Raw genomic sequence first — 56,371 nt, 5'->3', positions numbered from 1 at the left:
GGCCGCCCGGCTCTATGGCGCCCTGCGCAGTCTCGATGCGGCGGGCGTTGACGCCATCGCCGTGGTTCCCCTGCCGCGGGAAGGTCTCGGCGAAGCCATCGCCGATCGCCTCGCCCGCGCCGCCGCACCCCGTCCCCCCTCCGATCGCGAGATGCCGCAATGACCACCCAGACCCTCGACGTCGACGGCCTCACCATCGCCATCGGCCACGCCACCGACGCCGATACCGAGGCGCTGGCGGCGCTGTGGGAGCGGGCGGGCCTTACCCGTCCGTGGAACGATCCCCATGCCGACATCGCCCTGGCCCGGCGCGGGCCGCATTCCACCATTCTGGTGGCGCGGGAAGGCGGGCGCAGGGAGGGCGAGGGCATCTTGGGCTCCGCCATGGTGGGCCACGACGGGCATCGCGGCTGGGTCTATTACCTCGCGGTGGAGCCGGACCTGCAGGGCCGCGGCCTCGGCCGGGCGCTGCTGCGCGCGGTGGAAGACTGGCTGCGCGCCCGTGCCATCCCGAAGCTCATGCTGCTCGTGCGCCCGGACAACGAGAAGGTCCGCGGATTCTATGCCGCCGAGGGCTATCTGGAAGAGCCGCGCATCGTCTTCTCCCGCCGCCTCGACGGGAATTGAAATAGTGAAGTTGGGCCCGCGCCGCACCCAAAGGGATGAGGCCATTGGGCCGTGCGGCGGCAATAGTCTTGATCCGGCGCAACATCCTCCCGGTGTCGCTGGAATATGGTATGGCACAAGAAAGAACGTAAAGATTGCGCCAAGGGAGGGCGTTCCGATCCATGTCCACGCTGCTCGTCACCCATCCCGCTGGTCTCAGCCACGCAACGCCTGCCGGTCACCCCGAGCGCGCTGACCGGCTCCGCGTGCTGGATCGCATCTTCGAGCAGGAGAAGTTCTCGCACCTTGTGCGTGATCTGGCGCCGCGCGGCGAGCGGGAGGACATCATCCGGGTGCATCCGGCGGACTTCGTGGATGCCATGGGCGAGGCCGTGCCGCAGGACGGGCTGGTGCGCATCGATTCCGACACCATCCTCTCGCCCGGCAGCTGGGAAGCCGCCCTGCGCGCGGTGGGTGGCGCCTGCTTCGCGGTGGATGAGGTGATGGAAGGCAAGGTCACCAACGCCTTCGTCGCCATGCGCCCGCCGGGCCACCATTGCGAGACGCGCAAGCCCATGGGCTTCTGCCTGATGAACCAGGTGGCCATCGCCGCGCGCCATGCGCAGGCGAAATACGGGCTCCAGCGCGTCGCCATCGTGGATTTCGACGTCCATCACGGCAACGGCACGCAGGAGATCTTCTGGGCCGACGACAGCGTGCTCTACTGCTCCACCCACGAGATGCCGCTCTATCCCGGCACCGGGGCGCAGGGCGAGACGGGCGCGGTGAACACCATCGTCAACGCGCCGCTGCGCTCGGGCGACGACGGCGCGGTGTTCAAGGAGGCGATGGAGACGCGCATCCTGCCGCGCATCACCTCGTTCGCGCCGGACCTGATCCTGATCTCGGCCGGCTTCGACGCGCACGTGCGCGATCCGCTCGCATCGCTGCGTCTCGTGGACACCGATTTCGGCTGGATCACGCGCCGGCTGATGGAGATCGCCGACAAGAAGTGCGAGGGCCGCGTGGTCTCGCTGCTTGAGGGCGGCTACGACCTGGAAGGCCTCGCCACCTCCGCCGCCGCCCACGTCACTGCCCTGATGCACGGCTGAGGCGGGGCTAAGGCCCGGGAGCCCGGTTCGCGCGTTCCCCAAAAAGCCCGCGCGGCGCCTGAGCGAAAACCACGCAAAAACCCGCGCGGCGCCGGTCATGGACCGGCGCCGTCGCTTTTACTGCCGATAGTGCTGGATGCGCGTGGTGCGCAGGCCGGGCAGGCCGTGGCGGTCGATGGAGGCCTGCCACGAGAGGAATTCGTCCACGGTGAGGGTGTAGCGCTTGCAGGCTTCCTCAAGGGAGAGGAGCCCGCCGCGTACGGCTGCCACCACCTCCGCCTTGCGGCGGATGACCCAGCGCCGCGTATCCGGCGGCGGCAGGTCGGCGATGGTGAGGGGTCCCCCGTCCGGCCCGATCACATATTTGACCCTCGGCCGATAGGCATCGGTCATGTCTACGCACCTGTTACTCAAACCAACTCCGATGAAGATGGCAGGTGCCGATGAAGACTTTGCTAAAGCATGGAAATAAAAGGATTTTTACTTGTCTTAATGGGGCCTGAACAGGACCTTCCCGAAGCGTAAACACAAGGCTCAGCTTTCGCATTTTGCGAAGCGGGCAAGTTTTCGGGTCATGGTGTTGAAAAGAAAGGCGGCTCGGGCTTGGCCGCAGTGCGACGCCGGGGCGGGGAGACGCCGGGGATTCAGCACTTGTTCAGCTGTCTTAATGGATCACGAAGTAATGATTGGGTGCCGGCGGGGGCCGTGCGTGCGCTGCAATAAGCGTTTTGTTGGCCCGGCGTCGCGGGGGGTGGCCTTTAACTCACCGCCCTCACGTCCCGGCTTGTAAGGGGCATCACCTTCCCTTCACCGCCGTCATGCCCGGGCTTGTCCCGGGCAACCACGTCGGGCCGACGGGACGATGGACGCAGATGTGTTCCCGACCGATCCACGTGGATGGCCGGGACAAGCCCGGCCATGACGGTGGTTTGGGGCGGGGAGGGTGGCGCAGGGCGGGAAAGGCCGCCCTGTCGGTCCTAGGCCTGCGACGTGGCCTGCCGGCCGCTCACATAGGCGCGCCAGCCGCCCAGGGCGGTGATTTCCTCGGCCTGGGCCACCGCATGGGCTTCGCAGAGGAAGCCGGGCACTTCCGAGCCGTCCTCCAGCCGGAGCTTGCCCACCCCCAGCGGGGCAGGGATGGCGGCGACGAAGCGGCCGAAGGCGGCCGGCTCCAGCGCCCACACCTCCACCTCCAGCCCAGGCCCGGAAAAGCCGGGGGCGCGCACCACGCCGGGCTTGCGCGGCGTGGTGTCGGGCAGGACGAAGAGGCGATAGTCCGGCGCGGTGCGGCAGCTCTTCACCAGCACGCCGCCGGCGCCGGTGAGCTCGCCGTTGAGGGGCATTCCCGTGAGGTGCGCGCCCACCACGGCGATGGGCACGGCATCCGGCGGGAGAGAGGCGCGAGCGCCGCTGAGCGGGGTCTCGTTGGTCATCTTGGTCCTCACACGGTTTCGAGCACGCAGACCACATCGCCCGAGCGGACGGTGCGGCCCGGCGCGGCGCGGACCTCGCGGACGCGGCCGGCGGCGTGGGCGGTGATGGAAATCTCCATCTTCATGCTCTCGATGATGGCGATGGTGTCGCCTGCGGCGACCACCGCTTCCTCCTCCACCAGCACCTTCCAGACATTGCCCGGCACGTTGGCGGCGACGCCGAAGCAGCCCTCGGGCATCTCGCCCTCGCTGAAGGGGCCGGCGCCGTCCTCCACGACGAAGCTGTCCAGCCCCTCCGCCTTCCAGCGCGCTCGCTCCGCCTCGAAGGCAGCCTGCTGGCGCGCTTTGCCGGCGGTGATGGCGCCGGAATTGGCGGCAAGGTTCGCCGCATAGTCCGCATAGGAGAAGCGGCTGTCCTCGATGCGCACGGGATAGGCCCCGTGCGGGAAGGCGGCGCGCGCTTCCATCAGCTCCTGGTGGGACACCGGGAAGAAGCGGATCTCGTCGAAGAAGCGCAGCAGCCAGGGATTGTCGCGGAAGGCGGGGGTCCGCCGCCAGGTGTTCCACATCTGGATGGTGCGGCCGAACAGCTGGTAGCCGCCGGGCCCCTCCATGCCATAGATGCACATATAGGCGCCGCCGATGCCCACCGCGTTTTCCGGCGTCCAGGTGCGGGCCGGGTTGTACTTGGTGGTCACCAGCCGGTGGCGCGGATCGATGGGGGTCGCCACCGGCGCGCCGAGATAGACATCGCCAAGGCCGAGCACCTGATAGCTGGCGCCGAAGATGATGTCCTTCACCGCCTGCTCGTCTTCGAGCCCGTTGATGCGGCGGATGAACTCGATGTTGTCGGGGCACCACGGCGCGTTGGGCCGCACCAGCTCCTGATACTTGCGCATGGCGAGTTGCGCCTGCGGGTCGTTCCAGGAAAGGGGCAGGTGGACGACGCGGCTCGGCACCACCACGTCCTCCGCCGCCGGCAGGCCCTTCTCGATCTCCGCGAGGGCGTCGAGCAGCTTGGTGCGGGGCAGGTTCGCCCCGTCATAGTGGATCTGCAGGGAGCGGATGCCGGGGGTGAGGTCGATGAGGCCGGGCAGCTTCGCGGCCTGAACCGCCTCGGCCATCAGATGCGCGCGCAGGCGCAGGGCGACGTCGAGATGCATGTCGCCGAACTCGACGAGCAGATTGTCGTCGCCCTGCCGGCGATAGACCACGCGCACCGGCCCGTCCTCATGGATGGCGAGGATGGGGGAGGAGGTCTCCTCCGGCGCGCCGGTGATGGCGGGGCCGGCGATGGGGTCTTCCGGCCGGGGCAGGGGGATGAAGCGCACGCGGTCGCCGGGCTTCAGCTGGCCCATCTTCCACTGCTCGTCGCGGGCGATCACCGCCGGGCAGACGAAGCCGCCGAGCGAAGGGCCGTCCGGGCCAAGGATGATGGGCATGTCGCCGGTGAAATCGATGGCGCCGATGGCATAGGCGTTGTCGTGGAGGTTGGAGGGGTGCAGCCCCGCCTCTCCGCCGTCCGTGCGCGCCCAGCGGGGCGTCGGCCCCATCAGGCGCACGCCGGTGCGGGCGCTGTTGAAATGCACCTCGTAGGTGGCCGAGAACAGGTCGGCGATGTCGTCCGGCTGGAAGAAGTCGGGCGCGCCGTGGGGGCCGTAGAGCACGCCGATCTGCCAGTCGCGGGTGAGCGGGGCAGGGGCGGGCACTTGCGTCGCCGGGCCGGTCGGACGCGTGGATGCGGGGGCAAGGTGCAGCGCATCGCCCGCCTTCAGCGTGCCGGTGGCATGGCCGCCGAACTGGCCGAGCGCGAAGGTCGCCCGCGAGCCCAGCACCACCGGTGCCTGGAAGGCGCCGGCCACCGCCAGATAGGCCCGCTGGCCGGCACCCTCGATGGTGCCGATGGCGAGCATCTGCCCCGCCTTCACCGGGAAGGCGGCATCATGCGGCACCGCCGCGCCGTCGAGCTTGGCCGGCATCAGGGCGCCGGAGAGGGCGACCGTCGCATCGTCGTGGAAACGCAGGGTTGGGCCGTTGACGGTCATTTCCAGCGCGCAGGCGGTCTCTTGATTGCCCACGAGGGCATTGGCGCGGCGGAAGGAGTGCTCGTCCATGGGGCCGGATGGCGGCACACCCACGTGCCACAGGTTCAGCCGCCCCGGCAGCTCCTGAAGGCTGGACTGGGCGCCGGGGACGACCACTTCCATGCTGGAGGGCCGGAAGGCGAAGTCCTTCAGCGCGGTGGTCGCCACCTTGCCGGAGGCGAGGAGGTCGGACGCGGCGATGGCGGAGAGATACTGAAGGTTCGTCTCGATGCCGCAGATGGAGGTTTCCGACAGCGCCTTCTGCAAGGCGGCGATGGCGCCGGGGCGGTCGTCCGCCGTCACGATCACCTTGGCGAGCATGGGATCGTAGAAGGGCGTCACCTCCGTGCCGGTCTCGATCCAGCCGTCGATGCGCGCCCAGTCGGGGAACTTCACTTCGGTGAGGAGACCGGCGGAGGGCTGGAAATTGGCGTGGGGGATTTCCGCATAGACGCGCACCTCCATGGCCGCGCCCTTGGGGGAGAGCGGGCCGGCGGAGGCGATGGGGTCTTCGCCCGCCGCCTGGCGGATCATCCATTCCACGAGGTCGATGCCGAAGACCGCCTCGGTGACGGGATGTTCCACCTGCAGGCGGGTGTTCACTTCGAGGAAATAGAACTCCTGCCGCGCCGGGTCGTAGATGAACTCCACCGTGCCGGCGCTCTCATATTTCACGCTCTCGCCGAGCTGTACGGCGGCGGCGTGGAGGCGGGCGCGTACCGCGTCTGAGAGAAGGGGGGCGGGGGTCTCCTCCACCACCTTCTGGTTCCGCCGCTGGAGCGAGCAGTCGCGCTCGCCCAGCGCCACGACCTTGCCCTTGCCGTCGCCGAAGATCTGCACTTCCACATGGCGCGCCTCGGAGACGAAGCGCTCCAGATAGACGCGGGCATCGCCGAAGGAGGCGCGGGCCGTGCGCTGGACGCGCTCGAACACGTCCTTCAACTCGTCGGGCGTGTGGCACAGCTGCATGCCTATGCCGCCGCCGCCGGCGGTGGATTTCAGCATCACCGGATAGGTGATGGCCTCGGCCGCCGCCAACGCCTCCTCGGCGCTGTCGAGCAGGTCGGTGCCCGGCAGCAGGGGCACGCCTGACGCCTTGGCCAGCTCGCGCGCCGTATGCTTGAGGCCGAAGGCTTCCAGATGTTCCGGCTTCGGCCCGATGAAGGCGATGCCTTCCTCCGCGAGGCGGCGCGCGAAGCGCACATTCTCGGACAGGAAGCCGTAGCCGGGATGCACCGCCTGCGCCCCCGTCGCCTTGCAGGCGGCGATCACGGCATCGACGTTCAGATAGCTCTCGGCGGCCGGCGCCGGGCCGAGGCGCACGGCCTCGTCCGCCTCCAGCACGCCGCGGGTGAAGCGGTCGGCGTCGGAGTGGACGGCCACGGACCTGATGCCCATGGCCCGCGCGGTGCGGATGACGCGCCGCGCGATCTCGCCACGATTGGCGATGAGGATTTTCGAGAACATCTCAATCCTCCGCGCCGAACACGAGCACCTGGATGGGCGTCGGGTTGAAGCCGTTGCAGGGATTGTTGATCTGCGGGCAGTTGGAGATGACGAGGAGCACATCCATCTCCGCGCGCAGCTCCACATAGTCGCCGGGGCCGGAAATGCCGTCCACGATGGCGAGTTCGCCCGTGGGCTCCACCGGCACGTTCATGAAGAAGTTGATGTTGGGCACGATGTCCCGCTTCGTCATGCCGTGCTTCGACACCTCGATGACGAAATTCTCGCGGCAGGCGTGCAGATACTTCACCTGATGGCCGAAGCGCACCGTATTCGCCTCGCACGAGCACGCGCCCGCCGAGGTGTCGTGCCGGCCGCAAGTGTCGGCCGTCACGGTCAGCATCACATTGCCTTCGCTGGAGATCAGTTTCGTGCCGGTGGACACATAGGCCGAGCCCTGCACGCGCAGCGTATCCTGCGAGGAATAGCGCTCGGAAAAGTCATCGGCCTTATAGAACAGCGTATCCACCGCCTGCTGGCCTTCCAGATCGACGATGCGCACGCTCTCGCCGGCCTTCACGAGGCAGGAGAAGGGGGCGTTGGCGGGGACGAAGTAGTCGCGCAGGGCAGAAGACGCATCGCGGACGGGAGAAGCAAAGAACTTGGTCATGTCGTCCTCCCTCAGTGCGCGTTGTTCTCGAAGCCGCGGACGGCCTCGATGGTGGCGGTGCGGCACAGGTCATCCGCGGCGGGAGCGGGCGCCTGGAAGCGGATGGCCTCCACTGGGGGCGGGGCATAGTCCGGCGCCGGGTCCATGGGGTGCGGGCAGTTGGAGAGGGCGACGATGAGGTCCATCTCCGCCCGCAGGTCCACGAAATCACCCCGCTGGCGGGCGCCGTCGATCCAGCGGAAATTGCCGTCCGCATCCGTGCGCACGGGGGCGAAGAAGGTCAAAGCGGGTGGAATGTCCCGCTTGTCGAGGCCGAGCTTCAGCGCCTCCAGGATGAAGTTGTCGCGCGTGTTGCGCAGCACGGTCTCGCCATAGCGGGCGCGGTTGGAGGCGGGGGTGGAGCCGCCGACCAGCGCGTCGTGCATGCCGGTGGTGTCCTCGATGAGGGAGAACATCACCCGGCCCATGTCGGAGAACAGCACGCGGCCCTTTCCGAGGGCGGAGGTCCACTGCACCTTCACCGTGTCGGCATAGTTCAGCCGCTCGGAGGCGTCGGCGGCCGACCAGGCGATCATGGAGACCGCCGCCGGGCCGTGCGCCAGATGGATGCGCAGGGCCTCGCCCGCCTTGAGCGGCGTGGACCAGTACCAGCCGCCGGGAATGGTTTCGGCATGGATCGCCGCGCCCTCGGGCAGCAACGTGCCGCGCGGCGTCGGCCCGGGCAGGGCCTTGGGCGCATGCTGCTGGCCGGCCGCCTTCAGCTCCTCGTAGCGGCGCTTGTTCTCTTCGATGAACTTCTGGGTTTCGACGCTGACGGTCATGGCTGTCTCCTCAAGCCGTCTTCAGCGCCGGGTCGTCCCGGCCGGTGCCCGAGGGAATGGCCGGGTCGTCCCGGCCGGGGGCGGTGGATTTCAGCTTCAACTGGCCCGCAATGCGCTTGGGCCAGACCTCGATGTCCTTGGCGATGGTGGCGCCGTAGCGGGCCTTTTCCTCCGGCCGGTTGCGGCGGCGCTCGAAGGCGATGATGCGGGTGGCGAGGGTGAACGCCTCCTTGAGGTCGTGGGTCACCATCACCACGGTCATCTCGCAAGTGTTCCACAGCTTCAGCATGAGCTGGTGGATGTCGGCGCGGATGCCTGGATCGAGCGCGCCGAACGGCTCGTCCAGCAGCAGGATCTTGGGCTTGCGCATGATGGCCTGCGCCAGCGCGAGGCGCTGCTGCATGCCGCCGGAGAGGGCGGCGGGATATTTGTCCTCCGCGCCCTTGAGGCCGACCTCCTCGATGAGGGCGCGGGCCTCGTCCTGCGCCTGCCGGCGGCGGGCGCCGAACAGGCGGCCGGTCAGGGGCGCCTCCGCCATCTCGGCGGAGAGCAGCACGTTGCCCAGCACGGTGAGATGCGGGAACACCGAGTAGCGCTGGAAGACGACGCCCCGGTCTGCGCCCGGCTCGCGGGCGATGGGCTGGCCCTCGATCAGCACCTCGCCCCGCGTCGCGGTCTCCTCGGAGAGCAGGATGCGCAGGAAGGTGGTCTTGCCGCAGCCGGAGGGGCCGACAAGGGCGATGAAGGAGCGCGGCGCGAATTCGAGGCTGATGTCCTCGAGCACGATCTGCTCGCCATATTCCTTCCAGAGATGGCGTACGGAAATGGCGGTCATTTCGCGCCTCCGAACCAGGGGAAGAGGGCGCGGCGGGCGCGGGCGAGGCCGAAGTCCATGGCCACCGCGATGAGCGTGATCCAGGCCACGTAGGGCAGGATCACATCCATGGCGAGATAGCGCCGCACCAGGAAGATGCGATAGCCGAGGCCTGAGTCCGAGGCGATCGCTTCCGCCGCGATGAGGAAGAGGAAGGCCGGGCCGAGGGAGAGGCGCAGGCCGTCCATCAGGCGCGGCAATATCTGCGGCAGCACTACCCGCACCATCATCTGCCAGGTGGAGGCGCCGAGCGTCTGCGCCTTGATCATCTGCTCGCGCGGCAGCTCCTCCACCCGCATGGCGAGGTCGCGCACCAGATAGGGCGTGATGCCGATGGTGATGAGGGCGATCTTGGATTCCTCGCCCAGCCCCATGACGATGAACAGGATGGGCAAGAGCGCCAGCGGCGGCACCATGGACACCATGGCAACGAACGGCGCCAGCAGCGCCCGCACGAGGGGCAGCATGCCCACCAGCACGCCGATGACGAGGGCGACGATCGTGGCGATGGCCAGCGCCGAGAGCAGCCGCTCCATGCTGGCGAGGGTGTCGGTCCACAGCAGGTAGTCGCCGGTGCGCGCATCGGCGGTGAAGGCCATCTTCACGATGGCATTGCCGAGGGAGGGCAGGCTCGGCAGCAGCTTGTCGTCCGGGTTCTCCGCAAGGCGCTCCGCCGAGCCGAGGATGTAGGCGAGAACGACCAAGGCGAACGGGAGGACGGCAAGGAACAGCGCCGTTCCCCGATCCGGCCTGACATTGATGAGGCGCATCAGCGCTGCTCCTGAAGGGTGCGTTTTCGAATTGCGGATCAGCCCGTCCGCCGTCATGCCCCGGCTCGTCCGGGGCATCCACTTGTCCGCTTGGAGGGTTCGTGTGTGTCGGAGAGCCGACTCGCTGGGCCGTGGATCCCCCGGACAAGCCGGGGGATGACAGCTCGTCGAGTTGCTCCCCGGCGGGCTCCCTCTCCCCTTGCGGGAGAGGGCTGGGGTGAGGGGTGTGGTGTCCCTCGTCCGGGCGCCGGGGTGGGGCGGTGAAAGCCCCCTCACCCCCGGCCCCTCTCCCGCAAGGGGAGAGGGGAGGAGGGAAGGCGCTACCCGCTCAGAGCTTCCCGTCGGCGACCAGCGCCATCCAGGTGTCGGTGAAGCGCAGCTTCACGTTCTTGGCGTCGCCGAGCACCTTGCCGCCGGGCAGCTCGATGCCGATGGCGTCGGCGGACTTGGCGCCGGAGCCGAGCAGCTCCTTTTCGAACAGGAACTTGCGCACCCGGTCCATGGTGGTGCCCACATCCGGCGAGCGGACGAAGGCCACCGCCTCGGGCGCCTTGGCGAAGAGGCGGGTGGCGGCGAGCTGGCTGTCGAAGCCGGCGAGGTCGGTGCCGGAGGCCTTGCCCATGGCCTCGCGCGCCGCCTTGCCTTCCGGCGTGTCGGCGGTGAAGAGGGTGGTCGTGTCGTACCAGATGCCCACCAGCGCCTTGGCGAAGTCCGGGTTGTCCTTCAGCACGGCGGTGTTGGCGACGAGCAGGTCCATGATCTCGCCGGGGATCTTGGACGAATCGAACACCGCGTGGGCGTTCTTGTCGGTCAGGATTTCCGACACCAGCGGGTTCCAGGTGACGACGGCAGTCACAGCCTTGGTCTTGTAGGCGGCGACCATGTCGGCGTCCGAGGTGTTCACCACCTTCACGTCACGCTCCTTGAGCTTGATGCTCTCAAGCGCGCGGGCGAGCAGATAATGGGAGACCGAGAATTCGACGAGGTTGACCTTCTGGCCCTTGATGGCGGCGAGGTCCTTCTTGCCCTTCAGGATCACGGCGTCATTGCCGTTGGAGAAGTCGCCGACGATGACGGCGGTGGTGTCCACGCCGCCGGCGGCGGGCACGGAGAGGGCATCCATGTTGGTCACGGTGAGCGCGTCGAAGGCGCCGGCCGTGTACTGGTTGATGCTCTCCACATAGTCGTTGAACTGGACCACATCGATCTTGATGCCGTACTTGTCGGCCCACTTCTTCACGATGCCGGTGTCGTTGGCGTAGCCCCAGGGCATCCAGCCCACATAGATCGACCAGGCGACCTTGAATTCCTTCTTCGGCGCGGCTTCGGCCGGGCCGGCGCCGAGCGCGAGGCCGGCCACAGCGGCGAGGCCAAAGGCGCCAGCGAGCGCGGATTTCAGACGATGAAGTTTGGACGAAACCGGAGTGCGCATTCAAATTCCCCTTCGCTTCGACGATTGGGAATTGGCGAGACCAGTGCCGCCAATTCCTTGGCCACTGAGGTCTCCCGGGCTTTTATCCCGCCGTGCACCCGCGCCGGATGTCTCCCGTCGCGGTGGCAGCTCTCGGACCAGCGCATCTCTTGGATGCCGGAACCCTAGCCACCAACTCGACATCTCTAAAAGCAACCGGCGTGCCAGTCGGTGGCGCGTTTGTTTTCAACGCCTTGCCGGAATCGCCCGGCAGAGGCCTGCGCCTCGGCTGGGCATGTGGAGCCGCAATTTTGTGCAAATGCGCCGGTTCTGATGCGCATTGCATACACGCGCAGGCTCGCCATCCGCCGCGCGCCGCGCCATGCTCCGGGTGAGGGAGGCGGGGCGATGATCGACCGGCGCACGATCCTGAAGGGGGCCCTTGCGGCAGGCGTTCTTTCCCGCGCGGCCTTCGCCGCGGGCTATCCGCGCGTGCCGTTCGAGGCGCTCCAGCAGATGGCGGATCAGGAGGTGGCGCGGGCCCGCGCGCAGCATGGGGCGCGGCTCGCGGTGGTGCTCGGCGTGGTCAATCCGCGCGGCAACGGCCAGCTCTTCCTCGCCGCCGCGCCGGACCTGACCCATCCCGGTGGGCGGCCCATGACGCTGGATGGCGGAACGCCGTTCGCCATCGGCTCCATCTCCAAGGTGTTCACCGCCTGCCTCCATTATCAGGCGCATGGTCCCTTCAAGGGCAATCTGGGCGACTGGCTCGCCCCCCGCGCGCTCTCGCCGGGTCTTGCGCGCATTCCGCTCGCCGATATCGCGCGCTACCAGTCCGGCATGGCGCAGGACAATCAGGGCGGGGTGCATCCGCCTGGGGTGATGGCGAGCTTCGGGACCCTGTTCCCCTATCTCGCGACACTCCGGCCGCCCTCGCCGCCGGGCATTTGTTATTCCTATTCCAACCTCAGCTGGTCGCTGCTGGCGCTGGCCGGATCGGGGGGCGGGCAGGGCAGCATGGTGGAGGCTGCCGAGCGCTATGACCGCGCGCTGAAGGCCTTCGGCTCCGGCATGGGCATGTCCGCCACCGGCATCTTCCGCTCCGCGATGAAGCCCCGGCTGCCCGCCGCCTACCGGCGCAACTGGCAGCCTTTGCCGCCGGCCGCGGTCTACGCGCCGACCCGCCTCACCGGCGTCGGCGCGGGCGGCATCGTCTCCACCGGCTCCGACATGCTGGCCTTCCTCACCGCCAGCATGGGCCATGGCGTCGGCGGCATGGAGAGCCCGGCCCTCGCCTACCAGCAGGGCAACATCTTCGCCTTCCCCCGCTGCGGCGGCGGGAAGGCGCCGCGCACGGCCTATGGCTGGATCATGCATGACGTGGCCGATGCCTCCGGCCCTCTCGCCCTCGTCACCAAGGACGGGGCGGTGGCGGGCTTCACGGCGTGGATGGGCTTCCTCGCCTGGCAGGGCACGGGCGCGCCTTCGCCCTTCGGCGTGTTCGCGCTCGTCAACGGGCCGGGCGCCGCCGGCCTCGGGCTCCGGGCCATGCGGCGCATCCTCGTCGCGTGAGCCCTCGCTAATTCCGTCCGCGTCAGGTAATCGCCATCCGGCAACGGGAGACGGACGAATGCGGGGTTTGGTGGGGCTGGCGGCGGCGGTGGTCGTGTTCGCGGCGCTCTACGTGACGGGGGCGCTGCTGGCGCCGGTGGCCTTCGCGCTGCTGGTCATCGCCGTGGTGCATCCGCTCCTCGCCCGGCTGGAGGCGACGCTGCCCAAGATGGTCGCCGTGCTCGGCACCCTCGTCATCACCCTGGCGGTGGTGGGGGCGGTGTCCTCGGTGGTGGTGTGGGGCTTCAGCCACGTGGCCGCCTGGGTGTTCCAGAATGCCTCCCGCTTCCAGCGCCTCTATGGCGAGGCGGCGATCTGGCTGGAGGGCCATGGCTTCGTCCTCGCCGGCCTGTGGGCTGAGCATTTCGACGTGCGCTGGCTGCTGCGCCTGTTCCAGGATCTCTCCGGCCGCCTGCAGGGCATGGCGAGCTTCCTCGTCTTCACCTTCATCTATGTGCTTCTGGGATTGCTGGAAGTGGAGGCGATGAAGAGCCAGGTGATGCGGCTGTCCCGCTCCGGCCGCGCGCCCTTCCTCGCCCCGGCGCTCGCCGACATCGCCCGCAAGATGCAGACCTATATGGCGGTGCGCACGCTGATGAGCATCGCCACCGGCGCGGTGGTGTGGGCCTTCACGCTCACCGCCGGGCTGGAATTGGCCCTCGCCTGGGGCGCCATCGCCTTCGCGCTGAACTACATCCCCTTCATCGGCCCGTTCGTGGCGACATTGCTGCCCACGCTCTTCGCCCTCGCCCAGTTCGAGAGCTGGGAGATGGCGGTGTTCGTGTTCGTATGCCTCAACGTCATCCAGTTCCTGTCGGGCAGCTATCTGGAGCCGCGCCTCGCCGGCAAGGCGCTGGCGGTGTCGCCGGTGCTGGTGCTGTTCGCGGTGTTCTTCTTCGCTTTCCTGTGGGGCATTGCGGGCGCCTTCATCGGCGTGCCGATCCTCATTGCCGGCCTCACCTTGTGCGCCCACCACCCCGACACGCGCTTCGTGGCGGAGCTGTTCTCCGGCCGTGTGGCGACCGAGGAGGCGGGGCAGGCGTGAGCTTATACGCGTGAGCTGCCGCGATCGGGCGCGCGTGCTGCGTGAGGGGGTGCTAGGGCTGCCGGAACCGGGCGCGGATGCGGCGCTCCAGTTCGTCGCGCACCTCCCGGTAGGCGTCGAGGCGCTGCTCGCGGTTGCCGCCTTCGCCGGTGGGGTCGGGGGTGGGCCAATATTCCACCTTGAGGGCGTTGGTGCGGGTCAGCTCCAGCGCGCGGTGGTGGGCATCGGGCGACAGAGAGATGGCGAGGTCGAAGTTCAACCCCTCATATTCCTCCAGATCCTCGACGCTCTGCGGCCGGTGCTTCTTCACGTCGAGGCCGATCTCCTCCATCACCGCGGTGACGAAGGGGTCGGGGTCACCGGCGATCACGCCGGCTGAACCCACATAGATGGACTTGCCGAACAAATGCCGGGCCAGCGCGGACGCCATCACCGAGCGCACCACGTTCTGTCCGCACATGAAAAGAACCGATTGCGGCCGCGCTGAGCGCTGTGGCGCCGCAGGGGGCTCCATCGCCGGTCAGCCTTTCCAGTGCAGGGCGCAGATGAGCGTGAACAGGCGCCGGGCGGTGTCGAAATCCACCACCACCTTGCCGTTGAGGCGCTCCTGCAAAAGCGTCGATCCCTCGTTGTGGAGGCCGCGCCGGCCCATGTCGATGGCCTCGATCTGGCTCGGCGAGGCGGTGCGGATGGCGTTGTAATAGCTCTCGCAGATCAGGAAATAGTCCTTCACCACCTTGCGGAAGGGGGTGAGCGAGAGATGGTGCTGCACCACTTGGTCGCCGCTCTCGCGCTTGATGTCCAGCACGAGGCGGTTGTCCGCCAGCGAGATGAAGAGCTGGTAGGGCCCCTCGCCCGGATCGTTGCAGGGCAGGAAGCTGTTGTCCTCGATCAGGTCCCAGATCGCGGTGGCCCGCTCGTGCTCGATATCCGGGCTGCCGGCATGGCCGATGGAGGCGTCGTCAAGGGTCACGGCGCTGAGCCGGGCCGAGGGCTTTGTCTCCGGCTTGTCGCTCATCGCTATTTCCCCGTCATCTGTTGGTGCGGATGGAGACGGACCGCCCGTGCGCATCGAGCCGCTCCACGGCGGCGAGACGCACGGCGGCCGGCCCGAGCTTTTCCAGCGCGTCGGCATCGAGCTTGAGGATGGACGTGCGCTTCATGAAATCGAGCACGCCGAGGCCGGAGGAGAAGCGGGCCGAGCGTGCGGTGGGCAGCACATGGTTGGTGCCGCCCACATAGTCGCCGATGGCCTCCGGGGTCCAGGCACCGATGAAGATGGCCCCCGCGTGCCGCACCTTGGCGGCCAGCGCGTCGGCATCGGCCGCATGGATTTCCAGATGCTCGGGGGCGATGCGATCCACCAGCGGGATGGCGTCGGCGAGATGGTCCACCAGGATGATGGCGCCATGGTCGCGCCAGGAGGCGGAGGCGATCTCGGCGCGGGGCAGGGTGGCGAGCATCCCCTCGACTGCCTTCTCCACCTGATCCGCCAGCTCCGGCGAGGAGGTGATGAGGATGGACTGGGCTGCGGTGTCGTGCTCGGCCTGGGCGAGGAGATCGGCGGCAATGAAGTCCGCGCTCGCATCGCCGTCGGCGAGGATCAGCACCTCGGAGGGGCCGGCCACCATGTCGATGCCGACCTTGCCGAACACCTGCCGCTTGGCCGCCGCCACGAAGGCGTTGCCCGGGCCGACGATCTTGTCCACCGGGCGGATGGTTTCCGTACCATAGGCCAAAGCGGCCACCGCCTGCGCCCCGCCCACGCGATAGACCTCGTGCACGCCGGCGAGCCGCGCGGCGGCGAGCACCAGCGGCGCGATCACGCCGTCCGGCGCCGGCACCACCATGACGATGCGCGGCACGCCTGCCACCTGCGCGGGCACGGCATTCATCAGCACGGAGGAGGGATAGGCCGCCGTGCCGCCGGGCACGTAGAGGCCCACGGCGTCCACGCTGGTCCAGCGATGGCCGAGGGTGACGCCGGCCGCGTCCACATAGGTCTCGTCCGCCGGCTTCTGCCGGGCGTGGTGCGATTCGATGCGGGCCTTGGCGAAATCGAGCGCCGCGCGCGTCTCCTCCGGGATGGAGGCCAGCGCCGCGTCCAGCTCGGCGTCGCTCACCTTGATGCCGAGGGCGTCCAGATCCACCCGGTCGAAGGTGCGGGAGAGGTCCACCAGCGCGCGGTCGCCGCGGGCGCGGACGTCGGCGATGATGGCGGACACCTTGTCCTGCACGTCCACGGACGCCTCGCGCTTGGAGCCGAGGAAATCGATGAAGCGCTCGGGAAAGTCGGGCTGGCTGATGGTGAGGCGGATCGGCATGCCGCCTTGCTAGAGCAGGTTCGCGCGCGAGGGAAGCCCCAAGCGGTGCGGCAGCCTTTGCCGCGCAACCGCCCGCAGCCCGCGCCGGCCCGGAATGTCAGGCGCCGGAGGGGCTGGCGGTGGCGAACGCCTCCTGCGGCCAGAGCGGGCGGGCGAACAGATAGCCCTGCCCGAGATCGCAGCGCTGGCTGAGCAGGAAATCGGCCTCCTCCCGCGTCTCCACCCCCTCCGCGACGGTGGTCAGCTCCAGCGTCCGGCCGAGGTTGAGCATGGAGGAGATGATCTTGCAGCTCTGCGCCTCTGTGGCGATGAGCCGCGTGAACGAGCGGTCGATCTTGATCTTGTCGATGGGCAGCTCGTTCAGGTGGCGCAGGCTGGAGAAGCCGGTGCCGAAATCGTCGAGGGAGACGTGCACCCCCGCCTCCTTGAGCACCGCCAGCGTGCCGCGCGCCGTCTCGAAATCCAGCAGCAGGCCGGTCTCGGTGATTTCCAGCTCGATCTGTCCCGGCGGAATGTTCATCTTCGCCAGGAGGTCGAGGATGCGCTGCGGCAGCTGCGGGTCCACGAGCTGAACCGGGGAGAGGTTCACCGCCACCCTCAGCGGCATATGCCAGGTGGCGAGGTCCTCGCCCACCCGGCGCAGCATGGCGGTGAAGAGCGCGTCGATGAGGCCTTCGTCTTCCGCGATGGGAATGAACTCGGCGGGGCCAAGGATGCCGCGCTTCGGATGCCGCCAGCGCGCCAGCGCCTCGAAGCCCACCGTCTCGCCCGTCGCCAGTCGCACCACCGGCTGGTATTGGGCCACGATCTCGCCGGCCTCGAGCGCGTGCCGGAACTCGGCTTCCAGGCTTCTTCGCTCCCGCCCGCGGGCGTCGAGGCCCGAATCGTAGAGGGCGTAGCAATCCTTGCCCGCGGCCTTGGCCTGCCGCAGGGCCTTTTCCGCCGATTGCAGGAGCACGGTCGCCGACGAGCCGTCGCGTGGATACTTGCTGATGCCGATGCTGGCGGTGATGTCGATCTGCGAGCCGTTGCTGTCGAACGGTTCGCGCAGCCGCGACAGGATGCGGCTCGCCAGCCGGAACAACTCTTCGGTCTCGTCCGACCCCATGGGGAACAGGATGGCGAATTCGCCGCTGCCGAGCCGGGCGACCATGCCGCCCCGGTGCGGCACCGAGACGAGCCGCGCCGCCAGCTGGCGCAGGAGATCGTCGCCGGCGCCATGGCCGTGCGCCTCGTTGACCGAACGCAGCAGGTCCACATCGACCACGAGGAGGGCGAGGCGCGTGCCTTTGTGCCAGGCCTCTTTCAGCTCGCGGCCGAATTCCGACTGGAACTGCAGACGGTTGGCGATGCCGGTCAGGCTGTCGAAGGCGGAGGCGTCATCCACCAGCTTCTGGGTCTCGCGCTGCTGGATGATGAGCTTGCGCAGCTGGCCCTCGCGGACGATCAGGATCGCGATGAGCGCGCCGGTCGCAACTATCCACGCGGCGAACAGTTCGTCGAGATGCCAGGCTTCATGCGCCTCGCCCATGAAAAAGACGGGGTGGATGAGATCAGCCTGCAGAATTGCAAGAAACACCGCAATGGACGCTACGATAATACTTCCGTAGATAACAATCCAACGACGCGGGAATGTCGAAACCGACTCTGTATCTATAGCTCGAGACAACATAGCTGCGCGAATTGCGCTCCTCTACCGGAGTACTCCGGCCATCTATAGCGGACTTTATGACCTTATAACGTCCGGGGAAAAGGTTTGGATCCGTCCTGCCGTGCGGACGTGTCCCCAACGGGCGTATCAGCCTGCGATACAACGCAAAAAGGCCGCCGGAAAGGGGCGGCCTCTGGCGGTCTCGATCCTGGTTAATGGCCGGCGTTCAGCCCTGTCCGGCGCTCCCGCCGACGCCGGCGGGGGGCACGGCAACTTCCGGATGCTTGGGGGCGTGGGTGCAGCCCCAGGCGGGGCCGAGATCGCGCAGGCCCGCCTCGATACACTCGACTTCGAGCCGCACCTCGGCACCGCCGGAGAAGGTGAGGTAGACGAAGCCGGAAGGCAGGTCCCCGGGTATGAAGGTGACGGCGAGCAGGTTGAGCACGCCGGTGCGCTGCCCCTCCTCCATGCCGCGGCACTTCACGTCGCGCACCCGCTCGAAATGCAGGCCGGTGCGGCGGCGGACCGTCTCGTTGGCGACGACCTTCTGGTCCCAGTCGAAGCGGTTCAGCACCAGGGCGAAGCGCTGCAGCCGGGGCAGGAAGCCCATGTCGACCGTCTTCACCACCGCATCCTGCAGATGGGCGGAAAAAATGGCGAGGTCTTCCTCGTCGAGGGCGATGAGCTTCAGGTTTTCCATGGCGATGCAGCCTCTTGGGGGCGTGAACCGCAGATAGCGACGCCACCCGCCTGCCGCAAGGGGTTGAGGGGATGAAGGCGTCAGCGCAGCGGGCTGTTCTCCCCTCTCCCCTCGCGGGAGAGGGGCCGGGGGTGAGGGGGCTGGCGTCGCAATCCCAACCTTCGGGCAAAGGGCGCCACACCCCTCACCCCAGCCCTCTCCCGGAAGGGGAGAGGGGGCACGGCCGGCACCGTCACCGGGACCCGGCCGCATACAGGCGACGCTCAATCGGGGGCGCACGGGCGGTCGCGTCGGCGTGCTTTGCCGGCAAGGCTGCGCCCTGTAGGTTCGCCCCGAGCAAGGGGGGACGGGGAATGGGGGCGGTCGGGTTCATGTGGCGGGGGACGAAGCGCACGGCGAAAATCGTGGCGCTGCTGATCTTCGCCGTGGTCGCCACCATCTTCGTGGTGCGGGCGGTGGATTCCCAGCGCGGCCCGCCGCTGGACCGCTGGCACACCTACCATCCCCCGGAGCTGAGCCGCAGCGCCCTCGCGACCGCCGACCTTGCCGCCTACATGGCCGCCGAGGACAAGGCCTTCGCCGGCGTGAAGGCCAACGTGACCGACAAGGTGGACCCGGAGGACCGCGTCCGCTTCAACCGCTATTTCGCGTCGAGCCCCATCTACCCGCCCGGCTTCGCGCAGGATTTCAACCGCACCTATGTGCTCCAGCCCAAGGGCGAGCCGGCGGGGGCGGCGGTGTTCCTGCACGGGCTCACCGATTCGCCCTACAGCCACCGCCATCTGGCGCAGCTCTATGCGGACCATGGCTTCATCGCCATCGTGCTGCGCCTGCCCGGCCACGGCACGGTGCCGGGATCGCTGACGCAGATCGGCCACGAGGAGTGGATCGCCGCGACCGCCCTCGCCATGCGTGAGGCCCGCAGGCGCGTGGGGCCGGACAAGCCGGTGCATATCGTCGGCTATTCCAATGGTGGCGCGCTGGCGCTGATGCACGCGCTCGATGCGCTGGATGATCCCAGCCTCGTGGCGCCGTCGCGCATCGTGCTCATGTCGCCCATGGTGGGGGTGACGGAGTTCGCCCGCTTCGCCGGCCTCGCGGGCCTGCCGGCCATCTTCCCGGCCTTCGCCAAGGCGGCGTGGCTGAACATCACGCCCGAGTTCAACCCCTTCAAGTACAATTCCTTTCCGGTGCACGCCGCGCGTGAGTCCTTCCAACTGACCCAGGTGCTTCAGGCCAACATCGAGCGTCATTCCCGCGCCGGCCGCCTCACCGGGCTGGCGCCGGTGCTCACCTTCCAGTCGGTGCTGGACCACACGGTGAGCGCGCGGGCGGTGATCGAGCAGTTGCACGCCCGGCTCGACGACAATGGCAGCGAGTTGGTGCTCATCGACATCAACCGCTCCGGCCAGTTCGAGGACCTTTTGAACCGCCGCTCCGACACCGCCATCTCGTCCCTGCTGCCGGCGGCGCCGCGCCGCTTCCGCACCGCCGTCATCGGCAATGCGACGCCGGGCTCGTCCGCTACCGTGGTGCGCGAGACGCCGGCCGGCGCGACGGAAGAGACCGTGCGGCCGCTCACCGCCGTCTATCCGGAGGATGTGTATTCCCTCTCCCATGTGGCGGTGCCGTTCCCCCTGTCGGACGGGCTCTACGGGCTCGAGCCCGACCCGGCAGAAAAGTTCGGCATCCGCCTCGGCGACATCGCGGCGCGCGGGGAATATGGGGCTCTCGTGGTGGACGTGGACATGCTGGTGCGCATGTCGTCCAACCCCTTCTTCCCCTATCTGGAAGAGCGTGTCGCCGCCGGCCTGCCCCCCGCGCGGGCGCCGTAAGGGCGGCGTGCCCCACATCCCGGCTTGTCTGCCGCGCGCGGCTCTGCAAGGGTGCCGCCACGTCAGACGAACGACGTCAGACGAACGACGTCAGAACGAACGATTGGGGACTTCACCGCCATGGGTTTCAAGGGACTTCTCGCCTCGACCGCGCTCCTCGGCACCCTCGCACTGTCCGGCGCGGCCGCCGCCGATCCGGTGAAGGTGGGGCTGGTCTCGACCCTCTCCGGCCCCTCCGCCGTGCTCGGCCAGCACATGCGCGACGGCTTCCTGCTGGCGGTGAAGGAACTGGGCGGCAAGCTCGGCGGGCAAGAGACCGAGGTGATCGTCGTCGATGACGAGCTGAAGCCCGACATCGCCGTTCAGAAGGTGAAGGGCCTACTTGAGCGCGACAAGGTGGACTTCGTCGCTGGCGTGGTCTTCTCCAACGTGATGGGCGCGGTGGCGAAGCCCGTGACGGCGAACGAGACCTTCCTCATCTCCGGCAATGCCGGCCCCTCCACCATCGCCGGCGCCGGCTGCAGCCCCTTCTTCTTCTCCGCCTCCTACCAGAACGACCAGAACCACGAGGTTCTCGGCAAGTATGCGCAGGACAAGGGCTTCAAGAAGGTGGTGCTGATCGCCCCCAACTATCAGGCGGGCAAGGATTCGCTGGCCGGCTTCAAGCGCTATTACAAGGGCGAGGTGGCGGACGAGATCTATACCCAGCTCGGCCAGCTCGATTTCTCCGCCGAGCTCGCCAAGATCGCCGCGGCCAAGCCCGATGCGGTGTTCACCTTCATGCCCGGCGGCATGGGCGTGAACCTCGTGAAGCAGTACCGGCAGGCGGGCCTTGCCGACACCACGCCCTTCCTCTCCGCCTTCACCGTGGACGAGACGACCCTGCCGGCCACCGGCGAGGCGGCGCTGGGCTTCTTCTCCGGCGCGGCCTGGGCGCCGGACCTCGACACCCCCGCCAACAAGGCCTTCGTCGCCGCCTTCGAGAAGGAATACGGCTACATCCCCGCGCTTTATGCCGCGCAGGGCTATGATGCGGCCAAGCTCATCGACAGCGCGCTGAAGGCCACCGGCGGCAAGACCGCCGACAAGGCCGCCGTGCGCGCGGCGCTGAAGAAGGCGGACTTCCAGAGCGTGCGCGGCAACTTCAAGTTCAACACCAACCAGTTCCCCATCCAGGACTTCTACCTCGTGAAGGTGGGCAAGCGCCCCGACGGCAAGGTGGAGACCATGGTGCAGGAGAAGGTCTTCTCCAACTATGGCGACGCCTACGCGGAAAAGTGCGACATGAAGTGAGGCTCAGTCCTCACTTCATGTCGCACCCCGGACGCATGCAGCGACAGCGGAATGCGAGCCGGGGTCCAGCGCAACGCTCCGCCGAAGGCGGCCTGACCCGAGGCCCGCCGGGGCTTTCGCCAGCTTCGCCGGCTTCTCTTCTAGACCCCGGATCGGCGCTCCACCTGCGGTGTCGCTTGTCCGGGGAGCAGCCTCCTGATTAATAGCCGTCATGCCCCGGCTCGTCCGGGGCATCCACCCCACTGCTTTTCTGCTGCCGGCGATTAAGTCACTCGCCCGGCCGTGCCGTGGATCCCCCGGACACGCCGGGGGATGACGGTCCTGAAGCGGTGGCTCATCCTCCTTGAGCCGTCCCGGTCCAGCCTCGCCCCGCTCATGACCCTCACCCTCTTCCTCGTCCAGATGCTCAACGGGCTCCAGCTCGGCATTCTGCTGTTCCTCGTGGCGGCGGGGCTGACGCTGGTGTTCGGGGTGATGGATGTCATCAATCTCGCCCACGGCGTGCAATACATGCTGGGCGCCTACCTGATGGTGACGGCCACCGCGCTCACCGGCAGCTTCTGGCTGGGGCTGCCGCTGGCCCTTGCCGCCGCGCTGGTGCTGGGCCTGCTGCTGGAACGCCTCGTCATCCGCCAGCTCTACGGGCGGGATCATCTCGATCAGGTGCTGGCCACCTTCGGCATCATATTGTTCGTGAGCGAGGCGGTGCGCATGGTCTGGGGCTCGGCGCCCCTCGCCATCCCCATGCCGCATGCGCTGTCGGGCTCGGTGCGGCTGATGGACGGGCTGAACTATCCCGTCTACCGCCTCGTCCTGATCGGCGCGGGGCTGGGCGTGGCGGGGCTGCTCTACGTGCTGGTCACCCGCACCCGCGCGGGGATGCTGCTGCGCGCGGGGGCCACCAACGCGCCCATGGTGTCGGCGCTGGGGGTGGACATCACCGCTTTGTTCGCCCGCATCTTCGCCTTCGGCGCCATGCTGGCCGCCTTCGCCGGGGCCATGGCGGGGCCGATCCTTTCCGTGGAGCCGGGGATGGGCGACAATCTCCTCATTCTCGCCTTCGTGGTCATCGTCATCGGCGGCATCGGCTCCATGCGGGGAGCCTTCGTGGCGGCGCTGCTGGTGGGGCTCATCGACACGCTCGGCCGCTCCTTCCTTACCGACATATTGAAACTCGTCATGTCCGCCTCCGCCGCCAGCGCGGCCGGGCCGGCGCTCGCCTCGATGAGCGTTTATGTGCTGATGGCGGCCATCCTCTTCTTCCGCCCGCGCGGCCTGTTCCCGGCGCCGGCATGAACAGGCTCATCCTCGCCTTCGTGCTGTTCGCGGCCCTCGCCGCCGTGCCGGCCTTCGCCGACACCGCGATGCTGACGCTGGTGGCGCGGGCCATGATCTTCGCGCTGGCCGCCACCAGCCTCGGCTTCATCCTGGGGCAAGGCGGGCTCGTCTCCTTCGGCCATGCGGCCACCATGGGCATCGGCGCCTATGCGGTGGGCATCCTGATGGAGGAGGGGGTGCGCGATGCCCTCGTCTCCTTCCCCGTGGCCATGGCGGCGGCCGGCCTGTTCGCGCTCGTCACCGGGGCGATCTCGCTGCGGACGCGGGGCGTCTATTTCATCATGATCACGCTTGCCTTCGGGCAGATGGCCTTCTTCGTCACCCAGAGCCTGTCGGCCTATGGCGGGGACGATGGCCTGACGCTCGCCGCCCGCTCCACGGTGGCGGGCGCGCGCTGGCTGAAGGACCCGAAGACCTTCCATTATGTGGTGCTGGGCCTGCTTGCTTTCACCGTGCTCGTCTCGACGGTGCTGGCGCGCGCGCCCTTCGGCCGGGTGCTGGCGGCAGGACGGGACAATGAGCGGCGGCTGCGCGCGCTGGGGGTGGACCCCTACGCCTATCGCCTCGTCGCCTATGTCATCGCCGGCGCCTTCGCCGGTCTCGCCGGCGCGCTCTATGCCAACCTCACCGAGTTCGTGAGCCCGGCCTATCTCTCCTGGCACCGCTCGGCGGAATTCATCGTCACGGTGGTGGCGGGCGGGCCCGTCTCGGCGCTGGGGCCGGTGCTCGGCGCGCTGGGTGTGGTTCTGCTGGAGGATGGGCTTGCCCACCTCACCGAACACTGGCGCATCATCTTCGGCCCGCTGCTGGTGCTGCTGGTGCTGGCGCGGGGTGGCATCGCCACCCTGCTCGGGGGGCGGCGCGATGGCTGAGGCGCTGCTCGACATCGCCGGCCTCGCCAAGGCCTATGGCGCGCTGCATGTGACGGCGGGCGTCGACCTCGCGGTGCGGCCCGGCGAGATCCATGCCCTCATCGGCCCCAACGGCGCTGGCAAGACCACCCTTGTCGGCCAGATCGCCGGCGAGGTGATGCCCGATGCCGGCACCATAAGCTTCGACGGGGCGGATATCACGCGTCTGCCAGTCCACCGCCGGGCGCGGCTGGGCCTCGCGCGGGCGTTCCAGATCACCTCCATCTTCCCCCGCTTCACCGCGCTGGAGCATGCGGCGCTGGCCGTGATGGCGGCGCGCGGGCGCACCTTCCGCCTGCTGCGCCCGGCCGCCTCCGACTGCGCGGCGCGGGAGGAGGCCTCCGGGCTGCTCGAAGAAGTGGGGCTCGGCACGCGCGCCGAGGTCGCGGCGTCCGCCCTCAGCCATGGCGAGAAGCGGGCGCTGGAACTCGCCATGGCGCTGGCCGCCCGCCCGCGCCTGATGCTGCTGGACGAGCCCATGGCCGGCACCGGCCCAGCCGAATCCGCCGCCATGGTGGCGCTGCTCACCCGCCTCAAGGGCCGCTGCGCCATTCTGCTGGTGGAGCACGACATGGATGCGGTGTTCCGCCTCGCCGACCGCATCAGCGTACTCGTCAACGGGCGCATCATCGCCTGCGGCACGCCGGACGCGGTGCGCGCCGATGCCGCCGTCCGCGCCGCCTATCTGGGGGACGGCGAATGACCGCGCCGCTCCTCACCATTGCCGGCCTCACCGCCGGCTATGGCGGCACGCCGGCCCTGTTCGGCGTGGACCTTTCCGTGCCGACGGGCGGTGCGCTGGCGCTGGTGGGCCGCAACGGCATGGGCAAGACCACCACGATCCGCGCCCTCATGGGCCTGCTTCCGCCCAGCGGCGGCACGCTGGCCTTCGACGGCGTGGCGCTCAAGGGCCTGAAGCCCCACCGCATCGCCCGCCTCGGCCTCGGCCTCGTGCCGGAGGGGCGGCAGATCTTCCCCACGCTCACCGTGGAGGAAAACCTCGTGGCCACCTCCGCGGCGGGGCGCTCCGGCCTGCCGCTTTGGACGCTGGAGCGCGTCTACGGGCTGTTCCCCCGCCTCGCCGAGCGGCGGCGCAACTATGGCAACCGCCTCTCCGGCGGCGAGCAGCAGATGCTGGCCATCGGCCGCGCGCTGATGACCAATCCGCGCCTGCTCATCCTGGACGAGGCGACCGAAGGGCTGGCCCCGCTCATCCGCGCGGAGATATGGGCGGTGCTGTCGGTGCTGAAGGGGGAGGGGCTGTCGCTGATCGTCGTCGACAAGCACGTCTCGGCGCTGGCCGGCGTGTGCGATCAGGTGGCGGTGATGGAGAAGGGCCGGGTGGTCCACACCGGCGGGGCTGCCGATTTCGCAGGGGATGCCGGGCTGGTGGGGCGCTATCTGGGGGTTTGAGGGGGCGGTCGTGACCAATCCCTTTTCCCGGACGAGCGACAGCGCGGCCGGAGCACGAGGCTTGTCCTACACGCTCGTCATCGCCCGGCTTGTCCGGGCGATCCACCCATCCGCCGGAGCGCTGTCCGAAAGCCTGACCTGGCCATTCCGTGGATCGCCCGGACAAGCCGGGCGATGACGGTCCGGCAGGGCTCCCGGCCTTCGCAGATCGCGCCAAGCGGTGCCGTTCCCCCTCACCCCAACCCTCTCCCGCGAGGGGAGAGGGAGGCGAATGGCAACGGGGCGCGGGGATATCAGCCTGTCGTTCCGCGCACCGACGGGGACGCATCCCGTCGCCATCTTGCGCCGCCACAACTCCCCTCTCCCCTTGCGGGAGAGGGGTTGGGGGTGAGGGGGCGAGCCGGGCTCCAGCCTCCGCAGTCCGCGCCAAGCGGTGCCTTCACCGGTCACCCCCAAGCCTCTCCCACAAGGCGAGCGGAGCGCCCCCTTACGCCGCGCGGCGCTGGTGCTTTCCTTCGCGCACTTCCTCGATGATCTTGCGGCTGAAGTCCTCCAGATCACCGGGGTTGCGGGAGGTGATGACGCCGGCGTCGGTGACGACGGAGGCATCCTCCCAGCGAGCGCCCGCATTCTCCACGTCCGTGCGGATGGACTTGTAGGAGGTCATGCGCTTGCCCCTGGCGATGCCCGCCTCCACCAGCAGCCACGGGGCGTGGCAGATGGCGGCCACCGTCTTGCCGGCATCGTAGAAGGACCTGATGAGGGCGATGGCGGCGGGCTCCACCCGCAGCAGATCCGGGTTGATCTGGCCGCCGGGCAGGACGATGGCGTCGTAGTCGCTCTCGCGCGCCTCGGAGAGGGCCTTGTCGACCTTCACCGCGCGGCCCCAGTCCTTCTTGTCCCAGCCCTTGATCTCGCCGGCCTCGGGCGAGACCACATGCACCTGCGCGCCCGCTTCCTTCAGCCGGTCGCGGGGCACTTCCAGCTCGGACTGCTCGAAGCCGTTGGTGGAGAGGATGAGAATGCGTTTGCCGTCCAGTGGACCGGGCATGTGTGCCTCCATCGTTGTGTGATCCTGTGCGGGCGGCCCATGGCCGTGGCCCGCAGATCCGGCGCGCCGCGTGCGGGCCGGTTACAGGGACAATGACGGGGGAGGGGGATCGTTCCGGTGGAGGGCCCAAACGAAAACGGCAGGCCGAAGCCTGCCGTTTGATCGTTGACGACGTGCGCAGCTCAGTTGTCGAGGAAGGAGCGCAGCTTGCGGCTCCGGCTCGGGTGCTTGAGCTTGCGCAGCGCCTTGGCTTCGATCTGGCGGATACGCTCGCGTGTCACGGAGAATTGCTGGCCGACTTCCTCCAGCGTGTGGTCCGTGTTCATGCCGATGCCGAAGCGCATGCGCAGCACGCGCTCCTCGCGGGGGGTGAGGGAGGCCAGCACCCGGGTCGTCGTCTCGCGCAGATTGCTCTGGATCGCGGCGTCGATGGGCAGGATGGCGTTCTTGTCCTCGATGAAGTCGCCGAGGTGCGAATCCTCCTCGTCGCCGATGGGCGTCTCGAGGGAGATGGGCTCCTTGGCGATCTTCAGCACCTTGCGCACCTTCTCCAGCGGCATGCCGAGCTTCTCGGCCAGTTCCTCGGGAGTGGGCTCGCGGCCGATCTCGTGCAGCATCTGCCGCGAGGTGCGGACGATCTTGTTGATCGTCTCGATCATGTGGACCGGGATGCGGATGGTCCGCGCCTGGTCGGCGATCGAGCGGGTGATGGCCTGCCGGATCCACCACGTGGCGTAGGTGGAGAACTTGTATCCGCGGCGGTACTCGAACTTGTCCACCGCCTTCATCAGGCCGATGTTGCCCTCCTGGATGAGGTCCAGGAACTGCAGGCCGCGGTTGGTGTACTTCTTGGCGATGGAGATGACGAGGCGGAGGTTCGCTTCCACCATCTCCTTCTTGGCCTGGCGGGCTTCCTTCTCGCCCTTCTGCACCATCTGCACGATCTTGCGGAACTCGGCGATCTCCAGCCCCGTCTCGGTGGCGAGGGCGTGGATGTCGCCGCGGATCTCGTGGATGGTGTCCTTCTCGTGGGCGACGAAGCCCTTCCAGCCCCGCGTGCCGAGCTTGGAGATGCGCAGCACCCACTTGGGGTCCAGCTCGGCGCCCATGTAGTTCTTGAGGAAGTCGTCGCGGGAGACGCCGTAGCTGTCGGCGAGACGCAGCAGGCGGCCCTCATAGCCCACGAGGCGCTTGTTGATCTCGTAGAGCTGCTCCACCAGCGCGTCGATGCGCGCCTGGTTGAGCGACAGGCTCTTCACGTCGCCGACCAGCTCTTCCTTGAGCTTCTTCGCCTTGCGCTCCTGCGCGGGCGAGAGGGTCTCGTTCTTGAGCTTGGACTCGACGTTCTGGTCCTGCAGCCGGCGCAGCTTGGTGTAGCTGGAGTGGATGCGGTCGAAGGTCTCCACGACCTTCGGCTTGATCTCCGCCTCCATGGCGGCGAGGGACATGGAATTCTCCATGTCGTCTTCCTCGCCCTCGGGGCCGGCGCCGTCGCCGAGCAGGCCGTCCTCGCCCGCCTCGGGGGCAAGGGCCGCCTCCTCGCCGAGCGCGGCGGGCGGGTTCTTGCCCTCGGGGCCGGCATAGGTGGCTTCGAGGTCGATGATGTCACGCAGCAGCACGCGACCTTCGGTCAGCTCGTCGCGCCAGATGATGATGGCCTGGAAGGTGAGGGGGCTTTCGCACAGGCCGGCGATCATGGCCTCGCGGCCCGCCTCGATGCGCTTGGCGATGGCGATTTCGCCCTCGCGGGAGAGCAGCTCCACCGAGCCCATTTCGCGCAGGTACATGCGCACCGGGTCGTCGGTCCGCTCGGCCGGCTCGGACTTGGTCTCGGCGCGGGCGACGGCGCGCGGGGCGGCCTCCGTCAGCTCGCCGCCTTCGGCCTCCTCCGGCTCGTCCGCCGTCTCGGCTTCCTCGCCGCCCTCTTCGGCCTCGGCTTCCTCGGCCTCGATGACATTGATGCCCATGTCGTTGAGCATCGCCAGCGTGTCCTCGATCTGCTCGGAGGTGACTTCCTCGGAAGGCATCACCTCGTTGAGCTGCTCGTAGGTCACGTAGCCCCGCCGCTTGGCGTTCTTGATCATCTTCCGGACAGCGGCGTCGGACAGGTCGAGCAACGGCCCGTCGGGGGCGTCGGTCTCCTTCTCCGGGGCCTCTGTGGCTTCGGAAGATTGCTTCGCCATCGACTTCTCCTGCTGATCCCGCCGATTTCCAACAGCAGAACGGCGGCGCGGCTCCTCAGCCTCGCCACCTTTTGCCCTTGAACCCGGGAGCGGCTTTTTTGACGCCATCCCGTTAAACCAGCCTGAACGCGCTTCCAACCCCTATGGTCGTCGGCGGCAGGCTGCCTTCCGTCCCGTGGGCCGCGGGTCCGGCATTTCCCGCTGTGCGGGCCATGCCAGACGCTCTTGGCCAAATTGTGCCGCTCTGGCTTCCGATCAAAGCGATCGAACCGCCGAACGGCCTGAGGAGGCACCGAACCCTTCCACCAGCGCCTCGGTGCCGTCGATCGCCGAAAGGCGCTCGCGGACATCCCTGAGCCAGGCGAAATTGGCTTCGCTCGGGTCTTCCCCCAGCGTGCGCTCGGCTTCCTTCAGCTCTCTAGATAGCGCGTGAGCCTTGCGATGCAAGGCCGTGCGCTGATGCCACCAGAGCCGGACGTCGGTCTCTGCGGTATCCGAATAGGCTGGCCAGTCGTGCCGGGGGTTGGCGAGGGCCTTCACACGGCGGGTCAGGGCATCCAGATCCGAGCGGTCGAGATGGGCCGCGAGGGCCTCTCCATCGAGCCCTTCCAGGTGCGCCTCGATGAGCGCGCGGCGCAGCCGGTCGGCCTCCGGATTGGCAAAGGGCAGGCTGGAAACCTCCTCGCCTGCCTCGTCCAGCAGGAAGGGGTGGTTGATGAGGCAGAACAGCAGCAGCGCCTCGTTGCGCGGCAGGGCGGCCATGGGCCCGCGCACCAGCGCGCTCCTTGCAATCTCCTGTCCGCGCGGGGCCAGCGGCGGGGCCGAGGGCTTGCCCGGAAACTTGCCGCCGCGTCCCCGTCCGGGCGTGAAACCGGGCGACCAGCCCTCCCGGCGGCCGGACGGCCGGGCGCGCTCGGCGGGGGCCATCAGCGCGTTGAAGCGGCCCATGAGATCGGCCCGATAGTGCTTGCGCACCGTCTCGTCGCCGATGGCGTTCACCACTTCGTTGAGCCGGCCTTCCAGCGCCGCGCGACGCTCCGGTGTTTCGAGCGACGCATTTTCGCTCTCGCGCGCCCAAAGTTCCGCTGCGAGCGGCCGGGCCTGCGCCAGAACCTGCTCCATGGCCTCGCGCCCGGAGCGGCGAATCAGGTCGTCGGGGTCCTGACCTTCCGGCAGGGCGGCGAAGGAGAGGCTGCGACCGGCCTTAAGGTGCGGCAGAGCGAGGTCGATGGCGCGATGGGCCGCCCGCCGGCCCGCCTTGTCGCCGTCGAACAGCAGCAGCGGCTCTTCCGACATGCGCCAGAGCAATTGCAGTTGCTCTTCGGTGAGGGCAGTGCCGAGCGGTGCCACCGCACCGCCGAAGCCCGCCTCCACCATGGCGATGACGTCCACATAGCCTTCCACCGCGATGACGCGGGCGCCGGTCTGGGCGGCGGTGCGGGCGGAAAAGCCGTTATAAAGCAGGGAGCCCTTGTGAAAGAGCGGGGTCTCCGGGGAATTGAGGTATTTCGCCGGAACGTCCTTCTCCAGCGCCCGGCCGCCGAAGGCCACGACGCGGCCCTTCAGATCGGTGATGGGGAACATCACCCGGTCGCGGAAACGGTCATAGGGGACGGGGATGTCCTCGCCGGCGATCAGCAGGCCCGCCTCCACCATGTCGGCGACGGAGACCCCCTCCTTGCCCAGCGCCTCCTTCAGGTTGAAGCGCTCGCCCGCCGCATAGCCGAGACCGAATCGCTTCTGCGTGGCGGGGCCGATCTCCCGGTCGGCGAGATAGCCGCGCGCCTTAGCCCCGAGGCGGGATTGCAGGGTGGCCTCGAAATGCTTCGCCGCCAGCGCCATCACCTCATAGAGCGTGCGCCGCCGCTGCTCCTTGGCCGCCGCCTCCGGCGTCTCCTGGGGCAGGGACAGCCCGGCCATGGCGGCCAGCCGCTCCACCGCCTCGCCGAAGGAGGCGCCCTCCGTCTCCATCAGGAAGTCGAACACGTCGCCGTGCTTGCCGGAGGAGAAGCAGTGGTAGAAGCCCTTCTGATCGTTGACGAAGAAGGATGCCGTCTTCTCCGCATTGAAGGGCGAGAGCCCGGCGAACTCGCGCCCCTGCTTCTTGAGCTTCACCCGACGGCCGACCACCTCCGACACCGGAAGCCGGGCGCGGATCTCGTCGAGAAAGGCGGGCGAAAAGCGCATGGGCAGGCGGAGCCGGCAATCTGTGAGGGGCGCGCAACGTCGGTCACCCAAAGTCAGGCACCCGGAGAGCAGCCCTTCAGTCTAGCCGGGATGGCGGGCGGGGGGAACGGGGGCTTACACGTAACGGATCCGCCTTCGTTCCCCGGACAAGCGACGGCGGAGCCGGAGCGCCGATCCGGGGTCCAGCACAAGACTCCCGCGCAGCGGGCAAAGCTTGAGAGCGTTGGGGCCGGAAGCGCCTTCGGCGGTCTCTTGCGCTGGACCCCGGCTCGCATTCCGCTTCGCTACATGCGTCCGGGGCGCGAGGGCGGTAGGGGCGTCCCGCGCTTCCACGGCTATGCTAGCCTGCAGCCATGCAGGGCTTTGCCGTCTACATCCTTGCAAGTGGTCGCAACGGGACGCTCTACGTGGGTGTCACGAACGATCTGGCCCGGCGCCTGTTCGAGCATCGCTCCGGCGCCGTCCCCGGCTTCACCCGCAAATATGCCGTCCATCTCCTCGTGCATGTGGACCTGTTCGACGATCTGGATGCCGCCCGCGCCCACGAACGGCGCCTGAAGAAGTGGCATCGGGACTGGAAACTCGCCCTCATCGAGGGGGATAACCCCGAGTGGCGCGATCTGGTCGAAGACTGGCTTTGACGATCGCGTTCCCCGGACAAGCGACGGCGGAGCCGGAGCGCTGATCCGGGATCCAGCGCAAGACTCCCGCGCAGCGGGCAAAGCCTGAGAGCGCGGGGATTCGGCAGCGCCTTCGGCGGTTCATTGCGCTGGGCCCCGGCTCACATTCCGCTGCGCTGCATGCGTCCGGGGCGCGAGGGCGGTTTTGCGGACGGGCGGCGGCGCACAGGCTCGTCTCTCGTTCCCCGGACAAGCGACGGCGGAGCCGGAGCGCTGATCCGGGGTCAGCGCAAGACTCCCGCGCAGCGGGCAAAGCCTGAGAGCGTTGGGGTTTAGCAGCGCCTCCGGCGGCTTTTTGCGCTGGGCCCCGGCTCGCATTCCGCTTTGCTACATGCGTCCGGGGCGCGAGGGTGGTTCGGCGTCGGGCGGCGGCGTGCGCACTACCCCCGCAATCCCCCTTATCCACACCCTCCCGCGGTCTCCGAATTGTGTCCACAAAATGGCGCGCAGGGTGACGTTGGGGATAGACCGCCTGCATCCCGCTGATAAGCTTCGCCATTCAGGGGGGCTGGCTGACATGGATGCGGTGATCGATTTCCTCAACACCATCTTCTGGGGCTATGTCCTGATCTACGGGCTGCTCGCGGTGGGGGTGTATTTCACGCTGCGGCTCGGCTTCGTGCAGATCGTGCATTTCCCCGAGATGCTGCGCTCGGTGCTGCGCTCCAACGACACCGACAAGTCGGGCATCACGCCGTTCCAGGCCCTGTGCACCTCGCTTGCCTCACGCGTCGGCACCGGCAACATCGCCGGCGTGGCGGTGGCGCTCACTTTGGGTGGGCCGGGGGCCATCTTCTGGATGTGGGTGGTGGCGGCGCTGGGCATGGCCACCGCCTTCGCCGAGAGTACGCTGGCCCAGCTCTACAAGGTGAAGGACGACGAAGGCCGCTATCGCGGCGGGCCGGCCTTCTACATCGCCCATGGCCTCAAGGCCTCGTGGGCGGGCGGGCTGTTCTCGGTCTGCCTCATCATCTCGTTCGGCCTCGTCTTCAACGCGGTGCAGGCCAATTCCATCGCCGACGCCGTGGAGGGCGCCTTCGGCGTGCCGAAGCTCGGCACCGGGCTGGTGGTGGCGGTGCTGTCGGGCGTCATCATCTTCGGCGGCATCGCCGCCATCGCCCGCACCGCCGAATTCGTGGTGCCGTTCATGGCCCTCGCTTATGTGGGCCTCGCCTTCTACGCGCTGGCCACCCACATCTCCCTGGTGCCGAGCGTGCTTGGTCACATCGTCGGCAGCGCCTTCGGCGTGGGCGCGGCGGCGGGCGGGGTGGCCGGCTCGGTGGCGGCGGCCATGATGAACGGGGTGAAGCGCGGCCTGTTCTCCAACGAGGCGGGCATGGGCAGCGCCCCCAACATCGCCGCCGTGGCGACGCCCGATCCGCACCATCCGGTGAGCCAGGGCTTCGTGCAGTCGCTGGGGGTGTTCATCGACACCATCGTCATCTGCACCGCCACCGCGCTGCTGATCCTGCTGTCGGAGGTGGTGCCCTCGGCGGAACTGACCGGCACCCAGCTCACCCAGGCGGCGCTGGAAGTGCATGTGGGGTGGCTCGGGCGCTATTTCGTGGCCATCGCCATCTTCTTCTTCGCCTTCACCTCCATCATCGGCAACTATTCCTATGCCGAGAATGCGCTGGTCTTCCTCGGCCACGGCCATGTCTCGGGCGTCATCGTGCTGCGCCTCGCGCTGCTGGCGATGGTGGTGTGGGGATCGCTGCAGAGCGTCGCCACCGTGTTCAACGCGGCGGACGCCTCCATGGGGCTGATGGCCTCCATCAACCTCGTTGCCATCGTCCTGCTGTCGGGCACGGTCGTGCGGCTGACGAAGGACTACCTGGCGCAGCGCAAGGCGGGGACGGAGCCGGTGTTCGTCGCCGACGAGATGGCCGACCTGCCGCCCGGCGTCGACCGGCAGATCTGGAGCCAGAAGTGAGGGGCGGGCTGCCCCGGAAATGAGAAAAAGGGGTGGAATCAGGCTGACGTTCGCCGAACGTCACCGATTCCACCCCTGAACAGCACCCGAAAAGGGGGTGTCAACGGCCGCGATCAGGCCGCCGTCAGCGCTTCCTTGACCCAGCCGGACGCCTTGCCGAAATCCAGCGCGCCGGCATGGCGCTCCTTCAGAACGGCCATGGTGCGGCCCATGTCCTTGATGCCCTTGGCCTCGATCTCGGCGATCACCGCGGCGATGGCGGCGCGCGTGTCGGCCTCGGAAAGCTGTTTGGGCAGAAAGGCCTGGATGTAGGTAATTTCCTCGCGCTCCTGCGCGGCGAGCTCCGGGCGGCCGCCCTCGTCATAGATCTTGGCGCTCTCTTCCCGCTGCTTCACCATCTTGGCGAGCAAAGCGCGCAGCTCGTCATCATTGAGCGGGTCCTTGCCATGTCCCCGCTGCTCGATATCCCGGTCCTTGAGCGCCGCATTGATGAGGCGGAGCGTCCCGGTTCTCTTTTTATCCTGGGCCTTTAGCGCCTCTTTGAGAGCCGCGTTGATGTCGTCGCGAAGCACGATCGTCTGTCCTGTGTTGAAGCGCGCCATCGAGGGCGGCGGGGCCCGGCGACCCGATGGTCAGCCTGGACCGAGGCGCACAAATTCCTGCGAGAGGCGCTGGAAACGCGGCGCGCGAGCCTCTATCTAGGCGATCCATGACCAGCGAACAAGACCACGCCCCCAACGCCCCCGAGGGTTGGGCCGAGCCCCGGCCCACCGCCCTGCTCGTGCTCGCCGACGGAACGGTGCTCGAAGGCTTCGGCATCGGCGCCACCGGCCACCTCGCCGGCGAGGTGTGCTTCAACACCGCCATCACCGGCTATGAGGAGATCCTCACCGATCCCTCCTATGCCGGGCAGATCATCACCTTCACCTTCCCGCACATCGGCAACGTGGGCACCAACGAGGAGGACATCGAGACGGTGTCCATGGCCTCGGCCTCCGGCGTGCGCGGGGTGGTGCTGCGCACCGCCGTGACGGACCCGTCCAACTACCGCGCCACCCGCCATTTCGACGACTGGCTGAAGGCCCGCGGCATCCCCGGCATCACCGGCATCGATACCCGCGCGCTCACCGCCCTCATCCGTGAGGCGGGCATGCCCAATGCGGTCATCGCCCACGCCCCCGATGGCGTGTTCGACATCGAGGCGCTGAAGGCGGAAGCCCGCGCCTGGCCCGGCCTCGTCGGCATGGACCTCGTGCCCGGCGTGACCTCGATCCAGCGCTTCGACTGGGACGAGACCACCTGGGACCCCGAGACCGGCTACGGCCGCCAGGAGGCGCCGCGCCATCATGTGGTCGCCATCGACTACGGCGTGAAGCGCAACATCCTGCGCCTGCTCGCCCGCGCCGGTTGCAAGGTCACCGTGGTGCCCGCCACCACCTCCGCCGAGGACATCCTCGCCCTCCAGCCGGACGGCGTGTTCCTCTCCAACGGCCCCGGCGATCCGGCGGCGACGGGGGAATATGCGGTCCCGGTCATCCAGAAGGTGATCGAGAAGGGGGTGCCCACCTTCGGCATCTGCCTCGGCCACCAGATGATCGGCCTCGCCGTCGGCGGCCGCACGGTGAAGATGCACCAGGGCCATCACGGCGCGAACCATCCGGTGAAGGACCTCACCACCGGCAAGGTGGAGATCACCTCCATGAACCACGGCTTCGCCGTGGACCGCGACAGCCTGCCGAAGAATGCGGTGGAGACCCATGTCTCCCTGTTCGACGGCTCCAACGCCGGCATCGCGCTGGCCGACAAGCCGGTGTTCTCGGTGCAGTACCACCCTGAGGCGAGCCCCGGCCCGCAGGACAGCCACTATCTGTTCGATCGCTTCGTCACGATGATCGAGAAGCACAAGGCGGCCTGAGCTGTCGTCGCTCGACAAGAAAAAGGGCCGGTGCGCGAGCGCCGGCCCTTTTCTTTTGTCGGTCCGTGCGGCCGCGCAGGCTAGTTCAGGAACTCGCCATGCTCCGCCACGTGCCGGGCGAGGCCGAGGGTATGCTCGCGGACGAGACGCTCTGCGAGGTCCGGATCGCGCTTCTCGATGGCCTCGACGATATGCGTGTGATCGACGATGGAGCGCTGAGCCCGGTGCGCCTGGCCGATCGTCACCTTGCGGACGCCGCGCATGTGGGGGAACAGGTTCTCCGTCGTCTCCGCGATCAGGGCGCAGCCGGACATGCGGATGATGAGCTTGTGGAAGGCGAGATTCGCCTCCGAATATTCGGAAACGAACTCTTCCGGGTTGCGGTTGGCAAAGGCGCGGACGTTCTCGCGCAGCTGGCGGATCTCCGTCTCGGTGGCACGCTCGCAGGCGAGCCGCGCCGCCATGCTCTCCAGCGCCGCCCAGACGGTAATCATCTCGATTACTTCCTGCTTGGTCTTGCGCACCACGAAGATGCCCCGGCGCGGCACGGAGCGCACGAAGCCCTCCTGCTCAAGCAGTGTCATCGCCTCGCGGATGGGCGTGCGCGAAACGCCGAGCTTCTCTGAAAGCTGGCGCTCCTCGAGGCGAATCTCCTCGGGGTGGCTGTAGATGTCCATCTCCATGATGGCCGCCTTCAGCGCCTTGTAGGCCTTCATCCGGAAGCTCGATTCCGTCTCGATCGGCTTCACGTTGATATCCTGGTACGTCATCGCACCCCTTCGCCTTAGGCTTTCGGCAGTCAGTCGGGCTGAAGTGATTCCCGCCTTGCGCACCAAATACATCATATCACATGCGAGGAAGAGTGCGTCGGCAAGCAATGCCGCAGGTGTCCCGAAAACTTGTGGCAATGCAGCATCTTCTGCGCAGGTGCGGGACGCTTCTTGCGTTGACAGGATGTATTTTGAATACCACGATGATCCGAGGGAAGACGGGCGACAACAAGGCCCCACCCGGCCCGGCGAAGCTTTCGCCGTGGCAATGGGCGAGCATTCGCCAGGGGAGGACACGCCAATGATTACCGTGGACGATATCCTGCGGGAAAAACGTGACACCCGCATCATCACCCTGCGCATGCACGAGACGGTGGCCGACGCCGTCCTCGTGATGAAGCGGGAGAATATTTCCTCCGTCATCATCAAGGATGTCTGCCGCACCGAGGGAAACACGGTGGTGGGCGTCTTCTCCGAGCGAGACGTGACCCGCGCGGTGCTGGAGCTCGGAGCCAACACGCCGAAGGTGGTGCTGGCCTCGCTCATGAAGCGGGACGTCATCTCCTGCACGCTCGAAGACACGATCGAGATCGTGCTGCGGCTGATGGTGGAGCATCAGGTGCGTCACCTGCCGGTCATGGAGAGCTACGCGCTCGTGGGCGTCATCAGCGCCACCGACCTGATGCGCCATTACCTTAAGGAATCCGAGGCCCATCCTGCGCTTGAGGCCGTCTCCGGCGGCATCGAGGCGGGCCTCGCTGCCCTGCGCTGAGGCGCGGGAACTTTTCGGGGCCGCCTGTATCCCGCTGCGGCCCCGAGGTTTTTTCCGACTTTCGTCTAAGAATGACTCAAAACCCGTTTGCGAACGGCCGAGCGCAGTGTTACAGTTCTGTATCTGGCATACGTAATTCAAAACTTGAAATGCCAGAGGGTGGGTCCCTCCGATCGTATCTCCGAGGGCGCATCCAAGCTGGCGCAGACCGGCACCAAAGGAACAGGGCAGGAAATTCCGGGAGTGGGTGCATGGGCAAGGCGCTTGACGGCGTGCGCGTCCTGGACATGACGCACGTTCAGTCCGGCCCTTCGGCGACGCAACTTCTTGCGTGGCTGGGCGCGGATGTCATCAAGGTGGAAATGCCGCGGCGCGGGGACATCACCCGTTCGCAGCTGAGGGACAAGTCCAACGTGGACAGTCTCTATTTCACCATGCTCAACGCAAACAAGAAGAGCGTTACCCTCAACATCAAGACCCCCGCTGGCCAGGAGGCATTGAACCGCCTCGTGGAAACCTGCGACGTGCTGGTCGAGAATTTCGGCCCCGGCGTGCTCGATCGCCAGGGCTTTGGCTACGATCAGGTTCGCACCCGCAACCCGCGGCTGATCTATGCCTCCATCCGCGGTTTCGCCGAAGCCTCGGGCGTCGACGCCAAGGCCTACGAGACCATCGCTCAGGCCATGGGCGGCGCCATGAGCACGACCGGCTGGCGCTCCGGCCCGCCTACGGCCTCCAGCGCCCAGATCGGCGATACCGGCACCGGCATCCATTGCGTCGCCGGCATCCTGGCCGCGCTGTTCCAGCGCACGGTGACGGGCGAGGGCCAGAAGGTGGACGTGGCCATGCAGGACTGCGTGGTCAACCTGCTCCGGGTGAAGCTGCGCGACCAGCAGCGCCTCGATGCAGGGGCGCTTGCCGAATATCCCGGCGCGCCCACGGGCGAATGCGTGCCGCGGGCCGGCAACTGCTCCGGCGGCGGCCAGCCCGGTGCGGCGCTGCGGTGCGCGCCCGGCGGCGAGAACGATTATTGCTACGTCATCATCCAGCCCCAGGGCTGGGCGCCGCTGATGCGGCTCGTGGGCCGCAAGGACCTGATCGACGATCCCAAGTTCGCCTCCCACGAGGCCCGCGCCCAGCGGCTGGACCAGTGCTTCGAGATCATCGAGCGCTGGACCGCCCGCCGCACCAAGTTCGAGGTGATGGAGGCGCTCAACGCCATCGACGTGCCCTGCGGGCCGGTGCTCTCCACCAAGGACATCATGGAAGACCGCGCGCTCTACGACCGCGGCTTCCTCGTGGAGGTGCCGCACCCCGAGCGCGGCACCTATGTGACGGTCGGCTCGCCCATCAGCCTGTCCGCCAATCACGTGCCGGTGGAGCGCGCGCCGCTCCTCGGCGAGCATACCGACGAGGTCCTCGCGAGCGTGGGCTTCTCGGCCGAAGAGATCGCCGGCATGCGTGCCGCCGGTGCCGTCTGACGGGGAGGGAACGACCCGTCCGAAAAACGAAACGCCGCGCCACGAGGGACAAAAAGAGGGTGGGGCGGTCAATCAGATCAAAAATATAAAAATGGTCTAAGGGGTAGGAATAATGAGCGAAATGGCAGTAAAGGCGCCAGCGACAAATCGCTGGCTCCAGTTGGTCGCCGGCGTCGTCTGCATGGTGGCGGCAGCAAACATCCAGTATTCGTGGACGCTGTTCGTCCCCGAGATCGTTTCGACGCATGGCTGGACCCGCGCGTCCGTCCAGGTGGCCTTCACCGTGTTCGTCGTGGTGCAGACCTGGCTCACGCCCATCGAGGGCTACTTCATCGACAAATACGGCCCGCGCGTGATGGTGCTGGTCGGCGGCTTCTTCACCGGCCTCAGCTGGGTGATGAACTCCTACGCCGGTTCGCTGACCGCGCTCTATGTGGCTGCGGCACTCGGTGGCATCGGCGTCGGCTGCGTCTACGCCACCTGCGTGAATGCCGCGCTGAAGTGGTTCCCGGACCGCCGCGGTCTCGCGGTTGGCCTCACCGCCGCCGGCTACGGCTCCGGTACCGTGCTGACCATCCTGCCCATCGCCGCGATGATCAAGTCGAGCGGCTATCAGGAGACCTTCTTCACCTTCGGCCTGGTTCAGGGCGCGGTGATCATGCTCGCCGCCGGCTTCCTGCGCGCGCCGTCCAAGACCGAGGTGATCTTCTCCTCGACGGTGGCCCAGTCCCGCCGGGACTACACCCTCGGTGAAGCCCTGCGCACCCCGGTCTTCTACGTGATGCTGACCATGTTCGTCCTCACCGTCTCCGGCGGCCTGATGGCGGTGGCGCAGCTGGGCGTGATCGCCGAGGACCTCGGCGTGAAGCACATCAACGTCGACCTGTACTTCTTCGCCATGGCCGCGCTGCCCTTCGCGCTGATGCTGGACCGCATCCTGAACGGCTTCTCGCGTCCCTTCTTCGGCTGGATCTCGGACCATATCGGCCGTGAGAAGACCATGTTCTTTGCCTTCGCCCTGGAAGGTATCGGCATCGTCGCGCTCGGCACGTTCGGAACCAATCCCTGGGCGTTCATCATCCTCTCCGGCGTCGTCTTCCTCGCCTGGGGTGAGGTCTACTCCCTGTTCTCGGCGACGGCCGCGGATACCTTCGGCTCCAAGCACATCGGCAAGATCTACGGCATGCTCTACACCGCGAAGGGCTTTGCCGCCCTTCTGGTGCCGCTGGCCAACCTGCTGATGGAGGCAACCGGGACCTGGACGACCGTGCTCTACACCGTCGCCGCCATGGACCTGACTGCCGCCTTCGCCGCGCTCTTCGTCCTGCGGCCCATGCTCGCCCGCCATCACCGGCTCAATGCCGAGGCGGCCGCGTCTGCCACGGCCACGCGCCAGGCCACGGCCTGAAGCTTGGATCCGGGCGGTGACTGCCGCCCGGACAAACCTAGGTTACGCGCCGCCTTGGCGGCGCCGGTGTGCGGGAAAGGGGGAGGTCCCACCCGAATACGCCAGATTTCAATCCGCGCGGCCCGCTCGCGCGCCAACGAGTCCCTCCACCGCCATCTGGCGGTCCCTCAAGCCCCGGCTTCGGCCGGGGCTTTTTTCGTTTGAGGCTCAGGAAAGCAGGGCAGAGAGGGTGCCGGTGATCCGCGGATCCGGTCCGGGCCGAGCAGCGCGGCCTGGAATGGCGGGGCTTGGCGTGTTCCTGGTGGCAATGTAAAAATGCAGAATGATTCGGTGTTTGTTTATGTATCTGAAGTAGACGAGAAGCTTATTTGGTTGGCGTGGTCTATGTGTGGTTTCCGACAGCGGGAAGTGAGACTTGGGCTGTGCCCTCTCTTCACGGTCCGCATCTGGTCGGCTGCTGCCGAACCGGCCCTCGAAATCCCGAATTACAGCGGAAAGTAACAGTTACATAGCCGTAACGGCATTCTGTATACCAGATTCTGTGTGCACCTTTCGCCTCGGTTCGCGAACGGGTCGATGAACGGCCCGAACAAGAATGGCGACCGTCACGGGCCGTTCATCGCATTCGATGATCCCCAGTGAGAAAGGGAAGGAAATGGCTCAGAACTCCGCAGCGCCTGTCGGCGGCCCGATTGGAGGGCGTTGGCTGCAACTGCTCATCGGCGTGGTCTGCATGTCGATGATCGCCAATCTTCAATATGGGTGGACGTTGTTCGTCGAGCCCATGAACGAAAAGCATCAGTGGGGCCGTGCCTCCATCCAGGTCGCCTTCACCATCTTCGTGCTGTTCGAGACCTGGCTGGTGCCGGTCGAGGGCTGGTTCGTGGACAAGTTCGGCCCGCGGATCGTCGTGTTCATCGGCGGTATCTTGTGCGCCCTGTCCTGGTTCCTGAATTCGCGGGCTGACAGCCTCGCCATGCTCTATGTCTCGGCGGCCCTGGGCGGCACGGGTGCGGGCGCGGTCTATGGTACCTGCGTCGGCTCCGCGCTGAAGTGGTTCCCGGATCGCCGCGGTCTCGCCGCCGGCATCACGGCCGCCGGTTTCGGCGCCGGTTCGGCCCTGACGATCGTGCCCATCGCGGCCATGATCAAGTCGCAGGGCTACGAGCACACCTTCCTGTTCTTCGGCCTGCTCCAGGGCGCCGTCGTGGTGGCCCTTTCGCTGCTGCTCCAGGCGCCGAAGGAAGGCCAGCTTCCCGTGGTCAAGGCGTCCGCCACCCAGAGCCGCCGCAATTACGGCCCGGGCGAGATGGTGAAGGCCCCGGTGTTCTGGGTCATGTACCTCATGTTCGTGCTGGTGGCGGCCGGTGGCCTGATGGCGACCGCGCAGCTCGGCTCCATCGCCAAGGACTTCAAGATCGCCGACGTGCCGGTCTCCATCCTCGGCCTGACCATGCCGGCGCTGACCTTCGCCCTGTCCATCGACCGCGTGCTGAACGGCCTCACCCGTCCCTTCTTCGGCTGGGTGTCGGACAATATCGGCCGTGAGAACACCATGTTCATCGCCTTCGGCCTCGAAGCGGTGGGCGTGCTGGCCCTCGCGCACTTCGGCTCCAACCCGGTGCTGTTCGTGCTGCTGACCGGCCTCGTGTTCTTCGCCTGGGGTGAGATCTACTCGCTCTTCCCCGCCACCTGCGGCGATACCTTCGGCGGCAAGTTCGCCACCACCAATGCCGGCCTTCTCTACACCGCCAAGGGAACGGCCTCGCTGGTGGTGCCGATGGCCTCGGTGGCTGTGGCGAGCCTCGGCAACTGGGACCTGGTGTTCATGATCACCGCCGCGGTCAACGCGATCGCCGCTCTCATGGCCATCTTCGTGCTGAAGCCGATGCGCACCCGCTTCGTCGCCGGCGCCGCTGCTCAGGCTGCTGCCGAGCCTGCGAGCGCAAAGGTCACTGGCTGAGGCTCTGCCTCAAACTTTCGGCCCACCTACCCCGGGCCCAACTGAGGGAGCGGCTTGCCGCTCCCTTCTTTTTTGTTGGTCAGTTGCCGCGCGACACGGGCGCGGCGAAGGGGCCGGCATGGACCATGACGAGGTTCGAGGCCGTGCCCTTCGTATCGGTCGAGGGGGTAACGCGGGCAAAGCGGGGCTCGGGCGTCTGCAGCAGGACATCCTCGATCGGAATGCCGGGGCCGCCGGCAACCGTCATGTACGGCTTCTGCGCCGTAAGGCCGTTGGCGGCGAAGGTGAGGACGATCCCGAAAAGGCCGAAGGCCGTAAGCTCAAGCGCGTTCATAACTCTCTCCCGGCATGATGCCGAAGGGATGCGGCGCGTTTCGCCGGGCTCGATCCAAGTCGCCCGACGCATCCGCGTCCCGGTACAGTCACCTTGTACCGCGCTTGTCCAATCTCGTGGTATACAAAATACGCAGAGGCGGACCCGCAATGCTGCATAGCAGCATTGCCCCTCGCCGCCCGCAAGCGCGCACAAGCGCGCATGCACGCCTCCTCTGGAACCAATCACTTCAGGCTTGGGCCAGCCCGCCGAGATAGGCCAGGAGGCCGGCTGTCGACCCGGATGCGCCGGAGGGGAGGGCGCCGCCCTGCACGGCCGGGAGGAATTGCGTCGCCAGCTCCTTCCCCAGCTCCACGCCCCACTGGTCGAAGGCATTGATGCCCCATACGGCGGCCTCGACGAACACCCGATGCTCATAGAGCGCGATGATGCGGCCGAGGGAGAAGGGGTCGAGCTCCGCATAGGCGATGGTGATGGAGGGGCGGTCTCCGGGGAAGACGCGATGGGGCGCGATCGTGGCGACCTGCTCGGCCGAAAATCCCTTCTGGACGAGCTGGGCCGCGGCCTCCTCCAGGGTGCGGCCGCGCATCAGCGCTTCCGCCTGGGCGAGGCAGTTGGCCACCAGAAGGTTATGGTGATTCTTCAGGTTCGGCTCGTGGCCCTGCGCGGCAATGAGGAATTCCACCGGCACGGTATCGGTGCCCTGGTGAAGAAGCTGGAAGAAGGCGTGCTGGGCATTGGTGCCCGGTTCTCCCCAGACGATGGGGCCGGTGCCGCGGGTAGCCGGCCGGCCGTCGCGCGTGACGCTCTTGCCGTTGCTCTCCATGTCGAGCTGCTGGAGATAGGCCGGCAGGCGCGCGAGGCGCTGGTCGTAGGGGATGATGGCGCGGCTGGGATATCCGCAGACATTGCGGTGCCAGATCCCCACGAGGCCGAGCAGCACCGGCATGTTCTGGTCCAGCGGCGCGGAGCGGAAATGCTCGTCCATGGCGGCGGCGCCGGCGAGGAACTCGCCGAAGCGGTCCGGTCCCACGGCGATCATCACCGGCAGGCCGATGGCCGACCACACCGAATAGCGGCCGCCCACCCAGTCCCAGAATCCGAAGGTCCGCTCGCGCGAGATGCCGAAGGCCTCCACCCGATCGAGCGCCGTGGAGACGGCGGCAAAATGGTCGCCCACGGCCGCCTCGCCCAGCGCATCCGCGATGAAGGCGCGGGCCGTGCCCGCATTGCACATGGTCTCGACGGTGGTGAAGGTCTTGGAGGCGACGATGAACAGCGTCGTCGCGGGATTGAGCCCCTTGAGCGTATCGGTGATGTGGGCGCCATCCACGTTCGAGACGAAGTGGCAGCGGGGCCCGTCATGATACGGCGCGAGAGCCCCCGTCACCATGGCCGGGCCGAGATCCGACCCGCCGATGCCGATATTCACCACGTCGGTGAAGGCGTTGCCGCGCGCACCGGCGATGCGCCCCTCGCGCACCGCATGGGCGAAGGCGGTGAGATTGCGCAGTGTCTCGTCCACGCCGGTCTTCACGTCGATGCCGTCGACGGGAATGCTCTCGTCTGCGCGGTTGCGCAGCGCCGTGTGCAGCACCGCCCGGTCCTCGGTGAGATTGATGTGGTCGCCGGCGAACATGGCGTCCCGCAACTGCTCCACGCCCGCGGCCCGGGCGAGATCCAGCAGTTGCGCCAGGGTCTCGTCGGTGATCGCGGTCTTGGAGAAGTCGAGCAGCAGGTCACCATAGCTGGTGGAGAAGCGCTCGAAGCGGTCGGAGGCGGCGAACAGGTCGGCGATGCGCCCGGTGCGGCCTTTCCAGGCGGCGTCGAGGGCGTCGAAGGCGGCGTCGGTCGCGCTCGGCTGGGCTTCAGTCATGGCTCGGACCTCTTGTTCAGGGGCACCACATCACGTCGAGGGGCGCACGCCCCCTCAGGACGGAGCGGATGGGCAACTCTTCGACAGGGCCGCCAGCGCAGGCACGCTCAAGCACCGCGCGCTTGGTCATGCCCTCGATGTGCAGCGCCAGCGTGTCGGCCGAAACCAGCCGGGGCAGGGTGAAGGTGATGCGCGGCTCGCCCGCCGCATCCGCGCGCACGGCGGCGAGGATTTCGGGTGTCGCAGGATCGATGGCTGCGGCGAGCGTCTCGGCGCCGGGGAAGAAGGAGGCGGTATGCCCGTCGTCCCCCATGCCGAGCACTACGGCCGCGAAGGGGGAGGGGAGGGCGGCGACCCGCCCGGTGGCCTCCGCAAGTCCGTCCTCCGGGGTCGCGGCGCCGGTATAGAGCGGCACGAAGCGGGCTGCGGCCGCCGGCCCCTTCAGCAGGTGGTGTCGCACCAAAGCGGCGTTGGAGCGGTCTGAGGTCTCCGGCACCCAGCGTTCGTCCACGAGCGTCACCAGCACGCGGGACCAGTCGATCGGCGCGCCGGAGAGGGTCTCGAAGAAGGCGAGCGGGGTGCGCCCGCCCGAGACGGCGAGGCTCGCCGTGCCGTCGCGGGCGATGCGGCGGCGCAGGGCCTCGGCCACATGGGCGGCCAGCGCCCGGGCGAGGCCGGCCGAATCGTCGTAGACGTTGAGGGCGATGGGTGTGGTCGGCGGGGTCACGGGAGGCCTCAGGCGTCATCGGTCCAGGTGCGCCCGTCCCGTTCGATCAGGGCGATGGCGGCGGAAGGCCCCCATGTCCCGGCCGTGTAAGGCTTGGGCTGGTCGCGCGAGGCCCGCCATGCGTCGAGGATGGGATCCACCCAGCGCCAGGCGGCTTCCACCTCGTCGCGGCGCATGAACAGGGTCTGGTTGCCGCGCACCACGTCCATGATAAGCCGCTCGTAGGCGTCCGGGTTCCGCACGCCGAAGACGGAGGCGAAGCTCATATCGAGCGGCACATGCTGCAGGCGCATGCCGCCGGGGCCGGGATCCTTGATCATCAGCCACAGCTTCACGCCCTCGTCCGGCTGCAGGCGGATGACGAGACGGTTCGGCATGATGGGGCCGGCGTGGTCGTCGAACACCGAATGGGGAATGGGCCGGAACGCCACCACGATCTCGGACACGCGCGAGGCGAGGCGCTTGCCCGTGCGCAGGTAGAACGGCACGCCGGACCAGCGCCAGTTGCCGATCTCGGCCTTGATGGCGACGAAGGTCTCGGTGCTGCTCTCGCCGGAGCCGAGTTCTTCCAGATAGCCCGGCACCGCCCCGCCCGCCGAGGCGCCGGCGCGATACTGGCCGCGCACCGTCATCTGCGCGAAATTGCTCTCGTTGATGGGCTCCAGCGCCTTGAGCACCTTCAGCTTTTCGTCGCGCACCGCGTCCGCGTCGAGCGAGACGGGCGGCTCCATGGCGACGAGGCAGAGGAGCTGGAGAATATGGTTCTGCACCATGTCGCGCAGCGCGCCGGCGGTGTCGTAATAGCCGGCGCGGCCAGCGGTGCCGATGCTCTCGGCCACCGTGATCTGCACGTGGTCGATGTGCGCGTTGTTCCACACCGGCTCGAACAAAGCGTTGGCGAACCTGAGCGCCATCAGGTTCTGCACCGTCTCCTTGCCGAGATAATGGTCGATGCGGAACACCGCCTCCTCGCGGAAGACGCGCCCGACGGCGGCGTTCACCTTCTGGGCGGAGGCGAGGTCCTTGCCCACCGGCTTTTCCACCACCACGCGGGACAGGTCTGTGACGAGACCGAACGCGCCGATGCGCGCGCAGATGGGATCGAACAGGTCCGGCCCCACGGCCAGATAGAAGACGCGGACGCGATCCTCTCCCACCTTCAGCGTGGCGGCGAGATCGGGCCAGCCCTCGTCGGAGAGGGCGTCCACCGCCACATAGGTCAGCCGGTTGAGGAAGCGGGCCAGCACCGCCTGATCCACATCCTCGACGCCATCCGCAACGCCGAGCGCATCGCGGGCGAAGGCGCGGAAGTCTTCGTCCGGCAGGGGGCGGCGGGAGGTGCCGATGATGCGCGCATCGTCCGGCATCTGGCCGGCGAGGTCGCGCTCGAACAGCGCTGGGAGGAGTTTGCGACGGGCGAGATCGCCAGTGGCGCCGAAGACGACGATATCGAAGGGCTCGACAGTGACCACGCGCGCGACCATTCGGCCTTTCTCCCTCATCGGAGGCCTTGCGCCCCCTGCGCCGACCGGCCGACCCGCAGCCGGATCAAGGCCCGGCATGCCGGCGCAACTTCAGTCTAGAGCAGGCGTCGCTCGGATTGCACCGCAATCTGAGGGAACAACACTTTCTCTTCTCACGGCTTTGGAGACAGGCACACGACAGGCGGGAGCGCGGCGGCAAGCGGCCCACGAAAAAAGAGCGGGCCGCGACAAAAGCAAATCCGCGCGACGGGGATCGCGCGGATGCAAAATCTTGAAACCGACTGAGGGGACGCTTTCGACGGTCAGCTCGAATGCCCGGCGTTGCGGACCTCAGCGACCTCAGCGTCTCAGCGGGTGGGGCGCGGCTTGGACGGGATCAGGCCTTCGCGCTGGGCGCGCTTACGGGCCAGCTTGCGGGCGCGGCGGATGGCCTCGGCCTCCTCGCGGGCGCGCTTCTCGGACGGCTTCTCGTAGTGGCCACGCAGCTTCATCTCGCGGAAGATCCCCTCGCGCTGCATCTTCTTCTTGAGCGCCTTGAGGGCCTGATCGACATTGTTATCGCGGACGAGAACTTGCACGTGTTTACCTCTTCGAGCTGTTGCGCCGAGCCGGAGCCTTACCTGATCTGAAACGCCGGACCGCAGAAGATGGCGCGTGCGCCTGTCCTCGACCTGTCCGAAGGAAGCGCTCTCTTACCAGAAGAGGTGCAGCTTGTCCACACGCCTTGAAGCGGTGGAAACGGGAGGTGGCGCCTTGCGCCGGCTCACTTTCCCGCGGGCCGTTTTGGCTTGGCGGGGGGTGTTCCAGACATCAACAGCCGGGGGCCGGCAGGCCGGATTCGCTGCGGGCGGGCGCCATGAAGATTGGCCCGCCCCGCTTCTGCGCCTCGCGGCACAAACCGTCGAGCTCGTTGCGGATGCTGGGGTCGGAAAAGCAGGTCGCGGCCTCGCGGATGCCCTGCATGAAGCGCAGCTCGATCTGGATCACCCGCCAGCTGCAATAGCGGCCGGACCGGGCCATGTGCCGGGCGAGGTCGCGCAGCCATTCGGAGAAGCGGTCCTTGATGCGATCGTCGGACAAAGACATCTGCCACCACAAATTTGGGTCATGGCTTCGGCGGTACAAGAAAACCGCCGCGGACAGCAGAGTCATGCGTCAAATGCTGCGACGCGTCATCAGGGCGATTCGTCTCAGTCCCTAGCGGAAGAGCCGGCTCACAAGTCAGCAGCCTTCGCCATCCGGTATGTTGGCGCAGGCTTCGGGGTCGCGCGAAACCCGCACCACATGGCCCATCTTGCGGCCGGCGCGGGCTTCTTCCTTCCCGTAGAGGTGCAGGTGTGTGCCCGGCTCTGCGAGCAAAGCGTGCCAGTCATGCACGTCGGCGCCGATGAGGTTGGTCATCTGCGCTCGGCCGAGACGGGAGACCTCGCCGAGCGGCCAGCCGGCGATGGCCCGCACATGCTGCTCGAACTGGGAGGTAACGGCGCCGTCCTGGGTCCAGTGCCCGCTATTATGCACGCGCGGGGCGATCTCGTTGACGATCACCCGCTCGTTCGAGCCCTGGCAGACCACGAACAGCTCCACAGCGAACACGCCCTCATATTCGAGCGCATCGCCGATGTCCCGCGCGATGGCGCGCGCCTTCCGCGCCGCCTCGGCGGTGAGGGTCGCAGGGACCGTGGAGGTGTGCAGGATGTGCTCGCGATGGACGTTCTCGGTCACATCATAGGCGCAGAAGGCGCCGTCGCCGCGCCGCGCGGCCACCACGGACACCTCGCGCACGAAGCTCACGAAGCCTTCGAGGATGGCGCTCTGGCGCCCGAGGGCGTGCCAGGCGGCGGTGAGATCCTCGCCGGGGCGGATCATCACCTGCCCCTTGCCGTCATAGCCGAAGCGGCGGGTCTTCAGCACCGCGGGCAGGCCAAGCTGCGCGACCGCGGCTTCGAGATCGGCGAGGCTGTCCACCGGGGCGAAAGGCGCGGTTTCGATGCCGAGGTCACGCACGAAGCTCTTCTCGGCGAGCCGGTCCTGCGTGATGGCGAGCGCCTTGGCGCCGGGCCGCAGTGGCACCCGCGCGGCGAGGAACTCGGCGGTGGCCAGCGGCACGTTCTCGAACTCGTAGGTCACCACGTCGACGCCGGCGGCGAACGTCTCCAGCGCGTCGAAATCGTCATAGGCGGCGCAGACATGCGCGGCGCTCACATGGAAGGCGGGGCTGTCCTTGTCGGGGCAGAGCACATGCGCCTTGAGGCCGAGTTCCGCGGCCGCAAGCGCGATCATGCGGCCGAGCTGGCCGCCGCCGAGGATGCCGATGACGCTGCCGGGACGAAGCATGGTCAGACGGGCCGTTCCGCCACCGCTCCGGTGCGCGCGGTGCGCCAGGCGTCGAGCCGTTCGGCGAGGGCGGGATCGGAGATGGCCAGCACGGCGGCCGCTAGCAGGGCGGCGTTGGTGGCGCCCGCGACGCCGATGGCCAGCGTGCCCACCGGGATTCCGGCCGGCATCTGCACGATGGAATAGAGGCTGTCGAGGCCGGAGAGCGCCTTGGATTGCACCGGCACGCCGAACACCGGCAGGGGCGTCAGCGCTGCCACCATGCCCGGCAGATGGGCCGCGCCGCCGGCCCCGGCGATGATGACCTTGAAGCCGTCCGCCTTCGCGCTCTTGGCGAAGGCATACATGCGATCCGGCGTGCGGTGGGCGGAGACGATGCGGCAGTCGTGCGCGATCCCGAGCGCATCCAGCGTCTCGGCCGCATGGCGCATGGTCTCCCAGTCGGACTGGCTGCCCATGATGACGGCAACGTCAGCCGTGCTCATCCCTCGTACCTTCGCGAAAACGGAAAGCGCGGGCTTTATAGGATTGGCAGGGGCGCGGCAAGGGGGAGGGGGTGGAAACCCTCACCGCCAGCGGCGGTGGAGCCAGAGCCATTGCTCGGGATATTCGCGCACCCAGCCCTCGATCACGGAGGTGACGGCCTGCATGGCGCCCGTCACCTCGATCTTGCCCTCGCCGTCGCGGGGGAGGGTGATTTCCTCGGTGATCTCCACCCGGAAGCGGGCGCCGGGCAGGCGGATGACGCGCATGCCGTGCACCGGGCAATCGAACTGGCGGGCGAGGCGGGCGAGCGTCGGGTTGGTGGCGCAGGGGCGCCCGAAGAACATCACCTCGGGCCCGCCGGTCCAATATTGGTCGATGAGCATGCCGAGATGCTGCCCCTCAGCCAGCATCCGTGCCATCTGGCGTCCCGCATCGCGGCCGGCGCGCACGAGGCCGGGCATGGTGCCGGAGCGCATCTCCTCGATGAGTTCGGCGGCGCGCTTGTTGTTGGGCGCGCGATAGAGAACGCCGCCGGGCACGTCGAACTTGGCGCCGGCGATGGCGCACAATTCCCAGTTGCCGGTATGGGCGGTGAAGAACAGGGCCGGGCGGCCGTCGTCACGCAGGCGCTGGAAGATCTCCGCGCCCTTCACCTCGATCCGGCCTGCGTTCGGATGCGCGGGATCATAGTCCCACAGGCGATCCTGCTGGGCGAACTCGGCGGCGAGTCGCCCCATATTGGCCCAGATGCCGCGGACGAGGGTGTTGATCTCCGCCGGGCTCTTCTCCGGGTAGGCGGCGGCGAGATTGCGCCGCGCCACCTTGCTGACCGCAAAGAAAGGCCCGAGCAGCTTGGCCCAGAAGGCCATGCCGCCGGCCGAGAGCCAGAGCGGCCACACGCGCAGCCACCACACGGAGAAGCGCACATAGCCCGCGACCAGCACCTCGACGGCGGGCGCGAGCGCCAGCTTCAGCCGGTGGATGGCCTTGCGGACGGGGAGGGGGAGCCGGGCCACGATTGTGTGCGCCGCCCCCGCCTCAGAACTTCACCACGATCTTGCCGAACACCTTGCGGCTTTCCAGCCGCTCCAGGCCCTCGTTGAAGTTCTCGAGGGGCACCACGGTGTCGATGACGGGCTTGACGCCCCGGCCCATCTTCTCGAGCCCATCGGCCACGTTGCGGATGGTGGCGCCGAACGAGCCGAAAATCTTGTACTGGCGCTGGAACAGCTGCATCAGGTTCATCTGCACCGAGACGCCCGAGGTGGATCCGCAGGTGACGAGGCGCGCGCCGGGCTTCATGGAGAGCAGCGAGGCGTTCCACGTGTCGGCGCCCACATGCTCGAACACCACGTCCACGCCCACCTTCTTGGTGATCTTGCGGACCTCGTGCTCGAAACGGTCCTTGCGATAGTTGATGACGTGGTCGGCGCCCAGCGCCTTCGCCTTGTCCATCTTCTCGTCATCGCCCACGGTGGTGATGACGGTAGCGCCCACATCCTTGGCGAGGCGGATGGCGGCGGAGCCGATGCCCGAGCCGCCGGCATGGACCAGCACGGTCTCGCCCTTTTCCAGCTTCGCATTGTCGAACAGCATGTGCTCGACGGTGGAGAAGGTGATGCCGGCGCAGGCCGCTTCCTCGAAGGAGACGCCCTCGGGGGCGGGGATCACCAGCCGCTCGGGCATGTTCAGCACGTCGCGGGCGAAGCCGTCGATGTGGAAGCCCAGCACGCCGCCCACGTTCTGGCAGAGGTTGTCGCGGCCCTTCAGGCAGTTGGCGCAGTGGCCGCAGGTCATGGCGCCATACATGGCGACCGTCTGGCCGACCTTGAGGCCGCGCACGTCGGCACCCAGCGCCACGATCTCGCCGGCGGCCTCGGCGCCCACCACGAGCGGCATCTTGCGCTTGGCGAAGGCCATGCCGCGCCAGCCCCAAACGTCGATATGGTTGAGCGCCAGCGCCTTCACCCGGATCTGCACCTCTCCGGCGCCCGGGGCTTCCGCCTCGGGGAGATCGACGAGTTCGAGCTTGCGGTCGGAGACGAGCTGGAGGCCACGCATTGTTGTTCTCTGAATATGATGTCAGCGGTGGGCGGCGAGCGAGGCGGAGAGCCCGCCATCCACCGGCAGAACGGCGCCGGTCATATAGCCCGCACCGGGGGAGAAGAGGAAGGCCACCACCTGCGCCACGTCGTCGGGCGTGGCGAAGCGGCCGGCGGGGATCTGCGCCTCCATCTTCGCCCGATAGTCCGCGAACTTCTCCAGCATGGCGGTATCGATGAAGCCGGGGGCGACATAATTCACCGTCACGCCGCGCCGGGCGGTCTCGATGGCGAGGCCGCGCACATGGGCGAGCAGAGCGGCCTTGGAGGCGGCGTAGGCGGCATTGCCCTGGTTCGCCTGCAGCGCCGCCACCGAGCCGATGGCGACGATGCGGCCGGCCCGGGCGCGGGTCATCGGCCGCACCAGCGCGCGGGTGAGGCGCACGAAGGCGAAGTGGTTCACCTGCATCACCGCCTCGGCCTTGTCCTGGTCGATCATGGCGGCGAGCGTGTCGTAGGAGGCGCCGGCATTGTGGCAGAAGCCGAAGAAGGTCTCCCCGGCTTCCAGCTCCTCGGCGAACGCCTCCACCGCCGCGCGATCGGCGAGGTCGAGGGGCCGGGCGGAGACGACGGCATCCGGCGCCGTGGCGCGGATGTCGGCGATCAGCGCCTCCGCCTCGGCCACGGCCGAGCGGTAGGTGAAGACGACGGGATAGCCGGCCCCGGCGAGACGCCGCACGATGGCGGCGCCAAGCCCGCGGCCGCCGCCGGTGACGAGGATGGGGGCGGTCATCGGTTGAGGCCAGTCCCGGTGCGCGATCCGCTCACGCCGGCTCTGCCGCCAGCACGAGGCAGACGTTCTGGCCGCCGAAGCCGAACGAGTTGGAGATCACCCGCCGCACCTGTGCATCGCGGGCGACGTTCGGCACCACGTCCAGCGGAATGGCCGGATCGGGGATGTTGTAATTGATGGTCGGCGGAATGCGGCCGTTCTGGATGGTCAGCAGCGACACCGCCGCCTCGATGGCGCCGGCCGCCGTCAGCGTGTGGCCGATCATGGACTTGTTGGAGGAGATCGGCGTCTGCGCCAGCTTCTCCTCGCTGAACACGCCCTTGAGGCCCACATATTCCATGCGGTCGTTCTCGGGCGTCGAGGTGCCGTGGGCGTTGATGTAGTCCACATCGTCCGGTGTCACGCCGGCATCGGCGAGGGCATTCTTCATGCAGCCGACGATGGGGCGGCCGTCCGGGCTGGAGCGGGTGCGGTGGAAGTTGTCCGCCATCTCGCCGCAGCCTTCCAGCACGCCGAGGATCTTCGCGCCGCGGGCGACCGCATGGGCGTAGCTCTCCAGCACCAATGCGGCGGCGCCTTCGGCCATGACGAAGCCGTCACGGTTCTTGGCGAAGGGGCGGGCGGCCTCCTCCGGCTTGTCATTGGCCGTGGTGAGGGCGGAGAGCAGCGAGAAGCGGATCAGCGCCTCGGGATGCACCGAGCCGTCCGTGCCCAGCGACAGCGCCACCTCGGTCTCGCCGCGGCGGATGGCCTCGACGCCGAGCTGGATGGCGGTCGCGCCGGAGGCGCAGGCGGTGGAGAGGGAAATGGGCTGGCCCTGGGTACCGAACTTGTCGGCGAGGCGATCCGCCACCGAGCCGAACAGGAAACGCTCGTGCCACGGCCGGAACTTGCCGGAGGCGGCGGCGCCGAGGAGGTCGTGATAGACGATGGGGGAATGACCCACCGCCTCGGCGAGCTGCTGGCGCTCGGGCCATTCCAGCTCCACGGGCGGAACGGCGGCGAACAGCGGGCCGGGGAACTCGCCGGGGGTGCCGATGCCGGATTCGGCGATGGCTTCCTCGGCGGCGAGGGTCGCCAGCTTCTCGGAGAGGTTGGGGGCAGCCACGCGGCCGTCGAACAGGAAGTCCACCGTGCCGGCGATGGTGGTGCGCATGCCCTCGATGGGGAAGCGCGTGATGGTGTGGATGCCGGATTCACCCGCGGTGAGGCGGCGCCAATTGTCTTCCTTGCCCTGGCCGAGGGAGGTGACAACGCCGATACCCGTCACCACCACGATGGGGCGGCCGAACTTGTCGAGATGCGCCTGCGTCATGATCGCGGCTCCTGTCGTTGAAGCGCGCCCGCCCCGGCGCTGCTCGAAGGGCGCGCCGGGACCCGCGCTGTGGGAGGGCCCGGCACTCGCGCCGGAAAATACGCCGAAGCCGGCGCAAAGGACAATCGTCCTGCCGCCTTGTCCGCACGCCTAGAGGGGCGCCAAAGGGCGCACCAAAAGGGAGGTGTGGCCTCAGGCCTTCTCCACCAGTCCGGCGCCTTCGCCCCGCCAGTGGCCCACCTGGGTCACGATCGCGCGGGAGATGCCGTCCGCCGCCTTTTCAAGCGGGTCGCCAGCGAGCGGCGGGAACAGGGTGCCCTTGGACACCGCCAGCGCCGCGAGGGCGAGGGCGGCGATGAACTGGGCCTCGAAGCCGTGGCCGATGCGGTTGGCGACGGCGCGCACGGGCAGGCCGCTCGCGGTCAGCGCCTCGGCTTCGGCCTCGGTCGCATCGCGGGCGCCGGTGACGCCGGAGATGACGGCGGTGCCCGGCGCGGTGCCGGCCTTGTCGAGAAGCGCCTTCACCTTGGCGGTCACGGCCCCGGCCACGGCGCGCTTGGCGCGCTCCGACCAGACGCCGGAGAGCTTGGCGATGGGCGTCGCGCCGCGGGCCTTGGCATGCTCAGGCGATTCCAGCACCAGGAAGGCGCCCATGGAGCCGGAGGCGATGCCGGGAGCGGTGAAGGCCGGGCTGAACGCGCCCTTCATGCAGAAGGCATCGAGATCGTTGAGGAGCAGCGTGTCCTCGCGCTCTGCATTGTAGGCGCCGCCCACGAGGCCGATCTCGCTCTGACCCGCCGCGATGCGCGCATAGGCGATGCGCGCGGCATCAACGCCCGAGCTTTCCTCGCCCATGAAGGTGCGCGAGGAGCCGGTGACGCCGTGGACGATGGAGATGTTGCCGGCGAGCAGATTCGAGAGCTGTGCCAGCGAGAGGGTCGGCCGCAGGTCCGACAGCAGGCGCTCGTTCAGGAGGCGGCCGGCATCGTTGGAGGCGGAAAGATCGTTCAGGATCGCCGCATCCACCTGGAAGTCGCGCTCGCCGCCGCCGGCCGCGACCACCATGTCGGTGTTCGACAGGATCTCGGCGTTCTTGGCGATGCCCGCGGCGTCCAGCGCAAGGCCGGCCGCATAGGTGCCGATGCGCTGCCAGGGCTCCATCTGCCGCTGGTCGCCCTTCTTGGGGATCTGGCTGTCGAAATTCACCTTCACCAGCGGATGAACCACATAGGGGGCGAAGGTGGTGTTGTCCGTCACCGGGGGCGAGCCGGCGGTCAGCGCCTGCCAGTGGGCATCGAGCCCCTCCCCAAGGGAGGAGACGAGGCCGATGCCGGTAATCCAGACGTCGCGCTGGTTCCGGCTCCGGCCTTCAGTCACGTCAGGCATCGGCAAAATCCGCAAGGGGGAAGGAGACGTACTCGGCAACCTTCATCACCACCGGCTTCATCTTGCCTTCGGGCCAGGGCAGCACGCGGAAGGTGAGTTCGGCGCTGCAGATGGGCTTGCCCTCGAGGGTGGCGTTCGTCTTGGCGACGACGAAGCCCGAACCCTCGTGCAGGATTTCCGAGTAGAGATCGAGATTCTGCCCGGGCAGCACGAAGGTGCGCAGCTTCGCTTCCTTCACGGTGGCGAGGAAGGGCATCTTCTCGAAGCGGTTGCGCGCCAGAACCAGCCAACCGGTGGTCTGGGCCATGGCCTCGATGAGCAGCACGCCGGGCATGATGGGATAGCCGGGGAAGTGCCCCTCGAAGATGGAGCTTTCCTCGGGCACCATACCCTGGCAGTGGATCTTCTGGAGCGACGGGTCGATGGCGACGACCCGGTCGATCATCTTGAAGACTTCAGGACGCATCTATCGGCCTCAGGCCGCCTTCGCAGCGACCAACTCGTCGATGCGGGCGCAGAGGTTCTTGAGCACGAAATACTGCTCGGTCGTGGCCTTGCCGTCGTTCACTTCCTGCGTCCACTGCTCCAGCGGAAGCTTGATGCCGAACGCCTTGTCGATGGCGAACGCGATGTCGAGGAAGTCGAGGCTGTCGATGCCCAGATCGTCGATGGCGTGGCTGTCCGGCGTGATGGTGTCGCGCGGAATGTCGCAGGTTTCCGCGATGATGTTGGCCACCGTGTCGAACGTCGAAGACATGGACTGACGCCTCTCGTATGCTCGGCCCTTGCGGTCGCGGCCCGCCCGCGTGGCGCGCAGGCATGGTGCAAGGCACCGACCGGGGCCGAGGGATGGCCGCATGGCCCCTTCGGAATGAGTTGTCGGCCCCTATAGCGAAGGCTGCAAGAGGTTTCAATGGCCGACGCCGAACGGTCCGCGCGAGAGGCTTCTCCCGCGGCGGCGCCGTGCGTTGCCGCTGCTTCGCACGCCAGCCGCCCGGAGGCAAGGGGGCATGCGTCGGGGCATGGCTCCCGCCGCGCTCAAGCAGAGGTGGGAGAGCCGGCCCGGAACAGGCCTTTGGCGCCCCAGCGGCGTGCGGTCGCCGAGGCGCAGGGCCCGGCTTAAGCGGCCATCAGTCGGGCCATTCCGCTGGGGAATAGCCCGACGATTCGGCCTGTGCCGGCGTTGGCGGCCCTCAGATCGCGCCGGAGAAGGTATTGCACTGCTGCATGGAGCCGGTCTTCAGCCCGCGGGTGAACCAGTTCACCCGCTGTTGCGACGTGCCATGGGTGAAGCTGTCCGGCACCGCGAAGCCCTGGGAGCGCTTCTGCAGCGTGTCGTCGCCGATGGCGCTGGCCGCGTTGAGCGCCTGCTCCACGTCGCCCGGCTCCAGAATGCGGAAGCGGGCGTTGGCGTGGTAGGCCCATACGCCGGCGAGGCAGTCGGCCATCAGCTCGACGCGGACGGAGAGGTTGTTCGCCTCGGCGCGGGACGAGGCGCGGGCCTGGGCCTGCTGAACCTTGGGCAGGATGCCGATGAGGTTTTCCACATGGTGGCCGACCTCGTGGGCGATCACATAGGCCTGCGCGAAATCGCCGCCCGCCTTGAAGCGGTTCTTCATCTCCTGGAAGAAGGTGAGGTCGAGATAGACCTTCTGGTCCAGCGGACAATAGAACGGCCCCATGGCCGACTGGGCGCCGCCGCAGGCCGAGCGCGTGGAGCCGGAGAACAGCACCAGCTTCGGATCCTGGTAGGTCTTGCCGTCGGCGCGGAACAGCTCGGTCCACACATCCTCGGTCTGGGCGAGGACCGCCGCCGCGAAGCGCCCGAGCTGGTCGTTGGGCGGCGCCGTCGGCCGGCCGCGCTGGGGCGCGGGGGCGGCCTGCTGGGTCGAGCCGCCGCCGC

General features: G+C 67.9%; 51 protein-coding genes, 1 pseudogene and 1 riboswitch (2 of these 53 only partly in view). Of the genes and pseudogenes, 18 read left to right on the top strand and 34 right to left on the bottom strand.

The features are described from left to right. The 3 genes from FHT36_RS10165 to FHT36_RS10155 all read left to right on the top strand — a co-directional run. On the top strand, positions 1–163 hold the final stretch of the coding sequence (locus tag FHT36_RS10165; protein ID WP_169122395.1) for an L-threonylcarbamoyladenylate synthase. It extends 860 nt beyond the left edge of the window; 163 of the gene's 1,023 nt are visible here — the last part of the coding sequence; its start codon lies beyond the left edge, outside the window; it ends in the stop codon at positions 161–163. After that, on the top strand, positions 160–627 hold the full coding sequence (locus FHT36_RS10160; protein WP_169122394.1) for a GNAT family acetyltransferase: 468 nt from the start codon (positions 160–162) through the stop codon (positions 625–627). Before FHT36_RS10165 ends, FHT36_RS10160 begins: the two co-directional genes overlap by 4 nt. A gap of 161 nt (positions 628–788) precedes the next feature. Continuing rightward, entirely contained in the window at positions 789–1,718 is a 930-nt protein-coding gene (locus FHT36_RS10155; RefSeq protein WP_169122393.1) for a histone deacetylase family protein, read from the top strand. Between the two features lie 117 nt (positions 1,719–1,835). On the opposite strand, the gene FHT36_RS10150 is transcribed toward FHT36_RS10155, so the two are convergent. From FHT36_RS10150 to FHT36_RS10115, 8 genes and pseudogenes are all read right to left on the bottom strand, one after another. Continuing rightward, entirely contained in the window at positions 1,836–2,111 is a 276-nt protein-coding gene (locus FHT36_RS10150; protein ID WP_012113328.1) for a DUF1153 domain-containing protein, read from the bottom strand. Positions 2,112–2,695: 584 nt separating this feature from the next. Continuing rightward, a pseudogene (locus FHT36_RS10145) lies at positions 2,696–3,097 on the bottom strand (amidase); the annotation flags it as partial. A 62-nt stretch (positions 3,098–3,159) separates the two neighbouring features. Continuing rightward, complete coding sequence (uca, locus tag FHT36_RS10140; RefSeq protein WP_169122391.1) at positions 3,160–6,702, bottom strand: urea carboxylase; 3,543 nt, start codon at positions 6,700–6,702, stop codon at positions 3,160–3,162. Position 6,703: 1 nt separating this feature from the next. After that, a complete protein-coding gene (locus tag FHT36_RS10135) occupies positions 6,704–7,351 on the bottom strand; it encodes an urea amidolyase associated protein UAAP2 (RefSeq protein ID WP_169122390.1) in 648 nt (215 codons plus the stop codon). An 11-nt stretch (positions 7,352–7,362) separates the two neighbouring features. Beyond that, on the bottom strand, positions 7,363–8,172 hold the full coding sequence (locus tag FHT36_RS10130) for an urea amidolyase associated protein UAAP1 (protein ID WP_169122389.1): 810 nt from the start codon (positions 8,170–8,172) through the stop codon (positions 7,363–7,365). Between the two features lie 10 nt (positions 8,173–8,182). After that, positions 8,183–9,007: an ABC transporter ATP-binding protein gene (locus tag FHT36_RS10125; protein ID WP_029557650.1), complete on the bottom strand. Its 825-nt coding sequence runs from the start codon at positions 9,005–9,007 to the stop codon at positions 8,183–8,185. Continuing rightward, the gene (locus FHT36_RS10120) at positions 9,004–9,816 is read right to left on the bottom strand and encodes an ABC transporter permease (protein ID WP_169122388.1); all 813 of its coding nucleotides are present in this window, start codon (positions 9,814–9,816) and stop codon (positions 9,004–9,006) included. The genes FHT36_RS10125 and FHT36_RS10120 overlap by 4 nt, the downstream gene beginning before the upstream one ends. A 328-nt stretch (positions 9,817–10,144) precedes the next feature. Beyond that, complete coding sequence (locus tag FHT36_RS10115; RefSeq protein ID WP_169122387.1) at positions 10,145–11,248, bottom strand: putative urea ABC transporter substrate-binding protein; 1,104 nt, start codon at positions 11,246–11,248, stop codon at positions 10,145–10,147. 69 nt (positions 11,249–11,317) lie between these two features. Beyond that, positions 11,318–11,427: riboswitch (guanidine-I (ykkC/yxkD leader) on the bottom strand. Between the two features lie 208 nt (positions 11,428–11,635). On the opposite strand from FHT36_RS10115, the gene FHT36_RS10110 reads away from it, so the two are divergent. Both FHT36_RS10110 and FHT36_RS10105 read left to right on the top strand, forming a co-directional pair. Next, positions 11,636–12,799 (top strand): serine hydrolase, encoded by a 1,164-nt coding sequence (locus FHT36_RS10110; RefSeq protein ID WP_169122386.1) that lies wholly within the window; start codon positions 11,636–11,638, stop codon positions 12,797–12,799. 58 nt (positions 12,800–12,857) lie between these two features. Continuing rightward, positions 12,858–13,883: an AI-2E family transporter gene (locus FHT36_RS10105; protein WP_169122385.1), complete on the top strand. Its 1,026-nt coding sequence runs from the start codon at positions 12,858–12,860 to the stop codon at positions 13,881–13,883. 52 nt (positions 13,884–13,935) lie between these two features. On the opposite strand, the gene FHT36_RS10100 is transcribed toward FHT36_RS10105, so the two are convergent. The 5 genes from FHT36_RS10100 to FHT36_RS10080 form a co-directional block, all read right to left on the bottom strand. Beyond that, positions 13,936–14,397, bottom strand: a complete 462-nt coding sequence (locus tag FHT36_RS10100; RefSeq protein ID WP_169122384.1) for a low molecular weight phosphatase family protein — start codon at positions 14,395–14,397, stop codon at positions 13,936–13,938. 6 nt (positions 14,398–14,403) lie between these two features. Next, entirely contained in the window at positions 14,404–14,901 is a 498-nt protein-coding gene (locus FHT36_RS10095) for a UPF0262 family protein (RefSeq protein ID WP_169122383.1), read from the bottom strand. Between the two features lie 13 nt (positions 14,902–14,914). Then, positions 14,915–16,207: a histidinol dehydrogenase gene (hisD, locus tag FHT36_RS10090; protein WP_169122382.1), complete on the bottom strand. Its 1,293-nt coding sequence runs from the start codon at positions 16,205–16,207 to the stop codon at positions 14,915–14,917. Positions 16,208–16,304: 97 nt separating this feature from the next. After that, positions 16,305–17,738 carry a bifunctional diguanylate cyclase/phosphodiesterase gene (locus FHT36_RS10085; RefSeq protein ID WP_169122381.1) on the bottom strand — a complete coding sequence of 478 codons (1,434 nt, stop codon included), beginning with the start codon at positions 17,736–17,738 and terminating at the stop codon, positions 16,305–16,307. A gap of 346 nt (positions 17,739–18,084) precedes the next feature. Then, positions 18,085–18,558, bottom strand: coding sequence for a DUF2948 family protein (locus tag FHT36_RS10080; RefSeq protein ID WP_169122380.1), 474 nt, complete (start codon positions 18,556–18,558; stop codon positions 18,085–18,087). A gap of 371 nt (positions 18,559–18,929) precedes the next feature. On the opposite strand from FHT36_RS10080, the gene FHT36_RS10075 reads away from it, so the two are divergent. The 6 genes from FHT36_RS10075 (at position 18,930) to FHT36_RS10050 (ending at position 25,348) form a co-directional block, all read left to right on the top strand. After that, complete coding sequence (locus tag FHT36_RS10075; protein ID WP_246702148.1) at positions 18,930–20,393, top strand: carboxylesterase; 1,464 nt, start codon at positions 18,930–18,932, stop codon at positions 20,391–20,393. Positions 20,394–20,513: 120 nt separating this feature from the next. Next, on the top strand, positions 20,514–21,686 hold the full coding sequence (locus FHT36_RS10070; protein ID WP_169122378.1) for an ABC transporter substrate-binding protein: 1,173 nt from the start codon (positions 20,514–20,516) through the stop codon (positions 21,684–21,686). Positions 21,687–22,061: 375 nt separating this feature from the next. Further along, positions 22,062–22,982 (top strand): branched-chain amino acid ABC transporter permease, encoded by a 921-nt coding sequence (locus tag FHT36_RS10065; protein ID WP_169122730.1) that lies wholly within the window; start codon positions 22,062–22,064, stop codon positions 22,980–22,982. Beyond that, the gene (locus FHT36_RS10060) at positions 22,979–23,896 is read left to right on the top strand and encodes a branched-chain amino acid ABC transporter permease (RefSeq protein WP_169122377.1); all 918 of its coding nucleotides are present in this window, start codon (positions 22,979–22,981) and stop codon (positions 23,894–23,896) included. The genes FHT36_RS10065 and FHT36_RS10060 overlap by 4 nt, the downstream gene beginning before the upstream one ends. Continuing rightward, positions 23,889–24,638, top strand: coding sequence for an ABC transporter ATP-binding protein (locus tag FHT36_RS10055; RefSeq protein WP_169122376.1), 750 nt, complete (start codon positions 23,889–23,891; stop codon positions 24,636–24,638). Before FHT36_RS10060 ends, FHT36_RS10055 begins: the two co-directional genes overlap by 8 nt. Next, positions 24,635–25,348, top strand: coding sequence for an ABC transporter ATP-binding protein (locus FHT36_RS10050; protein ID WP_169122375.1), 714 nt, complete (start codon positions 24,635–24,637; stop codon positions 25,346–25,348). The genes FHT36_RS10055 and FHT36_RS10050 overlap by 4 nt, the downstream gene beginning before the upstream one ends. Positions 25,349–25,835: 487 nt before the next feature. On the opposite strand, the gene FHT36_RS10045 is transcribed toward FHT36_RS10050, so the two are convergent. From FHT36_RS10045 to dnaG, 3 genes are all read right to left on the bottom strand, one after another. Beyond that, positions 25,836–26,399, bottom strand: a complete 564-nt coding sequence (locus tag FHT36_RS10045; protein ID WP_169122374.1) for a type 1 glutamine amidotransferase domain-containing protein — start codon at positions 26,397–26,399, stop codon at positions 25,836–25,838. 182 nt (positions 26,400–26,581) lie between these two features. Then, positions 26,582–28,582 carry an RNA polymerase sigma factor RpoD gene (gene rpoD / locus FHT36_RS10040; RefSeq protein ID WP_169122373.1) on the bottom strand — a complete coding sequence of 667 codons (2,001 nt, stop codon included), beginning with the start codon at positions 28,580–28,582 and terminating at the stop codon, positions 26,582–26,584. 255 nt (positions 28,583–28,837) lie between these two features. After that, positions 28,838–30,769 (bottom strand): DNA primase, encoded by a 1,932-nt coding sequence (gene dnaG, locus FHT36_RS10035; protein WP_169122372.1) that lies wholly within the window; start codon positions 30,767–30,769, stop codon positions 28,838–28,840. Between the two features lie 353 nt (positions 30,770–31,122). Here dnaG and FHT36_RS10030 point away from each other — a divergent pair, with 353 nt between their 5' ends. Both FHT36_RS10030 and FHT36_RS10025 read left to right on the top strand, forming a co-directional pair. Beyond that, the gene (locus FHT36_RS10030; protein ID WP_169122371.1) at positions 31,123–31,410 is read left to right on the top strand and encodes a GIY-YIG nuclease family protein; all 288 of its coding nucleotides are present in this window, start codon (positions 31,123–31,125) and stop codon (positions 31,408–31,410) included. A gap of 556 nt (positions 31,411–31,966) precedes the next feature. Further along, complete coding sequence (locus FHT36_RS10025) at positions 31,967–33,382, top strand: sodium:alanine symporter family protein (protein WP_169122370.1); 1,416 nt, start codon at positions 31,967–31,969, stop codon at positions 33,380–33,382. Positions 33,383–33,495: 113 nt separating this feature from the next. Here the strand turns inward: FHT36_RS10025 and FHT36_RS10020 are convergent, their stop codons facing one another. Next, a complete protein-coding gene (locus FHT36_RS10020) occupies positions 33,496–33,954 on the bottom strand; it encodes a GatB/YqeY domain-containing protein (RefSeq protein ID WP_169122369.1) in 459 nt (152 codons plus the stop codon). A 137-nt stretch (positions 33,955–34,091) separates the two neighbouring features. Between FHT36_RS10020 and carA the strand changes: the two genes are divergently transcribed. After that, positions 34,092–35,297: a glutamine-hydrolyzing carbamoyl-phosphate synthase small subunit gene (carA, locus tag FHT36_RS10015; RefSeq protein WP_169122368.1), complete on the top strand. Its 1,206-nt coding sequence runs from the start codon at positions 34,092–34,094 to the stop codon at positions 35,295–35,297. Positions 35,298–35,377: 80 nt separating this feature from the next. Here the strand turns inward: carA and FHT36_RS10010 are convergent, their stop codons facing one another. Continuing rightward, positions 35,378–36,067: a GntR family transcriptional regulator gene (locus tag FHT36_RS10010; protein WP_169122367.1), complete on the bottom strand. Its 690-nt coding sequence runs from the start codon at positions 36,065–36,067 to the stop codon at positions 35,378–35,380. A 301-nt stretch (positions 36,068–36,368) separates the two neighbouring features. On the opposite strand from FHT36_RS10010, the gene FHT36_RS10005 reads away from it, so the two are divergent. The 4 genes from FHT36_RS10005 to oxlT (FHT36_RS09990) all read left to right on the top strand — a co-directional run bounded on the left by FHT36_RS10005 (position 36,369) and on the right by oxlT (FHT36_RS09990) (position 41,691). Then, positions 36,369–36,839 carry a CBS domain-containing protein gene (locus FHT36_RS10005; RefSeq protein ID WP_210257683.1) on the top strand — a complete coding sequence of 157 codons (471 nt, stop codon included), beginning with the start codon at positions 36,369–36,371 and terminating at the stop codon, positions 36,837–36,839. Positions 36,840–37,090: 251 nt separating this feature from the next. Further along, positions 37,091–38,320, top strand: coding sequence for a formyl-CoA transferase (frc, locus tag FHT36_RS10000; protein ID WP_169122366.1), 1,230 nt, complete (start codon positions 37,091–37,093; stop codon positions 38,318–38,320). Between the two features lie 121 nt (positions 38,321–38,441). Further along, entirely contained in the window at positions 38,442–39,728 is a 1,287-nt protein-coding gene (gene oxlT, locus FHT36_RS09995) for an oxalate/formate MFS antiporter (protein WP_210257707.1), read from the top strand. Between the two features lie 655 nt (positions 39,729–40,383). Beyond that, complete coding sequence (gene oxlT / locus FHT36_RS09990; RefSeq protein ID WP_169122364.1) at positions 40,384–41,691, top strand: oxalate/formate MFS antiporter; 1,308 nt, start codon at positions 40,384–40,386, stop codon at positions 41,689–41,691. A 79-nt stretch (positions 41,692–41,770) separates the two neighbouring features. Here oxlT (FHT36_RS09990) and FHT36_RS09985 read toward each other — a convergent pair whose 3' ends face one another. The 16 genes from FHT36_RS09985 to FHT36_RS09910 all read right to left on the bottom strand — a co-directional run. Further along, positions 41,771–42,025 (bottom strand): hypothetical protein, encoded by a 255-nt coding sequence (locus FHT36_RS09985; RefSeq protein WP_169122363.1) that lies wholly within the window; start codon positions 42,023–42,025, stop codon positions 41,771–41,773. A 229-nt stretch (positions 42,026–42,254) separates the two neighbouring features. Beyond that, positions 42,255–43,901: a glucose-6-phosphate isomerase gene (gene pgi, locus FHT36_RS09980; protein ID WP_169122362.1), complete on the bottom strand. Its 1,647-nt coding sequence runs from the start codon at positions 43,899–43,901 to the stop codon at positions 42,255–42,257. Between the two features lie 16 nt (positions 43,902–43,917). Continuing rightward, the gene (pgl, locus tag FHT36_RS09975) at positions 43,918–44,628 is read right to left on the bottom strand and encodes a 6-phosphogluconolactonase (RefSeq protein WP_348644418.1); all 711 of its coding nucleotides are present in this window, start codon (positions 44,626–44,628) and stop codon (positions 43,918–43,920) included. Positions 44,629–44,636: 8 nt separating this feature from the next. After that, the gene (zwf, locus tag FHT36_RS09970; RefSeq protein WP_169122361.1) at positions 44,637–46,112 is read right to left on the bottom strand and encodes a glucose-6-phosphate dehydrogenase; all 1,476 of its coding nucleotides are present in this window, start codon (positions 46,110–46,112) and stop codon (positions 44,637–44,639) included. A 347-nt stretch (positions 46,113–46,459) separates the two neighbouring features. Then, entirely contained in the window at positions 46,460–46,690 is a 231-nt protein-coding gene (rpsU, locus tag FHT36_RS09965) for a 30S ribosomal protein S21 (RefSeq protein WP_012113273.1), read from the bottom strand. Between the two features lie 232 nt (positions 46,691–46,922). Continuing rightward, positions 46,923–47,198: a hypothetical protein gene (locus FHT36_RS09960; protein ID WP_169122360.1), complete on the bottom strand. Its 276-nt coding sequence runs from the start codon at positions 47,196–47,198 to the stop codon at positions 46,923–46,925. A gap of 135 nt (positions 47,199–47,333) precedes the next feature. Continuing rightward, positions 47,334–48,446, bottom strand: coding sequence for a 5-(carboxyamino)imidazole ribonucleotide synthase (locus FHT36_RS09955; RefSeq protein WP_169122359.1), 1,113 nt, complete (start codon positions 48,444–48,446; stop codon positions 47,334–47,336). 2 nt (positions 48,447–48,448) lie between these two features. Next, on the bottom strand, positions 48,449–48,931 hold the full coding sequence (gene purE, locus FHT36_RS09950; protein ID WP_169122358.1) for a 5-(carboxyamino)imidazole ribonucleotide mutase: 483 nt from the start codon (positions 48,929–48,931) through the stop codon (positions 48,449–48,451). Between the two features lie 81 nt (positions 48,932–49,012). Then, positions 49,013–49,948: a lipid A biosynthesis lauroyl acyltransferase gene (locus FHT36_RS09945; RefSeq protein WP_169122357.1), complete on the bottom strand. Its 936-nt coding sequence runs from the start codon at positions 49,946–49,948 to the stop codon at positions 49,013–49,015. A gap of 22 nt (positions 49,949–49,970) precedes the next feature. After that, complete coding sequence (locus FHT36_RS09940; protein ID WP_029557680.1) at positions 49,971–50,993, bottom strand: zinc-binding dehydrogenase; 1,023 nt, start codon at positions 50,991–50,993, stop codon at positions 49,971–49,973. Positions 50,994–51,014: 21 nt separating this feature from the next. Beyond that, complete coding sequence (locus FHT36_RS09935) at positions 51,015–51,767, bottom strand: SDR family NAD(P)-dependent oxidoreductase (protein ID WP_169122356.1); 753 nt, start codon at positions 51,765–51,767, stop codon at positions 51,015–51,017. Positions 51,768–51,798: 31 nt separating this feature from the next. Continuing rightward, the gene (locus FHT36_RS09930; RefSeq protein ID WP_169122355.1) at positions 51,799–53,082 is read right to left on the bottom strand and encodes a beta-ketoacyl-ACP synthase; all 1,284 of its coding nucleotides are present in this window, start codon (positions 53,080–53,082) and stop codon (positions 51,799–51,801) included. Between the two features lie 192 nt (positions 53,083–53,274). Continuing rightward, positions 53,275–54,468: a beta-ketoacyl-ACP synthase gene (locus tag FHT36_RS09925; protein ID WP_169122354.1), complete on the bottom strand. Its 1,194-nt coding sequence runs from the start codon at positions 54,466–54,468 to the stop codon at positions 53,275–53,277. Further along, entirely contained in the window at positions 54,461–54,934 is a 474-nt protein-coding gene (locus tag FHT36_RS09920; protein WP_169122353.1) for a 3-hydroxyacyl-ACP dehydratase FabZ family protein, read from the bottom strand. Before FHT36_RS09920 ends, FHT36_RS09925 begins: the two co-directional genes overlap by 8 nt. Positions 54,935–54,943: 9 nt before the next feature. Further along, positions 54,944–55,225, bottom strand: a complete 282-nt coding sequence (locus FHT36_RS09915; RefSeq protein WP_012113283.1) for an acyl carrier protein — start codon at positions 55,223–55,225, stop codon at positions 54,944–54,946. Between the two features lie 436 nt (positions 55,226–55,661). After that, positions 55,662–56,371, bottom strand: partial view of a neutral zinc metallopeptidase gene (locus FHT36_RS09910; RefSeq protein ID WP_169122352.1) — the 3' portion only. It continues 193 nt past the right edge of the window; only the last 710 of its 903 coding nucleotides appear in the window; its start codon lies off the right edge, out of view; the stop codon is at positions 55,662–55,664.

Source organism: Xanthobacter sp. SG618, from assembly GCF_012932745.1.
GTDB lineage: Bacteria > Pseudomonadota > Alphaproteobacteria > Rhizobiales > Xanthobacteraceae > Xanthobacter > Xanthobacter flavus.
The sequence above is the reverse complement of the archived record's forward strand: the minus strand, read 5'-3'. Positions and strand labels throughout refer to the sequence as shown.

Bases quoted from the DNA above. Each gene is read 5' to 3' on its own strand.
- FHT36_RS10160 (WP_169122394.1), top strand. From the start codon at position 160: ATGACCACCCAGACCCTCGACGTCGACGGCCTCACCATCGCCATCGGC.
- FHT36_RS10155 (WP_169122393.1), top strand. From the start codon at position 789: ATGTCCACGCTGCTCGTCACCCATCCCGCTGGTCTCAGCCACGCAACG.
- FHT36_RS10150 (WP_012113328.1), bottom strand. From the start codon at position 2,111: ATGACCGATGCCTATCGGCCGAGGGTCAAATATGTGATCGGGCCGGAC.
- uca (WP_169122391.1), bottom strand. From the start codon at position 6,702: ATGTTCTCGAAAATCCTCATCGCCAATCGTGGCGAGATCGCGCGGCGC.
- FHT36_RS10135 (WP_169122390.1), bottom strand. From the start codon at position 7,351: ATGACCAAGTTCTTTGCTTCTCCCGTCCGCGATGCGTCTTCTGCCCTG.
- FHT36_RS10130 (WP_169122389.1), bottom strand. From the start codon at position 8,172: ATGACCGTCAGCGTCGAAACCCAGAAGTTCATCGAAGAGAACAAGCGC.
- FHT36_RS10125 (WP_029557650.1), bottom strand. From the start codon at position 9,007: ATGACCGCCATTTCCGTACGCCATCTCTGGAAGGAATATGGCGAGCAG.
- FHT36_RS10120 (WP_169122388.1), bottom strand. From the start codon at position 9,816: ATGCGCCTCATCAATGTCAGGCCGGATCGGGGAACGGCGCTGTTCCTT.
- FHT36_RS10115 (WP_169122387.1), bottom strand. From the start codon at position 11,248: ATGCGCACTCCGGTTTCGTCCAAACTTCATCGTCTGAAATCCGCGCTC.
- FHT36_RS10110 (WP_169122386.1), top strand. From the start codon at position 11,636: ATGATCGACCGGCGCACGATCCTGAAGGGGGCCCTTGCGGCAGGCGTT.
- FHT36_RS10105 (WP_169122385.1), top strand. From the start codon at position 12,858: ATGCGGGGTTTGGTGGGGCTGGCGGCGGCGGTGGTCGTGTTCGCGGCG.
- FHT36_RS10100 (WP_169122384.1), bottom strand. From the start codon at position 14,397: ATGGAGCCCCCTGCGGCGCCACAGCGCTCAGCGCGGCCGCAATCGGTT.
- FHT36_RS10095 (WP_169122383.1), bottom strand. From the start codon at position 14,901: ATGAGCGACAAGCCGGAGACAAAGCCCTCGGCCCGGCTCAGCGCCGTG.
- hisD (WP_169122382.1), bottom strand. From the start codon at position 16,207: ATGCCGATCCGCCTCACCATCAGCCAGCCCGACTTTCCCGAGCGCTTC.
- FHT36_RS10085 (WP_169122381.1), bottom strand. From the start codon at position 17,738: ATGGGCGAGGCGCATGAAGCCTGGCATCTCGACGAACTGTTCGCCGCG.
- FHT36_RS10080 (WP_169122380.1), bottom strand. From the start codon at position 18,558: ATGGAAAACCTGAAGCTCATCGCCCTCGACGAGGAAGACCTCGCCATT.
- FHT36_RS10075 (WP_246702148.1), top strand. From the start codon at position 18,930: ATGTGGCGGGGGACGAAGCGCACGGCGAAAATCGTGGCGCTGCTGATC.
- FHT36_RS10070 (WP_169122378.1), top strand. From the start codon at position 20,514: ATGGGTTTCAAGGGACTTCTCGCCTCGACCGCGCTCCTCGGCACCCTC.
- FHT36_RS10065 (WP_169122730.1), top strand. From the start codon at position 22,062: ATGACCCTCACCCTCTTCCTCGTCCAGATGCTCAACGGGCTCCAGCTC.
- FHT36_RS10060 (WP_169122377.1), top strand. From the start codon at position 22,979: ATGAACAGGCTCATCCTCGCCTTCGTGCTGTTCGCGGCCCTCGCCGCC.
- FHT36_RS10055 (WP_169122376.1), top strand. From the start codon at position 23,889: ATGGCTGAGGCGCTGCTCGACATCGCCGGCCTCGCCAAGGCCTATGGC.
- FHT36_RS10050 (WP_169122375.1), top strand. From the start codon at position 24,635: ATGACCGCGCCGCTCCTCACCATTGCCGGCCTCACCGCCGGCTATGGC.
- FHT36_RS10045 (WP_169122374.1), bottom strand. From the start codon at position 26,399: ATGCCCGGTCCACTGGACGGCAAACGCATTCTCATCCTCTCCACCAAC.
- rpoD (WP_169122373.1), bottom strand. From the start codon at position 28,582: ATGGCGAAGCAATCTTCCGAAGCCACAGAGGCCCCGGAGAAGGAGACC.
- dnaG (WP_169122372.1), bottom strand. From the start codon at position 30,769: ATGCGCTTTTCGCCCGCCTTTCTCGACGAGATCCGCGCCCGGCTTCCG.
- FHT36_RS10030 (WP_169122371.1), top strand. From the start codon at position 31,123: ATGCAGGGCTTTGCCGTCTACATCCTTGCAAGTGGTCGCAACGGGACG.
- FHT36_RS10025 (WP_169122370.1), top strand. From the start codon at position 31,967: ATGGATGCGGTGATCGATTTCCTCAACACCATCTTCTGGGGCTATGTC.
- carA (WP_169122368.1), top strand. From the start codon at position 34,092: ATGACCAGCGAACAAGACCACGCCCCCAACGCCCCCGAGGGTTGGGCC.
- FHT36_RS10010 (WP_169122367.1), bottom strand. From the start codon at position 36,067: ATGACGTACCAGGATATCAACGTGAAGCCGATCGAGACGGAATCGAGC.
- FHT36_RS10005 (WP_210257683.1), top strand. From the start codon at position 36,369: ATGATTACCGTGGACGATATCCTGCGGGAAAAACGTGACACCCGCATC.
- frc (WP_169122366.1), top strand. From the start codon at position 37,091: ATGGGCAAGGCGCTTGACGGCGTGCGCGTCCTGGACATGACGCACGTT.
- oxlT (WP_210257707.1), top strand. From the start codon at position 38,442: ATGGCAGTAAAGGCGCCAGCGACAAATCGCTGGCTCCAGTTGGTCGCC.
- oxlT (WP_169122364.1), top strand. From the start codon at position 40,384: ATGGCTCAGAACTCCGCAGCGCCTGTCGGCGGCCCGATTGGAGGGCGT.
- FHT36_RS09985 (WP_169122363.1), bottom strand. From the start codon at position 42,025: ATGAACGCGCTTGAGCTTACGGCCTTCGGCCTTTTCGGGATCGTCCTC.
- pgi (WP_169122362.1), bottom strand. From the start codon at position 43,901: ATGACTGAAGCCCAGCCGAGCGCGACCGACGCCGCCTTCGACGCCCTC.
- zwf (WP_169122361.1), bottom strand. From the start codon at position 46,112: ATGGTCGCGCGCGTGGTCACTGTCGAGCCCTTCGATATCGTCGTCTTC.
- FHT36_RS09960 (WP_169122360.1), bottom strand. From the start codon at position 47,198: ATGTCTTTGTCCGACGATCGCATCAAGGACCGCTTCTCCGAATGGCTG.
- FHT36_RS09955 (WP_169122359.1), bottom strand. From the start codon at position 48,446: ATGCTTCGTCCCGGCAGCGTCATCGGCATCCTCGGCGGCGGCCAGCTC.
- purE (WP_169122358.1), bottom strand. From the start codon at position 48,931: ATGAGCACGGCTGACGTTGCCGTCATCATGGGCAGCCAGTCCGACTGG.
- FHT36_RS09940 (WP_029557680.1), bottom strand. From the start codon at position 50,993: ATGCGTGGCCTCCAGCTCGTCTCCGACCGCAAGCTCGAACTCGTCGAT.
- FHT36_RS09935 (WP_169122356.1), bottom strand. From the start codon at position 51,767: ATGACCGCCCCCATCCTCGTCACCGGCGGCGGCCGCGGGCTTGGCGCC.
- FHT36_RS09930 (WP_169122355.1), bottom strand. From the start codon at position 53,082: ATGACGCAGGCGCATCTCGACAAGTTCGGCCGCCCCATCGTGGTGGTG.
- FHT36_RS09925 (WP_169122354.1), bottom strand. From the start codon at position 54,468: ATGCCTGACGTGACTGAAGGCCGGAGCCGGAACCAGCGCGACGTCTGG.
- FHT36_RS09920 (WP_169122353.1), bottom strand. From the start codon at position 54,934: ATGCGTCCTGAAGTCTTCAAGATGATCGACCGGGTCGTCGCCATCGAC.
- FHT36_RS09915 (WP_012113283.1), bottom strand. From the start codon at position 55,225: ATGTCTTCGACGTTCGACACGGTGGCCAACATCATCGCGGAAACCTGC.